Annotated in this window: 53 protein-coding genes and 4 tRNA genes (1 of these 57 only partly in view); 25 read left to right on the forward strand and 32 right to left on the reverse strand. The window is 62.1% G+C overall.

Annotated features, from left to right (window positions below):
- From lspA to ACLBXN_RS02050, 3 genes are all read right to left on the reverse strand, one after another.
- The coding region (gene lspA, locus ACLBXN_RS02040; RefSeq protein WP_447610967.1) for a signal peptidase II at nucleotides 1–457 on the reverse strand (457 nt) is incomplete at its 3' end.
- Between the two features lie 117 nt (nucleotides 458–574).
- Nucleotides 575–3,430: an isoleucine--tRNA ligase gene (gene ileS / locus ACLBXN_RS02045; RefSeq protein ID WP_447610968.1), complete on the reverse strand. Its 2,856-nt coding sequence runs from the start codon at nucleotides 3,428–3,430 to the stop codon at nucleotides 575–577.
- Between the two features lie 105 nt (nucleotides 3,431–3,535).
- Nucleotides 3,536–4,597: a bifunctional riboflavin kinase/FAD synthetase gene (locus ACLBXN_RS02050; RefSeq protein ID WP_343676120.1), complete on the reverse strand. Its 1,062-nt coding sequence runs from the start codon at nucleotides 4,595–4,597 to the stop codon at nucleotides 3,536–3,538.
- Between the two features lie 182 nt (nucleotides 4,598–4,779).
- On the opposite strand from ACLBXN_RS02050, the gene ACLBXN_RS02055 reads away from it, so the two are divergent.
- Nucleotides 4,780–5,337: an HNH endonuclease gene (locus tag ACLBXN_RS02055; protein ID WP_167006034.1), complete on the forward strand. Its 558-nt coding sequence runs from the start codon at nucleotides 4,780–4,782 to the stop codon at nucleotides 5,335–5,337.
- 65 nt (nucleotides 5,338–5,402) lie between these two features.
- Here the strand turns inward: ACLBXN_RS02055 and ACLBXN_RS02060 are convergent, their stop codons facing one another.
- Genes ACLBXN_RS02060 through ACLBXN_RS02075 form a run of 4 tightly spaced genes read right to left on the reverse strand, consistent with a single transcriptional unit; the run spans nucleotide 5,403 to nucleotide 8,161 of the window.
- Entirely contained in the window at nucleotides 5,403–5,891 is a 489-nt protein-coding gene (locus ACLBXN_RS02060; RefSeq protein ID WP_447610969.1) for a nucleoside deaminase, read from the reverse strand.
- A 23-nt stretch (nucleotides 5,892–5,914) separates the two neighbouring features.
- A complete protein-coding gene (gene uraH, locus ACLBXN_RS02065; RefSeq protein WP_447610970.1) occupies nucleotides 5,915–6,250 on the reverse strand; it encodes a hydroxyisourate hydrolase in 336 nt (111 codons plus the stop codon).
- A gap of 43 nt (nucleotides 6,251–6,293) precedes the next feature.
- A complete protein-coding gene (locus ACLBXN_RS02070) occupies nucleotides 6,294–6,809 on the reverse strand; it encodes a hydroxyisourate hydrolase (protein WP_447610971.1) in 516 nt (171 codons plus the stop codon).
- Nucleotides 6,810–6,823: 14 nt separating this feature from the next.
- Nucleotides 6,824–8,161: an MFS transporter gene (locus ACLBXN_RS02075; RefSeq protein ID WP_447610972.1), complete on the reverse strand. Its 1,338-nt coding sequence runs from the start codon at nucleotides 8,159–8,161 to the stop codon at nucleotides 6,824–6,826.
- Nucleotides 8,162–8,291: 130 nt separating this feature from the next.
- On the opposite strand from ACLBXN_RS02075, the gene ACLBXN_RS02080 reads away from it, so the two are divergent.
- The 3 genes from ACLBXN_RS02080 to ACLBXN_RS02090 all read left to right on the forward strand — a co-directional run bounded on the left by ACLBXN_RS02080 (nucleotide 8,292) and on the right by ACLBXN_RS02090 (nucleotide 11,024).
- Complete coding sequence (locus ACLBXN_RS02080; RefSeq protein ID WP_447610973.1) at nucleotides 8,292–9,224, forward strand: LysR family transcriptional regulator; 933 nt, start codon at nucleotides 8,292–8,294, stop codon at nucleotides 9,222–9,224.
- A 68-nt stretch (nucleotides 9,225–9,292) separates the two neighbouring features.
- The gene (uraD, locus tag ACLBXN_RS02085; protein ID WP_447610974.1) at nucleotides 9,293–9,844 is read left to right on the forward strand and encodes a 2-oxo-4-hydroxy-4-carboxy-5-ureidoimidazoline decarboxylase; all 552 of its coding nucleotides are present in this window, start codon (nucleotides 9,293–9,295) and stop codon (nucleotides 9,842–9,844) included.
- A gap of 232 nt (nucleotides 9,845–10,076) precedes the next feature.
- Nucleotides 10,077–11,024 (forward strand): bestrophin family protein, encoded by a 948-nt coding sequence (locus ACLBXN_RS02090; protein WP_211457644.1) that lies wholly within the window; start codon nucleotides 10,077–10,079, stop codon nucleotides 11,022–11,024.
- A 74-nt stretch (nucleotides 11,025–11,098) separates the two neighbouring features.
- Here the strand turns inward: ACLBXN_RS02090 and ACLBXN_RS02095 are convergent, their stop codons facing one another.
- From ACLBXN_RS02095 to ACLBXN_RS02110, 4 genes are all read right to left on the reverse strand, one after another.
- On the reverse strand, nucleotides 11,099–11,593 hold the full coding sequence (locus ACLBXN_RS02095; RefSeq protein WP_447610976.1) for a nucleoside deaminase: 495 nt from the start codon (nucleotides 11,591–11,593) through the stop codon (nucleotides 11,099–11,101).
- A 163-nt stretch (nucleotides 11,594–11,756) separates the two neighbouring features.
- Nucleotides 11,757–12,872: an acyl-CoA dehydrogenase family protein gene (locus tag ACLBXN_RS02100; RefSeq protein WP_211457642.1), complete on the reverse strand. Its 1,116-nt coding sequence runs from the start codon at nucleotides 12,870–12,872 to the stop codon at nucleotides 11,757–11,759.
- Between the two features lie 144 nt (nucleotides 12,873–13,016).
- Nucleotides 13,017–14,198 (reverse strand): acyl-CoA dehydrogenase family protein, encoded by a 1,182-nt coding sequence (locus tag ACLBXN_RS02105; protein ID WP_211457641.1) that lies wholly within the window; start codon nucleotides 14,196–14,198, stop codon nucleotides 13,017–13,019.
- Between the two features lie 234 nt (nucleotides 14,199–14,432).
- Nucleotides 14,433–15,119 carry a YceH family protein gene (locus ACLBXN_RS02110; RefSeq protein ID WP_043003407.1) on the reverse strand — a complete coding sequence of 229 codons (687 nt, stop codon included), beginning with the start codon at nucleotides 15,117–15,119 and terminating at the stop codon, nucleotides 14,433–14,435.
- A gap of 86 nt (nucleotides 15,120–15,205) precedes the next feature.
- Between ACLBXN_RS02110 and purN the strand changes: the two genes are divergently transcribed.
- Nucleotides 15,206–15,784: a phosphoribosylglycinamide formyltransferase gene (purN, locus tag ACLBXN_RS02115; protein ID WP_447610977.1), complete on the forward strand. Its 579-nt coding sequence runs from the start codon at nucleotides 15,206–15,208 to the stop codon at nucleotides 15,782–15,784.
- A gap of 51 nt (nucleotides 15,785–15,835) precedes the next feature.
- Here the strand turns inward: purN and ACLBXN_RS02120 are convergent, their stop codons facing one another.
- A complete protein-coding gene (locus ACLBXN_RS02120; protein WP_447610978.1) occupies nucleotides 15,836–16,093 on the reverse strand; it encodes a DUF1653 domain-containing protein in 258 nt (85 codons plus the stop codon).
- Between the two features lie 140 nt (nucleotides 16,094–16,233).
- Between ACLBXN_RS02120 and ACLBXN_RS02125 the strand changes: the two genes are divergently transcribed.
- A complete protein-coding gene (locus tag ACLBXN_RS02125; protein WP_447610979.1) occupies nucleotides 16,234–17,565 on the forward strand; it encodes an RsmB/NOP family class I SAM-dependent RNA methyltransferase in 1,332 nt (443 codons plus the stop codon).
- Nucleotides 17,566–17,688: 123 nt separating this feature from the next.
- A complete protein-coding gene (locus ACLBXN_RS02130) occupies nucleotides 17,689–18,909 on the forward strand; it encodes a DesA family fatty acid desaturase (protein WP_407715203.1) in 1,221 nt (406 codons plus the stop codon).
- Here ACLBXN_RS02130 and ACLBXN_RS02135 read toward each other — a convergent pair.
- Complete coding sequence (locus tag ACLBXN_RS02135; protein WP_447610980.1) at nucleotides 18,884–19,279, reverse strand: hypothetical protein; 396 nt, start codon at nucleotides 19,277–19,279, stop codon at nucleotides 18,884–18,886. The two genes, ACLBXN_RS02130 and ACLBXN_RS02135, sit on opposite strands and share 26 nt — an antisense overlap.
- Before the next feature lie 197 nt (nucleotides 19,280–19,476).
- On the opposite strand from ACLBXN_RS02135, the gene ACLBXN_RS02140 reads away from it, so the two are divergent.
- Complete coding sequence (locus tag ACLBXN_RS02140; RefSeq protein ID WP_447610982.1) at nucleotides 19,477–21,003, forward strand: aminotransferase-like domain-containing protein; 1,527 nt, start codon at nucleotides 19,477–19,479, stop codon at nucleotides 21,001–21,003.
- A gap of 16 nt (nucleotides 21,004–21,019) precedes the next feature.
- Here ACLBXN_RS02140 and ACLBXN_RS02145 read toward each other — a convergent pair whose 3' ends face one another.
- From ACLBXN_RS02145 to trxB, 4 genes are all read right to left on the reverse strand, one after another.
- The gene (locus tag ACLBXN_RS02145) at nucleotides 21,020–21,781 is read right to left on the reverse strand and encodes a hypothetical protein (RefSeq protein ID WP_343676146.1); all 762 of its coding nucleotides are present in this window, start codon (nucleotides 21,779–21,781) and stop codon (nucleotides 21,020–21,022) included.
- Nucleotides 21,782–21,920: 139 nt separating this feature from the next.
- Nucleotides 21,921–22,091: a 50S ribosomal protein L33 gene (gene rpmG / locus ACLBXN_RS02150; protein WP_003058233.1), complete on the reverse strand. Its 171-nt coding sequence runs from the start codon at nucleotides 22,089–22,091 to the stop codon at nucleotides 21,921–21,923.
- Between the two features lie 20 nt (nucleotides 22,092–22,111).
- Entirely contained in the window at nucleotides 22,112–22,345 is a 234-nt protein-coding gene (gene rpmB, locus ACLBXN_RS02155) for a 50S ribosomal protein L28 (RefSeq protein ID WP_003058229.1), read from the reverse strand.
- A 277-nt stretch (nucleotides 22,346–22,622) separates the two neighbouring features.
- Complete coding sequence (gene trxB / locus ACLBXN_RS02160) at nucleotides 22,623–23,576, reverse strand: thioredoxin-disulfide reductase (RefSeq protein ID WP_003058226.1); 954 nt, start codon at nucleotides 23,574–23,576, stop codon at nucleotides 22,623–22,625.
- A 258-nt stretch (nucleotides 23,577–23,834) separates the two neighbouring features.
- Here trxB and ACLBXN_RS02165 point away from each other — a divergent pair, with 258 nt between their 5' ends.
- Both ACLBXN_RS02165 and lolA read left to right on the forward strand, forming a co-directional pair.
- Nucleotides 23,835–26,195 carry a DNA translocase FtsK gene (locus ACLBXN_RS02165; protein WP_211457635.1) on the forward strand — a complete coding sequence of 787 codons (2,361 nt, stop codon included), beginning with the start codon at nucleotides 23,835–23,837 and terminating at the stop codon, nucleotides 26,193–26,195.
- A 22-nt stretch (nucleotides 26,196–26,217) separates the two neighbouring features.
- Entirely contained in the window at nucleotides 26,218–26,853 is a 636-nt protein-coding gene (gene lolA / locus ACLBXN_RS02170) for an outer membrane lipoprotein chaperone LolA (RefSeq protein ID WP_012837199.1), read from the forward strand.
- Nucleotides 26,854–26,984: 131 nt separating this feature from the next.
- On the opposite strand, the gene brnQ is transcribed toward lolA, so the two are convergent.
- Nucleotides 26,985–28,313, reverse strand: coding sequence for a branched-chain amino acid transport system II carrier protein (brnQ, locus tag ACLBXN_RS02175; RefSeq protein ID WP_447610984.1), 1,329 nt, complete (start codon nucleotides 28,311–28,313; stop codon nucleotides 26,985–26,987).
- A gap of 402 nt (nucleotides 28,314–28,715) precedes the next feature.
- On the opposite strand from brnQ, the gene ACLBXN_RS02180 reads away from it, so the two are divergent.
- The 7 genes from ACLBXN_RS02180 to ACLBXN_RS02210 all read left to right on the forward strand — a co-directional run bounded on the left by ACLBXN_RS02180 (nucleotide 28,716) and on the right by ACLBXN_RS02210 (nucleotide 36,176).
- Complete coding sequence (locus ACLBXN_RS02180; RefSeq protein ID WP_003058221.1) at nucleotides 28,716–30,056, forward strand: replication-associated recombination protein A; 1,341 nt, start codon at nucleotides 28,716–28,718, stop codon at nucleotides 30,054–30,056.
- A gap of 350 nt (nucleotides 30,057–30,406) precedes the next feature.
- Nucleotides 30,407–31,336: a branched-chain amino acid ABC transporter permease gene (locus tag ACLBXN_RS02185; protein WP_043003398.1), complete on the forward strand. Its 930-nt coding sequence runs from the start codon at nucleotides 30,407–30,409 to the stop codon at nucleotides 31,334–31,336.
- A 10-nt stretch (nucleotides 31,337–31,346) separates the two neighbouring features.
- Complete coding sequence (locus ACLBXN_RS02190) at nucleotides 31,347–32,426, forward strand: ABC transporter permease subunit (RefSeq protein ID WP_211457633.1); 1,080 nt, start codon at nucleotides 31,347–31,349, stop codon at nucleotides 32,424–32,426.
- Nucleotides 32,427–32,456: 30 nt separating this feature from the next.
- A complete protein-coding gene (locus tag ACLBXN_RS02195) occupies nucleotides 32,457–33,239 on the forward strand; it encodes an ABC transporter ATP-binding protein (protein WP_447610985.1) in 783 nt (260 codons plus the stop codon).
- Nucleotides 33,240–33,241: 2 nt separating this feature from the next.
- A complete protein-coding gene (locus ACLBXN_RS02200) occupies nucleotides 33,242–34,000 on the forward strand; it encodes an ABC transporter ATP-binding protein (protein ID WP_034362735.1) in 759 nt (252 codons plus the stop codon).
- 498 nt (nucleotides 34,001–34,498) lie between these two features.
- Nucleotides 34,499–35,146, forward strand: coding sequence for a DUF47 domain-containing protein (locus ACLBXN_RS02205; protein WP_211457632.1), 648 nt, complete (start codon nucleotides 34,499–34,501; stop codon nucleotides 35,144–35,146).
- Between the two features lie 19 nt (nucleotides 35,147–35,165).
- Nucleotides 35,166–36,176, forward strand: a complete 1,011-nt coding sequence (locus ACLBXN_RS02210; protein ID WP_034364723.1) for an inorganic phosphate transporter — start codon at nucleotides 35,166–35,168, stop codon at nucleotides 36,174–36,176.
- Between the two features lie 104 nt (nucleotides 36,177–36,280).
- Here the strand turns inward: ACLBXN_RS02210 and ACLBXN_RS02215 are convergent, their stop codons facing one another.
- Together ACLBXN_RS02215 and ACLBXN_RS02220 are read right to left on the reverse strand one after the other, a co-directional pair.
- On the reverse strand, nucleotides 36,281–38,050 hold the full coding sequence (locus ACLBXN_RS02215) for a putative bifunctional diguanylate cyclase/phosphodiesterase (protein ID WP_447610986.1): 1,770 nt from the start codon (nucleotides 38,048–38,050) through the stop codon (nucleotides 36,281–36,283).
- Nucleotides 38,051–38,253: 203 nt separating this feature from the next.
- Nucleotides 38,254–38,739 (reverse strand): NINE protein, encoded by a 486-nt coding sequence (locus ACLBXN_RS02220; RefSeq protein ID WP_052223802.1) that lies wholly within the window; start codon nucleotides 38,737–38,739, stop codon nucleotides 38,254–38,256.
- A 281-nt stretch (nucleotides 38,740–39,020) separates the two neighbouring features.
- Between ACLBXN_RS02220 and rpsP the strand changes: the two genes are divergently transcribed.
- From rpsP to ACLBXN_RS02250, 6 genes are all read left to right on the forward strand, one after another.
- A complete protein-coding gene (rpsP, locus tag ACLBXN_RS02225; RefSeq protein ID WP_003058210.1) occupies nucleotides 39,021–39,275 on the forward strand; it encodes a 30S ribosomal protein S16 in 255 nt (84 codons plus the stop codon).
- 103 nt (nucleotides 39,276–39,378) lie between these two features.
- Nucleotides 39,379–39,948 (forward strand): ribosome maturation factor RimM, encoded by a 570-nt coding sequence (gene rimM / locus ACLBXN_RS02230; protein ID WP_043003395.1) that lies wholly within the window; start codon nucleotides 39,379–39,381, stop codon nucleotides 39,946–39,948.
- Between the two features lie 51 nt (nucleotides 39,949–39,999).
- Entirely contained in the window at nucleotides 40,000–40,779 is a 780-nt protein-coding gene (trmD, locus tag ACLBXN_RS02235; protein ID WP_447610987.1) for a tRNA (guanosine(37)-N1)-methyltransferase TrmD, read from the forward strand.
- Between the two features lie 137 nt (nucleotides 40,780–40,916).
- Nucleotides 40,917–41,303: a 50S ribosomal protein L19 gene (rplS, locus tag ACLBXN_RS02240; RefSeq protein ID WP_003058206.1), complete on the forward strand. Its 387-nt coding sequence runs from the start codon at nucleotides 40,917–40,919 to the stop codon at nucleotides 41,301–41,303.
- Between the two features lie 111 nt (nucleotides 41,304–41,414).
- A complete protein-coding gene (locus ACLBXN_RS02245; protein ID WP_447610988.1) occupies nucleotides 41,415–42,113 on the forward strand; it encodes a CoA pyrophosphatase in 699 nt (232 codons plus the stop codon).
- A gap of 47 nt (nucleotides 42,114–42,160) precedes the next feature.
- Complete coding sequence (locus ACLBXN_RS02250; protein WP_167005944.1) at nucleotides 42,161–43,147, forward strand: CobD/CbiB family protein; 987 nt, start codon at nucleotides 42,161–42,163, stop codon at nucleotides 43,145–43,147.
- A 67-nt stretch (nucleotides 43,148–43,214) separates the two neighbouring features.
- Here the strand turns inward: ACLBXN_RS02250 and ACLBXN_RS02255 are convergent, their stop codons facing one another.
- From ACLBXN_RS02255 to ACLBXN_RS02270, 4 genes are all read right to left on the reverse strand, one after another.
- The gene (locus ACLBXN_RS02255; RefSeq protein ID WP_447610989.1) at nucleotides 43,215–44,105 is read right to left on the reverse strand and encodes a lytic transglycosylase domain-containing protein; all 891 of its coding nucleotides are present in this window, start codon (nucleotides 44,103–44,105) and stop codon (nucleotides 43,215–43,217) included.
- A gap of 112 nt (nucleotides 44,106–44,217) precedes the next feature.
- Nucleotides 44,218–45,204 carry a ribosome small subunit-dependent GTPase A gene (gene rsgA / locus ACLBXN_RS02260; RefSeq protein WP_211457627.1) on the reverse strand — a complete coding sequence of 329 codons (987 nt, stop codon included), beginning with the start codon at nucleotides 45,202–45,204 and terminating at the stop codon, nucleotides 44,218–44,220.
- A gap of 5 nt (nucleotides 45,205–45,209) precedes the next feature.
- A complete protein-coding gene (locus ACLBXN_RS02265) occupies nucleotides 45,210–45,548 on the reverse strand; it encodes a 4a-hydroxytetrahydrobiopterin dehydratase (protein WP_167005935.1) in 339 nt (112 codons plus the stop codon).
- Between the two features lie 19 nt (nucleotides 45,549–45,567).
- A complete protein-coding gene (locus ACLBXN_RS02270; protein ID WP_447610990.1) occupies nucleotides 45,568–46,869 on the reverse strand; it encodes a M48 family metallopeptidase in 1,302 nt (433 codons plus the stop codon).
- 30 nt (nucleotides 46,870–46,899) lie between these two features.
- Between ACLBXN_RS02270 and orn the strand changes: the two genes are divergently transcribed.
- Nucleotides 46,900–47,508, forward strand: a complete 609-nt coding sequence (gene orn, locus ACLBXN_RS02275; protein WP_003067823.1) for an oligoribonuclease — start codon at nucleotides 46,900–46,902, stop codon at nucleotides 47,506–47,508.
- Nucleotides 47,509–47,790: 282 nt separating this feature from the next.
- Entirely contained in the window at nucleotides 47,791–49,920 is a 2,130-nt protein-coding gene (locus tag ACLBXN_RS02280; RefSeq protein ID WP_447610991.1) for a DEAD/DEAH box helicase, read from the forward strand.
- Nucleotides 49,921–50,100: 180 nt separating this feature from the next.
- Here the strand turns inward: ACLBXN_RS02280 and ACLBXN_RS02285 are convergent, their stop codons facing one another.
- From ACLBXN_RS02285 to ACLBXN_RS02320, 8 genes are all read right to left on the reverse strand, one after another.
- Nucleotides 50,101–51,333, reverse strand: a complete 1,233-nt coding sequence (locus ACLBXN_RS02285) for a multidrug effflux MFS transporter (protein WP_003076772.1) — start codon at nucleotides 51,331–51,333, stop codon at nucleotides 50,101–50,103.
- Between the two features lie 158 nt (nucleotides 51,334–51,491).
- Nucleotides 51,492–51,567 (reverse strand) — tRNA-Lys (locus ACLBXN_RS02290).
- A gap of 49 nt (nucleotides 51,568–51,616) precedes the next feature.
- A tRNA-Lys gene (locus ACLBXN_RS02295) sits at nucleotides 51,617–51,692 on the reverse strand.
- A 49-nt stretch (nucleotides 51,693–51,741) separates the two neighbouring features.
- A tRNA-Lys gene (locus ACLBXN_RS02300) sits at nucleotides 51,742–51,817 on the reverse strand.
- A gap of 49 nt (nucleotides 51,818–51,866) precedes the next feature.
- Nucleotides 51,867–51,942 (reverse strand) — tRNA-Lys (locus tag ACLBXN_RS02305).
- A 79-nt stretch (nucleotides 51,943–52,021) separates the two neighbouring features.
- Entirely contained in the window at nucleotides 52,022–52,900 is an 879-nt protein-coding gene (locus ACLBXN_RS02310; RefSeq protein WP_407715214.1) for an NAD(P)-dependent oxidoreductase, read from the reverse strand.
- A 216-nt stretch (nucleotides 52,901–53,116) separates the two neighbouring features.
- The gene (locus ACLBXN_RS02315) at nucleotides 53,117–54,094 is read right to left on the reverse strand and encodes a GMP reductase (RefSeq protein WP_043006439.1); all 978 of its coding nucleotides are present in this window, start codon (nucleotides 54,092–54,094) and stop codon (nucleotides 53,117–53,119) included.
- Between the two features lie 213 nt (nucleotides 54,095–54,307).
- Nucleotides 54,308–54,664, reverse strand: partial view of a TetR/AcrR family transcriptional regulator gene (locus ACLBXN_RS02320; RefSeq protein ID WP_447610992.1) — the 3' portion only. Its footprint extends 276 nt past the window's final position; 357 of the gene's 633 nt are visible here — the last part of the coding sequence; its start codon lies beyond the right edge, outside the window; it ends in the stop codon at nucleotides 54,308–54,310.

Here is a 54,664-nt window from a genome sequence, read left to right on the forward strand (position 1 = left end):
TGGCCCCCAGGGTGATGCCCATGTCGGCCACGTTGAAGGCCGGGAAATGGCTGCTGCCCCAGTAGAAGTCCAGAAAGTCCACCACATAGCCGTGCTGCAGGCGGTCCACCACATTGCCGATGGCCCCGCCCAGGATGCTGGACAGCGACAGGCAGAACATCTTCTCGCCGGGGTGCTTGCGCAGCTGCCAGACGATGAGCACGGTGGCAATCACGCCTATGGCCACGAACAACCAGCGCTGCCAGCCGCTGCCGCCCGCAAGAAAGGAGAAGGCAGCGCCCGTGTTGTGCGCGCGCACGATGTTGAAGAAGCCGGTGATGGGAGTCCAGTCCCCATACTGGTAGTGGCTCAAAATCATCTGCTTGGTGATCTGATCCACGCCGATGATGACAAGCGCCCACAGCAGCCAGGGCCAGATACGGCCAAGGCCTGCGGAGGAGGTCTGGGTGTTGCTCATGGCAGCTCTTTGCTAAGGTTTTTTGATAGCGGTTAGCGCTTGATTCAAAAGGATTTCAGCATAAATCAATGCTGAAAATGGCTGCCAGCAGGCGCTGGCAGCTCACTTTTTGATGGATCAAGCCTTGGTGCGGACTTCACCCGAGCCGTGCAGATTGCTGTCGCAGCGGCCGCAGATCGAGGGATGCTCGGGGTTCACGCCCACGTCTTCGCGGTAATGCCAGCAGCGCTCGCACTTGGCGTGTTCGCTGGCCTTCACGGTGGTGGTCAGGGCATCGCCGGCCACGGCAGTCGCTGCCGAGGTGATGAAGACGAACTTCAGATCGTCCTTGAGGCTTTGCAGCAGGGCCAGGTCTTCGGGCTCTGCCGTGAGCGTGACTTCGGCCTGCAGGGACGAGCCCACGGCGCCGGTGGTACGCACCACTTCGATGTCCTTGTTGACCTGGTTGCGGATCTCGCACAGGCGCGTCCACTTGGCCAGCAGGCCTTCGTCGCCGGCGGGCAGCTCGGTGAACTTCTCCAGGAAGATGGATTCGCTGTGGCCCACGATCTTCCAGGCTTCCTCGGCCGTGAAGGACAGGAAGGGCGACATCCAGCGCAGCAGCGCCTGGGTGATCTGGTAGAGCGCGGTCTGGGCCGAGCGGCGTGCCAGGCTCTTGGGGGCGCTGGTGTAGAGGCGGTCCTTGAGCACGTCCAGGTAGAAACCGCCCAGGTCTTCGGAGCAGAACAGCTGGATCTTGGCGACCACGGGGTGGAACTCGTAGACCTTGTAGTGGGCCAGGATTTCCTGCTGCAGCTGGGCCGAGCGGGCCAGCGCGAACTGGTCGATCTCCAGCATCTCGCCGTAGGCCACGGCATCCTTGCTCGCGTCGAAGTCGCTGGTGTTGGCCAGCAGGAAGCGCAGCGTGTTGCGGATGCGGCGATAGGCGTCCACCACGCGGGCCAGGATCTTGTCGTCGATGCCCAGGTCGCCCGAGTAGTCGGTCGAGGCCACCCACAGGCGGATGATTTCCGCGCCCATCTTGCTGGACACGTCCTGCGGGGCCACGGTGTTGCCCAGCGACTTGGACATCTTCTTGCCCTGGCCGTCCACGGTGAAGCCATGGGTCAGCAGGCCGCGGTAGGGCGCGCGGCCGAAGATGGCCGACGCCAGCAGCAGCGAGCTGTGGAACCAGCCGCGGTGCTGGTCGTGGCCTTCGAGGTAGAGGTCGGCCTCGGGGCCCTTGTCGTGGTGGTGCTCGGGGTGGGTGCCGCGCAGCACATGCCAGAAGGTGGAGCCGGAGTCGAACCAGACTTCCAGAATGTCGGTGCTCTTGGTGTAGCTCTTGGCTTCTTCGGTGCCCAGGATCTCTTCGGTGCTGACGCGGCTCCAGGCCTCGATGCCGCCCTGCTCGATCATGGCGGCCGCGTGGTCGATGATCTCCATGGTGCGCGGGTGCAGGGCGCCAGTGTCCACATGCAGGAAGAAGGGGATGGGCACGCCCCAGCTGCGCTGGCGCGAGATGCACCAGTCGGGACGGCCGGCGATCATGGCGCGCAGGCGGTCCTGACCGTTTTGCGGGTAGAAGTTGGTCTGCTCGATGGCATCCAGCGCGATCTGGCGCAGGGTCTTCTCGGGCTTTTGCGCGGGATCGGTGAACACGCCTTCGCCTTCGTCCATGCGGATGAACCACTGGGCGGCGGCGCGGTAGATGACGGGCGTCTTGTGGCGCCAGCAGTGCGGATAGCTGTGGCTGATGGTGGTGGTGTCCATCAGGCGGCCCGCGACCTTCAGGGCGTCGAGGATGACGGGCACGGCCTTCCAGATATGCTGGCCGCCGAACATGGGCAGATCGGCCGCGTACACGCCGTTGCCCTGCACGGGGTTCAGGATCTGCTTGTAGTCCATGCCGTTGGACATGCAGCTGTTGAAGTCGTCCACGCCATAGGCAGGGGCCGAGTGCACGATACCGGTACCGTCGTCGGCGGTGGCGTATTCGGCCAGGTACACGGGCGAGATGCGGTCAAAGCCCTTGTCCACATGGGCCAGCGGGTGCTTGAAGGGCATGTGGTCGAGCTTTTCGCCCTTGGCAGTGGCGAGCACGTGGCCTTCCAGCTTCCAGCGGGCCAGGCATTTCTCGACCAGGGCGGAGGCCACGATCAGCAGGCCGCGCTCGGTCTCCACCAGGCTGTATTCCAGGTCGGGGTTGACGTTCAGCGCCTGGTTGGCAGGGATGGTCCAGGCTGTCGTCGTCCAGATGACGATGAAGGCTTCCTTGTCGAGCTTGTCCAGGCCGAATGCTGCGGCCAGTTTGGCCGGCTCGGCAGAGGGGAACATCACGTCCAGGGTCTGGCTTTGCTTGTCGGCGTATTCGATTTCGAACTCGGCCAGCGAGGAGGCGCAGTCAAAGCACCAGTACACGGGCTTGAGGCCGCGGTAGACAAAGCCACGCTCCATCACCTTCTTCAAGGCGCGCAGCTCGGCGGCCTCGTTGGCGTAGTTCATGGTCTTGTAGGGGTGGTCCCAGTCGCCGAGCACGCCCAGGCGCTTGAAGTCCACCATCTGCTGCTCGATCTGTTCGGCGGCAAAGGCGCGGCTCTTGGCCTGCATCTCGTCGCGCGGCAGATTGCGGCCATGCAGCTTTTCGATGGCGTTCTCGATGGGCAGACCATGGCAGTCCCAGCCTGGTGCATAGAGCGCGTCGAAGCCTTCGAGCTGGCGGCTCTTGACGATCATGTCCTTGAGGATCTTGTTCACCGCATGGCCGATGTGCAGCTTGCCGTTGGCGTAAGGAGGGCCGTCGTGCAGGATGAACTTGGGCGCGCCGCTGCGGGCGTCGCGCAGCTTCTTGTAGATGCCGTTGTCGTCCCATTCCTTGGCCCAGGCGGGCTCGCGCTTGGGCAGGTCGCCGCGCATGGGGAAGGGAGTGTCGGGCATGTTCAGCGTGGCGCGGTAGGCGGACGCTTCGGGCTTGTTGGACTTCGAATCAGACATGGGAAACCTTGAAAGCAATGCAATGCCCGGGCAGTTCTGCCTGGGCGTGAATGGTGAGGTGAGCGCCAGTGCGCTGCTGCGCCTGGGACGTGCGAGCAGCGAGCGTCAAATTCGGTCGCGCGTGGTCTGGCGACGAGTCTCTGTGTGCGACGAGGTATGGGACGGTATGTGGGCCGAGGCGAAAAACGCGCGCGCGTCATCGCAGTCCTTGGCGATGCCGACCGTCAGGGCATCGAGACTGTCATACTTCAGCTCGTCGTGCAGTTTGTGCAGAAGTTCCACGCGGATGATTTTACCGTAGGCACCTTCTCCACCCAGTTGGGCGGGCCAATCGAAACAGTGGGTCTCCAGCAGCACCCGCCCGCCGTTGATGTCGTTGGGGTCCAGCGAGGGGCGCACGCCCAGGTTGGCCACGCCCTGCAGCGGCTTGTCCGTCAGCCCATGCACCAGCACGGCAAAAATGCCGCTGGCGGCAGGCTTCCAGTGGTCGAAGCGCAGATTCAGCGTGCGAAAGCCGTCCTCGGCTCCGCTTTGGGATTCGGCCAGCTTGCGGCCCAGCTTGCGACCGTGCACCACATGGCCAGAGATGCGATAGGGGTGGCCCAGCAGCTTGGCGGCCTGCAGCATGTCGCCGGCGGCCAGCGCCTCGCGCACGGCCGTGCTGGAGACGCGCAGGCCATGGACTTCATAGCTGTTCATGCGGGCCACATCAAAGCCCAGGGCCTGGCCGGCGTTGTCCAGCATGGCGTAATCACCGGCGCGCCTGGCGCCAAAGCGGAAGTCGTCGCCCACCAGCACGTATTTGGCGCCCAGGCCCGAGATCAGCACATCCTGAATGAAGTCTTCAGGGCTCTGGCTGGCCAGAGCCTGATTGAAGGGCAGGATCACGACCTGATCGACACCGCAGACCTCGAGCTGGCTGAGCTTGTCGCGCAGCGTGCCCACGCGGGCCGGGGCCATCTCAGGCTTGCCCAGCTTCTTGGCAAAGTAGTCGCGCGGGTGCGGCTCGAAGGTCATGGCGCAGCTGGGGATGCCGCGCTGGGCTGCCTCGGCCTTGAGCAGGCCCAGCATGGCTTGATGTCCCCGGTGTACACCATCAAAATTGCCAATGGTCACAGCGCAGGCCGGGGCCAGGCCGGGATGATTGATACCGCGGAAAATCTTCATGGACTGCTTCGTTCTTTATAGCAACTGGCGCCGATGCATGCGACACAAGCCGTCAATTTGACATAGTTTCAGAGTATATTGCTTCAAATCAGGCAGCCGTGCAGGCTGCATGAGTGTGCCCAAAAGCGCCAAGACGCTTGTCCGTTTTCCGTGGTCGATGTTTGACTGTATGGAGGCTGGTTGTGAAAGTCTTGAAGCTGACAGCCCAGGGGCTGCCGCAGTCCTGGGTAACGCTGGAGCAGGCGGCGCTGCATTACGCAGCAGAAGAGGTGCGCTGGGAAGCCGGTGTCGAAATCGCCTGCTTTCGTGGTGGCCACAATGCGGTGACCGGCAAGCAGTCAGTCATTCACATCAACTCCATCATCGGCACCAAGGGCATGCCGAACATCAACCCGCACGAGTTGCTGCCGGGGCTGACGAACGGCAAGCTTTTTGCACGCGACCGCTGTGTCTGCGCCTATTGCGGGCGGCAATTCCACGAGGGCGATCTCACTCGCGAGCACATTGTCCCCGTGAGCACCGGCGGACAGCACAGCTGGATGAATCTGGTCACGGCCTGCCGCGCCTGCAACCACCGCAAGGGGGCCAGAACGCCGGAGCAGGCCCGCATGCCGCTGCTCTACACGCCCTACACGCCCACGCTGTGGGAGGATTTCATCCTGAGAAACCGCCGCATTCTGGCCGACCAGATGGAGTTTCTCGTGGCCCATGTGCCGCGTGGATCGCGCTGGCGCAGCTGAAAAGGCATGAAAAAAGCCCCGGGCTGGAACGCGCGGGGCTGTGAAGAGAGGACGCGGGCAGGAGATCAGGCGGTGGTGGCGACGGCTTTTTGCCAGGCTTCGTAAAGATCTTCGCCCGTATCGCGCACGCGCTGGCCGATCAGTGCCATCTCGCGCTGGTCTTCAGGCTTGGCCAGTTCCGCATAGCCGCGCGCGGCCGACAGGTCGTATGGCTCGCCGTCTTCGTTGGAGTAGGCGAAGTACACCTGCTTCACGCCGGCCAGCAGCATGGCCGTGTAGCACATGGAGCAGGGGTAGCCGCTGGCATACATGACGGCTCCCGACAGATCGGTGCTGCCCTGGGCCTTGGCCCCTATGCGCAGGGCCTGCATCTCGGCGTGGGCCGAAGGGTCGCAAAGCTCGTCGACCTGGTTGACGGCGCGCGCCAGCACCTGGCCGTCCCTGACCAGCACGGCGCCGAAGGGCCAGGTCGCGGATTCGCGGCCCTTGACATTACCCATGGCCAGGCGGATGGATTCAAGCAGGTATTTGCCGCTGTCGTTTTCATTGTTCATTGAGTCGTTCTCCTTGGTAAAAATCAGCTGCCGCGGTAGGTGTTGAAGAACCACGGCGAGCACAGCATGGGCACGTGGTAGTGCTGGGCCGCGTCGAAGATGGAAAAGCGCACCAGCACTTCTTCCGACAGCGCCGTGGGCTCCTTGAAATGCTCGCCCGTGTAAAAGCGCAGCTCGAAGTCCCCGGTGCGGGCCGCGGCGGCGGGCAGCATGGGGGTGTCGGTGCGGCCGTCGGCATTGGTGCGGGTGCTGCTCAGGCGCTGCGCCGGGGTCTGCGCCACATCGTAGAGTTCCACCCGCATGCCGGCGATGGGACGTCCGTTGGTGAGGTTGAGTACATGGGTGCTGATGCCTGCCATGGTGGTCTTTCGGTGGGTTGCGATAGAGCGCGGGTATGGCGGCTCAGCTGCCGCGCGAGTAGGTGTAGCTCCAGGGGCCGAACTGAATGGGCAGGTGGATGCGCTCTGCCGTGTTCACGATCTGGAAGCGCACCGGCACCTTGGACAGAAAGGCCGGGCGCGGCAGCCTGGCGCCCTTGGCCGCAAAGTACTCGTCCACGTGCAGCAGCATTTCGTAGCGGCCGCTGCGGTAGCTGTCGTCGATCAACAGCGGTTCGTCGGCGCGGCCGTTGGCATTCACGACAAAGCTGCGTATCGGCACATAGGTCTCGCCGTCGAAGCGCGAGAAGTCGATGCGCAAGCCCGTGGCCGCAGAACCATGGAAGGTGTCCACGGCATGCATGGTCAGGCGCGGGCTGACGCCATGCAGCACGATGGGGCCGGTGGCCTGGGCGGGCGCTACCGGGGCCTTATCGGCGGCCAGTGCGCCGTGTGTGCCCGTCAGGGCCGAGGCGCCGAGCGCCAGGCCCGAGAGTGCGAACTGCCGGCGCGACGGGGTTGATGTGGGTGTGGAATGCATGCGGGATGACTCCTTCAGGCGTTCTTGCGGCGCTGGATGCGGGCGACGAAGGCGATAGCGAGAACCGCTGCCAGCGCTTCCACGATGGCCACCAGGTACAGGCCCGGAGCGACCTTGCCGGTAGAGGCCTTGATCACGCCCATCAGATAAGGGGCGCCAAAGCCGGCCAGATTGGCCACCGAGTTGATCAGCGCGACGCCCACGGCAGCTGCGCCGCCGCTGAGCAGCATATTGGGCATCTGCCAGAAGACGGGAATCGCACTCATGGTGCCCACCAGTGCCAGGACCATGGCCGTCAGCGCCACGATCACGGGGATGCTGTCCATGCCCATGGTGACGGCCAGGGCCAGCATGCCTGCGGCGCCCAGCAGGACAGAGCCCGCAAAGTGCCAGCGCACCTCGCCACGGTGGTCGGAGTGGCGACCGTTGATGATCATGCCGGCCGCGCCGAGCAGATAGGCGGCACCGGCGATCCAGCCCACTTGCATGGGCGAGGTGAAGCCCGCTTCGCGAATCACGGTGGGAATCCAGAAGGTCAACGTGGAGTTGGCGCACAGCAGGCAGAAGAACACCGCGATCAGCAGCCACACCATGGGGTTGCCGAACAGGGTGCGCCAGTCGCTGTGGCGTTCGCCCTGGGCCTTCTGGTCGATCTCGAGCTGCTGGCGCACGACGGCGCGGTCCGTATCGGTGAGCCATTTGGCTTCCTCGGGACGGTCGGTCATGTAGAAGTAGGCAAAGATGCCGGCCAGCACCGAGGGGATGCCTTCGATGATGAACAGCCATTGCCAGCCGTGCATGCCGTGTGCGCCCGCCGCCCAGGTCATGATGCCGCCGGCCAGCGGGCCGCCGATGACGCCGGCGATGGCCGAGGCCGACATGAAGGTGCCAAAGGCCTTGGCGCGGCGCTTGGACGGATACCAGTAGGTCAGGTAGAGGATGATGCCAGGGTAGAAGCCGGCCTCGAACACGCCCATCAGAAAGCGCAGGATGTAGAACTGGGTCGGTGTCGTCACCCAGGCCTGGAGGATGCAGATCAGACCCCAGCCTATGGTGATGCGCATCACCGTCTTCTTGGCGCCTATCTTCTGCAGCAACATGTTGGACGGCACTTCGAACAGGAAGTAGCCGATGAAGAAGATGCCGGCGCCCAGGCCGTAGACGGCTTCGCTGAACTTCAGGTCGTCGAGCATCTGCAGCTTGGCGAAGCCGATGTTGACGCGGTCCAGCCAGGCCAGCACCCACAGCACGCCCAGAAAGGGCAGCAGGCGCCAGGAAATCTTGGAATAGGTGACGTCGACCTGATCGACGGAAGCAGCGGTGCCGCTGATCGGCACATGATGAGCACTCATGGCAAGTCCTTGTCTCGGAAATTTGTTGTTGGGTTTGCGGACACTTGCATGGTCGCGACTTGTGGCGATATGCGAAACTAAGCGCCTGCTATGAGCCGCATAGCAAAATGCATATCTCTAGGGAAAACACGTGTCTCGCAGCGAAGAACCGTTCGATACCTATTTGCTGCGCGTGCTGTGCACCCTGATCAGCGAGAAAAGCGTGTCGCGCGCGGCAATACGCCTCAATCAGTCACAGCCGGCCATCAGCGCGGCGCTGCGGCGCTTGCGGGCCATCTTCAACGACCCGCTGCTGGTGCGGGACAAGAACCGCATGGTGCCGACGGCACGCGCGCTTCAGGCGGTGGAGCAGGCACGTGCGGCGCTGGGGCTGATCGACGGTCTGCTGAGCGTCGGCAAGGAATTTGTGGCCGAGACCACCCAGCTGCGCTTCACCATCGCCATGCCCGACTATCTGGCGCCGCCCTTCATGGCGCGCGTGGTCCAGCTCATGCGCGCGCAGGCGCCGGGCGCGAGACTGGTCCTGCTGCCGCTTGGCCAGAACTTCGACTACGAGCAGGCCCTGCAAAGCGGCGAGGTGGATATCGTCATCGGCAACTGGCCGAGTCCGCCCGAGCATTTGCATATGTCCACGCTGCTGGAGGACGAGGTGGTCTGCTTGCTCGATGAAAAGCATCCTCTGGCGCAGCCGGGCCGGCTCACGGCCGAGCACTATCTGCAGGCCGCGCATGTGGTGTTCACGCCTTACTCGCCCGATCAGCGCGGCGTGGTGGAGAGCAGTCTTGGCACCATGCGCGTGAGCCGTGACGGCCGCGTGCAATGCTCGCATTTCTCGATGGCGCCGGACCTGCTGGTGGGCACCGACCTGCTGCTGACCACCAGCCGCCATTTCGCGGCCTACCACGCAAGGCGGTTGCCGCTGGCCATGGTGCCTCTGCCCATGGGCAACCGCGTCATGCGCTTCTACCAGCTCTGGCATTCGTCCCGGCACCGGGATGCCTCCCACATCTGGCTGCGCGCTCTGCTCAATCAGGCCTCGCAGGTGTTGACGACATCGACGTAGCCGGCTGCTATACGGGCTATAACAAGCCAGCACTGTGAGGCGGGAAACGCGCTTCCTACACTGGCCTCATGACCAGCACCACTACCTCCTCCATCCCCTCGCTCGACGAGCTCAACACCATGACGCAGGCGGCCTTTGCGGCCGCGCTCGGCGAGGTTTTCGAATACGCCCCCTGGGTGGCCGAGGCGGCCGCGCAGCAGCGCCCCTTCGCCAGCCTGGACGCACTGCACCAGGCCATGCTGGCCGCCGTGCATGGCAGCCCGCGCGAGCAGACCCTGCGCTTTCTCTGTGGCCACCCCGAGCTGTCGGTCAGTGCCGTGCGCTCCGGCACGCTGACCGTTGACTCGCAGCAGGAGCAGCAAAGCGCGGGGCTGGGAGATCTGGCGCAGGAGCAGGGAGAGCGCCTGGCCGAGCTGAACCAGGCCTATCGCACGCGCCATGGCTTTCCCTTCATCGCCTGCGTGCGCCACTACACGCGCGCCGGCCTGTTTGCCGAGCTAGCCTCGCGTGCCGAGCGCGGCACCGAGCAGGAGTTCGCCGAAGCCCTGCGCCAGATCGGCTTCATCAGCCGTCTGCGCCTGTCGCAACGCGTGAGTGCTGGCAGCCTGCAGACTGCCTAAGCGCCCCGCATCACCGTCCAAGCCCCGCGATGCGGGGCTTTTCTTATGCCTCTTATGTTTTCTGGCTGGTTGGCACCGTATATCGGGGGAGGGGCCCATGTACTGCGGATGTCGCATGGCGTGCGCTGGCGCGGCCCAGGCTGCCTACTGCCGCAGTGGGAGTTCTCTGCGCTGGCTGAAATCCCCGCATGCTTGTGATTGAATTCGGGTTTAGACCTCATTTCTCGTTTTCATGATCGTCAGAGATCGCCCGTCGGGCTTCAAGCTGCTGTGGATTGTCCGGGGCTCGGTGCTGCAACGCATCAAAGGCGTGCTCGCCGTCAATATCGTGCTGGCCATCATCGTCACCGTTGCGCATGGCACGCTGTTTCACACCAAGATTCCCATCACGCCGATTCCGTTCACCCTGATCGGTCTGCCGCTGGCGATTTTTCTGGGCTTTCGCAACAACACCGCGTATGCGCGCTACTGGGAGGGCCGTAAGCTCTGGGGCGAGATCGTGATCTATGCACGCACGCTGGCGCGCCAGTGCCTGAGCCTGATCGAACTCGATCACCCCGTGGACCCGCGCCAGCGGGCCAACGATGTACGGGTGCGCATGGTGCACCGGGCCGTGGCTTTTTCTCATGTACTGCGGGCCCAGCTGCGCGGCCTCAAGGACGATGTGGCAGCCCAGCAGTGGCTGACCCATGCCGAGTGGCAGCGCCTGCAACTGCTGCCGCTGAATCAGCGCACCGATGCGCTGATGCTGGCCATGGGCCAGGATCTGGGGCAGTGCGTGCGCGACAGACGCATAGACCCCTGCCTGGCCGTGGAGCTGGACCGCACGCTTAACGGCTTCACGACGGCCGCAGCCTCTTGCGAGCGCATCCGCAACACGCCGATTCCGTTTTCCTACACCTTGCTGCTGCACCGTACGGCCCATCTGTACTGCTTTTTGCTGCCGTTCGGTCTGGTGGACATCACGGGCTTCATGACGCCGTTTGTCGTGGCCATCGTGGCCTATACCTTCTACGGCCTCGATGTGCTGGGGGATGAGCTGGAGGAGCCGTTCGGCATGGAAAGCAACGATCTGGCGCTGGACAGCATCTGCCGCAGCATCGAGATCAGCCTCAGTCAGTCGCTGGGCGACCCCCAGGTGCCGGCGCCGCTCAAGCCGGTGGACTATCTGCTGACCTGAGACTCTCCGCAATGCAAAGCCCTGAACTCATCATTCAGGGCTTTGTTTTTGATAGCGCCTGGCTCCAATGTCGCCTAGACCGTGGCGCGATCCTCGTCCACGGCCTTTTGCCAGGCCTGGTACAGGTCCTCGCCGGCATCGCGCACGCGGTGGCCGATGACGGGCAGCTCGCGCCGGCCTTCGGGGCGGGCCAGTTCCTCATAGCCGCGCGCAGCCGACAGGTCGTAGGGCTCGCCGTCTTCGTTGGAGTAGGCGAAATACACCTGCTTCACGCCGGCCAGCAGCATGGCTGTGTGGCACATGGAGCAGGGATAGCCGTTGGCATACATGACAGCGCCAGACAGATCCGTGCTGCCCAGGGCCTTGGCGGCAATGCGCAGTGCCTGCATCTCGGCGTGGGCCGTGGGATCGCACAGATCATCGACCTGGTTGACGGCGCGCGCCAGGATCTTGCCGTCACGCACCAGCACGGCGCCGAAGGGCCAGGTCGCGGATTCGCGGCCCTTGACATTGCCCATGGCCAGGCGGATGGACTCCAGCAGATACTTTTCGCTGTCTTGCTTGCTCATGCATGTCTCCTTTGATTCTTGTGAGTGGCGCAAGAATCATAGGAAGAGCGATAGGGCCCATAGTGCATGCAGGAAGCAAAACAGCACGCCGAAGCGTGCTGTTGACTTTTAGTTTTGGGTTGAATGCAGTTGCCGTGATTTTGATGAATGTTGATGCAGGCTTTCAGGCAAAGACGCCGGCGCTGTCCTGCATATGGGCCGATACAGTGCCCAGGTGGTGCAAGGTGTCGCCGCCCGTCATCTCCATCTGTGTCAGGCGCTTGAAATAGTGGCTGCCCACATATTCGTCCGTCACACCGATGCCGCCATGCAGCTGCACGGCCTGCTGGCCCACATAGCGCATGGACTGACCCAGCTGCACCTTGGCGCGGGCGATGGCGACATGGCGCTCCTCGGCGGGCGCCACCAGCTTGAGCGTGCCGTAGTAGCTCATGGAGCGTGCCAGCTCCAGTTGCATCTTCATGTCGGCCACGCGGTGGCGCAGGGCCTGGAAGCTGGAGATCACCACGCCGAACTGCTTGCGCTGGTTCATGTACTCGGTGGTGAGCTTGAGCGTCTGTTCCATCACGCCCACACCTTCGGCGCACAGCGCGGCATTGGCCACATCCTGTGCCAGGGTGAGGGCTGCCACGCCGTTGGTGGTGATCAGGGTGGCCGATGCCCCATGGCAGACCAGATCGGCCGCGCGCCCTTCGTCCTGGGTGGCATAGGGTTTGCTGCTCACGCCCTCGCGGCCGTTCTCGACGAGGAAGAGCGCAATCTTGCCGTCAAGCTGTGCCGGCACGATGAAGGCGTCGGCCTGGTCGCCTGCAGGAACAATGTTTTTCCTAGCATCTACCGTATAGCCATCGCCGGATTTGGAGGCTTTTGCCGCGCAAACATCAATCTGGTAGCGCGCCTTGCGCTCCTGCGATGCGAGCACCACCAGCTTTTCACCGCTGGCGATACGGGGCAGCCAGGCTTGCTTGACGGCTTCGTCACCAAACTGGCCGAGCAGGGCGGAGGCCACGAAAGCCTGGGTCAGCGGCTCCATCACCAGACCGCGGCCCAGCTCCTCCATGACCACCATCACATCGACCGCGCTCTGACCCAGGCCGCCATATTGCTCGGGCACCGTGAGGGCTGTCAGGCCCAGTTCGGCCAGCTCGTTCCAGACCTCGCGCGAGAAGCCGCCCTGCTTGGCAATGCTCTGGCGGCGCTCGAAGGTATAGCCCTTGTCCACCCAGCGGGCCACGGCATCGCGCAGTTGCTGCTGGTCGTCGGAAAAATCGAAATCCATATTTGTCTCCTGCTGCTGAAGCGAGTGCGCTTTGCGCACCATCACATTCAGCGAAGCTCTAGCAAGAACCCCCTCCCGGAGGGGGCACGGGGTAGCAGTGCGTGTTCGCGCAAGCGAAATATCCGCGCTGCCGCCAGTTCCGAATCAGCCCAGCACCGTCTGCGCGACGATGTTTCGCTGCACCTCGTTGGAGCCGCCATAGATGGTGGTCTTGCGCATATTGAAGTAGGTCGCGGCCAGCGGCGCATTGCCCAGCACGTCGCCAGGAAACTCGCCCTGGTAGCCGGCTTCCATGGCTTCCTGGATATAGGGCAGGGCATAAGGGCCGGCGGCCAGCATCATCAGCTCGGAGTAGCGCTGCTGGATCTCGCTGCCCTTGATCTTGAGCAGGCCGGCGATGTCCAGCGGGTTCTTGCCCGATTTCATGGCCGACAGCACGCGCAGCACCAGCATTTCCAGCGCGATCACATCGATCTCCAGCAAGGCGATCTGATCACGGAAGCGCTGGTCTTCCCAGACGCCTTCGGTCTTGGCGATGCGCTTGAGGCGTTCCAGCTCGCGCTTGGCACGGTTCACATCGGCGATGTTCGTGCGCTCGTGGCTTAGCAGGTGCTTGGCATAGGTCCAGCCCTTGTTTTCCTCACCGATCAGCTGGTCGGCAGGCACTTCCACATTGTCGAAAAAGACCTCGTTGACCTCGTGCGAGCCGTCCAGCAGCTTGATGGGGCGCACGGTCACGCCGGGCGACTTCATGTCAACCAGCAGGAAGCTGATGCCGGTCTGGGGCTTGCCCTCGTTGCTGGTGCGCACCAGGCAGAAGATCCACTCGCCGTACTGGCCCAGCGTGGTCCAGGTCTTCTGGCCGTTGACGATGTATTTGTCACCCACGCGTTCGGCGCGGGTCTTGACGCTGGCGAGGTCCGAACCCGAGCCGGGCTCCGAATAGCCCTGGCTCCACCAGACTTCGCCGCTGGCGATGCCGGGCAGAAAGCGCCGATGCTGCTCCGGCGTGCCATAGGCCATGATCACCGGAGCCACCATCACGGGGCCGAAGGGCACGATGCGCGGCGTGCCGGCGAGTGCGCATTCTTCCTCGAACAGATGCTTTTGTACGGCGCTCCAGCCGGGGCCGCCGAATTCCTTGGGCCAGCCGTAGCCGAGCCAGCCTTTTTTGCCCAGAATCTTGGCCCAGCGCTGCATGTCGTCGCGAGTCAGGTGCAGATCGTTGCGCACCTTGTGCGCAATATCCTCGGGCAGATTTGCCCGCACCCAGCTGCGGATCTCTTCGCGAAAAGCCTGTTCTTCAGGGGTGAATGCCAAGTCCATGCGTTGTCTCCTGCAAATGCTGGAGATTTGTAGCACGCACGTTCTTTTTCTGGCTGTCCGGGTTGCGACAAATGGTGGGAAACCCCAGGGATGAGCACCTTCTGAGCGGCTGCACCTGCCAGCCTTCCTTTGCTTGGCGCGCGCCAGTTTTTGGCATTGGAGGGTGGTTTGCAATGAAGCAGGCCGCCAGCGCTTTCTGGATAAACGCTGGCAGCTATCAATTTCTGTCTGGGTTTATTCAGCCGGGGCAGCAGGCGGCTCCACGCCCAGCGATTCGCACAGCATCTGCACGGTGGCGCGCAGCTGGGCGACTTCGGCTTCGAGTGCATCCACTCGCTGCTGCAGGGCCGATGCATTGCCGCCTGTGCTGGCGCTGCTGGTGCTTGCCAGGGCGTTGACATCCACCGGGCCGCAAAGCAGGTGGGCCCAGCGCTGTTCACGGGCACCGGGCGCGCGCGGCAGCTGCACGACCAGCGGACCGCCTTTTTCTTCACTGCGCTCGCGCAGTTCGTCGAGGAAAGCTTCGACCGAGGAGATGTCGGCAAAGCGGTGCCAGCGCTCGGAGTTGATGCGCAGCTCGCCAGCGGTCTGGGGGCCACGCAGCATCAGCAGGGACAGCAGTACGGCGGACTGGTCGGGTACGCCAATGCCGCGCGGGAAGTTGTGCTCCCAGCGCGTGGAGCGCACGCTGCTGATCTGCACCGACAGGGTCTTGAGGCGCAGGCTGTCCAGTGCCTCCTGGGCTTCGCCCTCGCTGACCTCCATCACCGGGTCGCGGCTGGACTTCTGGTTGCAGCCTGTGACCAGGCTGTTGAGCGTGAGCGGATAGCTGTCGGGCACGGTGCGGGCCTTTTCCATCAGCGTGGCCAGAACGCGGGCTTCGATGGCGCTCAAAGGGGTGTTGCGTGGGTCAAACGGCATGGGATCTCCTCGAAAGTCTTAGGGCTGCGCACAGGAACTGGTGCAAACCCGATAGGGTTTGTCCGTCAATGCGACAATCGCCGCCCATGAAAAACATCGTGATCCTCATCTCGGGCGGCGGCTCGAACATGGCTGCCATTGTGCGTGCATCCCAGCAGCAGAACTGGGCAAAGCAGTACAACGCCCGCGTGAGCGCCGTGGTGAGCAACAAGGCCGATGCCCAAGGCCTGGTGTTCGCGCGGGACAACGGCATCGCCACCGAGGTGCTGGATCACAAGCGGTTCGACAGCCGCGAGGCCTTTGATGCCGAGCTGGCGCAGGTCATCGATCGTCATGCGCCCGCTCTGGTGGTGCTGGCCGGTTTCATGCGCATTCTGACGCCAGGCTTTGTTGCGCACTATGAGGGCCGGCTGATCAACATCCATCCCTCGCTGCTGCCAGCGTTCACCGGTCTGCACACCCATCAGCGTGCGATCGATGCGGGCTGCAAGTTTGCGGGTTGCACCGTGCATCGCGTGACGGCCGAGCTCGACGTGGGCCCCATCCTGGAGCAGGCCGTGGTGCCCGTGCTGCAAGGAGACACCGCCGAGCTGCTGGCCGCGCGCGTGCTGGAGCAGGAGCACATCATCTATCCGCAGGCCGTGCTCAATCTGATCAAGGGTTGATTCAGATTTGATAGCTGCAATCGCTTGTCGGGTAGGCGATTGAGCTTGATTTCAGCTTGATTCTTTCGGATCAACAGGCAGGCGACGAAAGCGCGGCTGCTCCACGCCGTCGATCACCACCGTCTCGTTGAACATGGCCGCGGGGCGCACCCACAGGCCATGCTCGCCATAGAGCGCGCGGTAAAGCGTCATGGGCTCCAGCGTCTCGCTGTGGCGCACGGTGGCTATGACTTCATAGCGCATGCCTTTGCAGTGTTCGTAGAGACCGGGCTCGGTGGTGATGAGTGCAGGCAGATCGTGATCGGACATGATGCTTTAAAAATATGAGCTGTCAGCGCTTGAAGGAAAAGGGCTGGAGCCTGTTTTTACTATGAATCGCTTGGAGCAGGCCGGCGTCATAGATTTCTGGTGCCAGCCAGGGCCAGGGCGAGAGTGGGACAATTGCGCCCATGCATCCCAAAGCCCTTCTCGACGCTTGCTCTGAACTCGTCAAGCGCGCCCTGACATTTGAACACCCGGCCGATGCCGTGGTGTCCCGCTTTTTCCGCGAAAACCGCTATCTGGGCCCGCGCGAGCGTGCCACCCTGGCTGAAACCGTCTACACCGTGCTTCGCAAGAAGCTGCTGTTCGAAGCGCTCGCGCATTCGGGCAGCGGCGCACGCGAGCGCCGGCTGGCCATTCTGGGCTTTGCCGCCGTGCTGCGCGAGCAGGCCAAGAAGGAAGGCAAGGTCAAGAACAAGGACGGCCAGGACAGCGAGACCTTTATCAAGGCCGCGCTGACGCCCCAGGAACTCAAGTGGCTGGCCGCCTGCGACGGCGTCAAGCCCGAAGAGCTGATGGAGGCGCACCGCCACAATCTGCCCGAATGGCTGGTCGAGCCGCTCAAGGCCCAGCTGGGCGATGAGTTCTGGACACTGGCTGCCAGCATGGAGCATGCCGCTCCGCTGGATCTGCGCGTCAACACGCTCAACGACAAGCGCTCCGATCTGCGCAAGGAACTGGAAAAGGCCGGCATCAAGGCCGAGCCCACACCGTTCTCGCCCATCGGTCTGCGTGTGGACGGCAAGCCTGCGCTGGCCAAGGTCGATGCCTTCAACCGCGGCGCCATCGAGGTGCAGGACGAAGGCTCGCAGCTGCTGGCCCTGATGCTGGACGCCAAGCGCGGCGAAATGGTGGTGGACTTTTGCGCCGGTGCCGGCGGCAAGACCCTGGCCATTGGCGCGGCCATGCGCAATACCGGTCGTCTGTATGCCTTCGATGTCTCGGGCCACCGCCTCGATGCGCTCAAGCCGCGTCTGGCGCGCTCGGGTCTGTCCAATGTGCACCCTGCCGCGATTGCCCACGAGCGCGACGAGCGCGTCAAGCGCCTGGCCGGCAAGATCGATCGCGTGCTGGTCGATGCTCCCTGCTCGGGCCTGGGTACGTTGCGCCGCAACCCCGACCTCAAGTGGCGCCAGAGCGTCAAGGCCGTGCAGGAGCTGACGCAGAAACAGGCGGCCATCCTGGAAAGCAGCGCCCGTCTGGTCAAGGCCGGCGGTCGTCTGATCTATGCCACCTGCTCCATCCTGCCGCAGGAAAACGAAGCCATTGCCGAAGCCTTCAGCGCCGCTCACCCTGAGTTCGTTCCGCTGGACGCAGGCGAGGTGCTGGAGCAGCTCAAGATTGCCGACGGCGACAAGCTCTGCAGCGGCGGTGACGAAGGCAGGCGCTATCTGCGCCTGTGGCCGCACCAGCACGAGACTGACGGATTTTTCGCCGCTGTTTGGGTGAAAAAGGCGTAACTTCGGTGCAAATCCGGTATCTGCTGCCGGGAAATCGGCAGCAGATCGGTCGGCGTCTCGCCTAAAATGGCACGACCGTGCTTATCGGGTGAGTACGGTTTTTTGCCAAAGGCTTTGTTATTTATGTCGCTGGATATAGCCTCGATCTGGAATGCCGTCGTGGATTGGATGGCCAATGGCCTGTGGGATCTGTCGTGGTGGCAACTGCTGCTCTACACCCTGATCACCACCCATTTCACGATTGCGGGCGTCACGATCTTTCTGCACCGCAGCCAGGCGCACCGGGCGCTGGATCTGGGACCTGTTCCCTCGCATTTCTTCCGGTTCTGGCTCTGGCTGGGCACGGGGATGGTGACCAAGGAGTGGGTGGCCATCCACCGCAAGCACCACGCCAAGTGCGAGACCGTGGATGACCCGCACAGCCCGCAGACGCGCGGTCTGGCCAAGGTGATGCGCGAAGGTGCCGAACTCTACCGCGCCGAGGCCAAGAACGAGGAAACGCTCAAGAAATACGGTCACGGCACGCCCGACGACTGGATGGAGCGCAATATCTATCGCCATTCGGTGATGGGCCCTTCGCTGATGCTCATCCTCAATGTGGCGCTGTTCGGCGCGATCGGCCTGTCGATCTGGGCCGTGCAGATGGTCTGGATTCCATTCTGGGCTGCGGGCGTGGTCAACGGCGTGGGGCATTTCTGGGGCTATCGCAACTATGAGGCGACGGATGCCTCCACCAATCTGGTGCCCTGGGGCCTCATCATCGGCGGCGAAGAGCTGCACAACAACCACCATACCTTTCCCACTTCGGCCAAGTTCTCCGTCAAGCCCTACGAGTTCGATATCGGCTGGGTCTATATCAGCCTCATGCAGAAGCTGGGCTGGGCCAAGGTCAAGAAGACCCCGCCGCGCCTGCGCATGGGCGCCGTCAAGCCCGTGGCTGACGAGCTGACGCTGGAAGCCATCATTGCCAATCGCTACGAGGTCATGGCCCGTTATGCGCGCGGCGTGCGCACGGCGGTTCAGCACGAGCTGGATCTGCTCAAGCAGAAGCAGGCGCAGAAGTCGGATGTTTCCCTGCTCAAGGGCGTGCAACGCTGGCTGCACCGCGATGCCGACAAGGTGCCCGAGCGTGCCCAGGGCCAGCTGGCGCAGGCGCGCGCTGCGCACCCGGTGATTGACCAGATGCTGGTCATGCGCGAAGAGCTGCGTCAGCTGTGGCTCAACACCAGCCTGAGCCGCGAGCAACTGACCAGCCAGCTGCAGGCCTGGTGTCAGCGGGCCGAGGCCAGCGGCATTGCGGCACTCAAGGATTTCTCCGTCAAGCTGCGCGCTGCCCACGTCTGAGGGCGAGCTTGCCTAGCTGCTGCCAGATTCTGGCAAGCGCGAAGCTCAGGCCTTTTCCCTCTTCAAGCCGCTTCGCTGCCCTGCTCGGGCGGGGGCGGCTTTGCTGTATCCGTGCCGCCGGATATTGAATCCAGGCCGCGCCCGCCGGCGTGCTCAGCTGCACCCAGGTGCGGCTGGGGCAACGCCAGCTTTGCCCGGTTTGCAGCACCATGAGCTGGCCGAAGTGATTGTCGGTAAAGCTCAGCGGCCCTATGGCCAGACGCAGCGGCCCTTGCTGGCAGAACAGTTCGCTGCCTGGTTCAAACAGCAGCGACGCGGCTTGGCCGCTGTTGAGACTATGTGTTTTCGGGGTGAGGTCCGGCTGTGACATGGTGGCTGGGGGTCTGTGATTCAGGCCCTCAAGCGTAGGGAAGAGCGGCTTGGCAGAACAGGCACAGCAAGCGTTCTGTGCAGGCGTAGCAGCTCAGATTCCGGTATATCTGTTCTGCCGTATTTGCTGACAATCTGTATCTGTTGCAGAACAGAGCTTGCTGGCATGATGCCTGTCCGGCCCTGCGTTTTTTCATCATGCTGACTTCCACCATCTCCGAATCACAGCCTGTCGATGATGCGGCAAGCGATGTGCTGCTGCCGCTGTATCAACGGCTGGCCGCGCACTACAGCACAGCCATAGAGCTGGGGAGCCTGAAACCCGGGGAGCGCATGCCGTCGGTGCGCGAGCTGATGGCGCGGCATGACATCAGCCTCTCGACTGCCTTGCAGGTGCTGCGTTTTCTGGAGGCGCAGGGCTGTCTGGAGGCCAGGCCCCGTGTGGGCTACTTCGTGTGCGCGACGAGAGCGGCTGATATCCCTCTGACCAGCGAGCCGGACCTGAGCCAACCGCTGGCTCCCGGCGCACATGCGCATTTCGTGGGCATCAACGAGCATATTTCGCTGTTGCTCGAGCGCGGCCGCCAGGCCGAGGTCTATATGGACATCGGCGGCTGCACGCCGCCTGCTTCCTTGTTCGATCATCACTATCTGAACAAGACTGTCACCAGGCTGCTGCGCGAGCATCCGACCCTGCTCTCGCAGGGGCGCTCACTGCTGGCCAATCAGGGCAATCACCCGCTGTTTCAGCAGACCATGGCCAGACGGGCACTGGCCTCCGGTATCCGTGTGGCGCCTGCCGATGTGCTTGCAACCACCGGCAATTCCGAAGCGGTGAGTCTGGCGCTGGCTGCCGTGGCATCCCCCGGGGATACGGTGGCCGTCGAGTCTCCAACCTATTACGGCCTGCTGCAGGTGGTGGAGTCCCTGCAGCTGAAAACGCTGGAGATTCCCTGCAGCCCACGCACCGGCATGTCCATCGAGGCGCTGGAGCTGGCCTTTCAGACTCAGCCGCGCCTGAAGGCCGTGGTGGTGGTGCCGGATCTGCAAATGCCCCTGGGCGCGCGCATGCCGGATGAAAAAAAGGCCAGACTCGTGGCCCTGTGCGCAGCCCATGGGGCAGCGCTGATCGAGGACGACTCCTATGGCCTGTTTGTCGAAGGGCTGTCGGTGAAGCCGCTCAAGGCCTGGGACAGTGTCTCCGGGCATGTGATCTATTGCCAGGCCTTCAACAAAAGCCTGGCGCCGGGTCTGCGCCAGGGCTGGATGAATGGCGGCCAATGGCATGGGCGTATCCAGATGCTGAAATTTGCACAAAGCCGCAATACCCAGACGCTGGGGCAACTGGTCGTGGCCGAGGTTCTGGGCTCACCCACCCATCAGCGCAGTCTGGAAAAGCTCAGGCAGCAACTCAAGCGCCAGCGCGAGGCCATGGCCAGACTGGTGGCTCGCCATTTCCCGCTGGGCACGCGCATGAGCCTGCCGGGCGGCGGCCTGTGCCTGTGGCTGGAGTTCCCTGCGCAGATGTCCACGTCGGATTTGTTCACGGCCGCATTGGCGCGCGGCATACGTATTGCGCCGGGCAGCATGTTTTCCAATTCCGGTCGGTATGAGCACTGCATGCGGCTGGCCTGCACCCATCCGGTCGACGAACTCATGGAGAGGGCGATGCAGGATCTGGGCGCGATGGCCTGCCGGCAGCTGGGGCAGAATCCGCGCAGCTAGCGTTGGCCGAGGTCCTTTACTTGGTTGGCTGACCGGCCATGCACTGGCGCAGGAAATCACGGGCCTTGCTGCCCTCCTTGTAGAAGGTGCTGATCACTTCCTTGCCTTCCACGGAGACCTTGAAGCGGGATTCCTCCTCTTCCCCCAGTTCCTTGACCAGCGCCTCGGGTCCGCCCAGTGCGTAGACGATGGCTCCCCATTTGCCACCGGACATGGTGTAGTTGATGGCGCCGACCTCCTGGGGGCGATCCTGGTTCTGGGTCAGCGTGGTTCTGATCTTGCGCGGGCTGGCGGGCTGGGGAATGTCCATGCCCAGAAAGGTCAGCAGGGCACCGTCGTGCTTGGCCGTGGGGCCCGAGAGCTGAACGGCACCGGACATGCTGCCAAAAATCGCCGCACATCCAAGACCCGAGCGCGGGTTTTTCTCGTCATGCGAGAACATCCAGTAGCCCTTGCGCAGCTTCTGGTACTGCGGGTCTTGTGCAATTCTCTGTCCTTCCTTGATCAGCTCCTGGCCTTCGCGCAGCAGCTCCAGCTGGCCGCGTGCCAGGCTGCCCAGGGCATCGGCAGGGGAGGGTTCGGCGCGCTGGGGGGCGGCAGGCGCGGAGCTGCTGAATTGTTCGCAGACGGGCACGGAGGCCAGACCCGGTGAGCCGCCTGTCATGCCGACCTGGCGCTGGCCGGGACCGGGGCCCGTGGGGCAGATGAATGTCTGGCCGAAGACGGCTGGCGACACGGCAAGCGAAAAAAGCAATGTGCTCAGCGTCTTGTGATTCATGTGATCCATCCCTGTTCGTTGCAAAGTGTCCAGTATAGGGATGCTCGCGGCGCCAGTTCTTGCACCGTGACAGGCATGGCGAAGGCATAAAAAAACCGCCTGCACTTGCGTGAGGCGGTTTTTCAAGAAACAGGCCGAATTACTTCAGCTTGGTTTCCTTGTACTCGACGTGCTTGCGAGCCTTGGGGTCGAACTTGATGATCGACATCTTTTCAGGCATCGTCTTCTTGTTCTTGGTCGTTGTGTAGAAGTGACCGGTACCAGCAGTGGAAGCCAGCTTGATCTTTTCGCGTCCGCCTTTAGCAGCCATGGTGTTTCTCCTTCAGGAAATTAAGCTTGGCCACGAGCGCGCATGTCTGCGAGCACGGAGTCGATACCGTTCTTGTCGATCAGGCGCAGAGCAGCGCTGGAAACGCGCAGGCGCACCCAACGGTTTTCGCTCTCCACCCAGAAGCGGCGGTATTGCAGGTTGGGGAGGAAACGACGCTTGGTCTTGTTGTTGGCGTGGGAAACATTGTTGCCCACCATGGGCTTCTTGCCCGTAACTTCACATACGCGTGCCATTGGGACACTCCGATAGTTGAATCGGCCGCCGGCTCTGGAATCCTGCAGGAGCAGGAGGTGCCGACAACCTCACCTCGCCAGTTTGTAATGGGTGGCGGTAGCCCGATTGCGGAAGTCCCGAAGCACGGTAAAGCGCGAACCTGGAATTCAGCAAAGTCTGCGATTATAGCGTTCTCGCAAAAAAGCCCCTGGTGCTGGCCAAAACTGGCCAAACCCAAGGGCTTTTGCGCCGAACATGCGCTAACAGTCGCTCAGACGCCGAAGCGGCCTGGCGTCATCAGGATTCCTGCTCCAGGAAGCGCTGGGCGTCTAGGGCCGCCATGCAGCCAGTGCCGGCGCTGGTGATGGCCTGGCGGTAGACATGATCCTGGCAGTCGCCGGCGGCGAACACGCCGGGCACGCTGGTCTGTGTGGCAAAGCCCTTGAGGCCGCCTTGAGTGACGATGTAGCCGTTTTCCAGCTCCAGCTGACCCTGGAAGATGTCGGTGTTGGGGTGGTGGCCGATGGCGATGAAGGCACCTTGCAGCTTGACCTCTTCCGTGTGGCCGTCCTGCGTGCTCTTGATGCGGATGCCGGTCACGCCGCTCTGGTCGCCCAGCACTTCATCCAGGGTGAAGTGGGTCTTGAGCTCGATCTTGCCTTCCTTGACCTTGTCCATCAGCTTGTCCACGAGGATGGGCTCTGCCTTGAACTTGTCGCGGCGGTGCACCAGGGTGACCTTGCTGGCGATATTGGACAGATACAGGGCCTCTTCCACGGCCGTGTTGCCGCCGCCGATCACGCAGACGGGCTGCTCGCGATAGAAGAAGCCGTCGCAGGTGGCGCAGGCGGAGACACCGCGGCCCATGAAGGCTTCCTCGGAAGGCAGGCCCAGGTACTTGGCCGATGCGCCGGTGGCGATGATCAGCGAGTCGCAGGTGTAGACGCCGCTGTCGCCGGTCAGGGTGAAGGGACGCTTGGAGAAGTCGACCTGGTTGATGTGGTCGAAAACGATTTCGGTCTTGAAGCGCTCGGCATGTTCCTGAAACCGCTGCATCAGCTCGGGGCCCTGCACCCCCATGACGTCGGCAGGCCAGTTGTCCACTTCAGTGGTGGTCATCAGCTGGCCGCCCTGGGCCATGCCGGTGATCAGCAGAGGCTTGAGATTGGCACGGGCGGCGTAGACGGCGGCGGTGTAGCCGGCAGGGCCGGAGCCCAGGATGAGAACTTGTGCGTGTTTGGTAGAGGACATGGAGCGGAACTCTGGAAAAAGCAGGCCGACAACCGGCGCGCGGTCATGAAAACATTGGAAAGATGTGGGAGTATCGCTCCGGATCAAGGTCTGCGCGTGCAGCGGTTTTTAATCACCGGAATTGTTAAAAATGATAGTGATGAAGCGAATCGGGCTGCCGTATGGCTGTTTTGTTGCATGTGCTTGCATTACGCTGAGCGATCGTCTTGGCCGAATGTACCGCTTGGATAAGGGCCTAAGGTAAGCTTGCGCCTGCGTATGACATATACATTGAACGCTTCGAACGCGTCTTCTTCCAGCAAATCAAAATCCCGCGCTGCCGCTCCGCGCTATGGAGTGATTCGCTTCAGCCAGGAGGTTTTGCTGTTGATCGGCCTGCTGGCACTGGTGTTCTGGCTCATGGCCATGTTCACCTACTCGCCGCAAGACGCAGCCTGGTCCACCTCGGGCGCCGGACAGAGGCCGTTTGTGCACAACTGGATGGGCCGTGTGGGCGCCTGGCTGGCCGATGCCTGCTACTTCGGCTTCGGCATGTCCATCTGGTGGCTGGTGCTGGCCGCCGTGCAGACCTGGGTGACATCGCTAGTGCGCTGGATGCGTGGCGGGGTGAACAAGGATGGCAGTCCTCTGGCGCTGATGCCGCTGTGGCGTCGTCGCTTTCTGTTCTGGGGCGGTCTGGCCATTTTGATGATTGCCAGCTGCGCGCTGGAATGGACGCGGCTGTACCGTTTCGAGAATCTGCTGCCTGGCCCCGCTGGCGGCGTGTTTGGTTACATGATGGGCTTCAACGCCCTCAAGTGGCTGGGTTTTGCCGGCTCGGGCCTGATCGGCATCTGCCTGTTCGTGCTGGGCGCCGCCATGGTGTTCGGCTTTTCCTGGGGCAAGCTGGCCGAGGGCCTGGGCGCGCGCCTGGACGGCATGGTGCAGTTCGGGCGTGAGCGCCGCGAAATTGCCAAGGATGTCTCGGCGGGCAAGAAAGCCGCCCGTGAACGCGAGGAAGTGGTGTTTGACCGAACCGAGGGCGCGATCACGGCACCGGTGCACCAGCCGGTGCAGATCATCGAGCCCGTGCTGCAGGAGGCCAGCCAGCCCAGCGCCCGGGTGGTCAAGGAGCGACAGAAGCCGCTGTTCACCGATCATCTCGACAGCAAGCTGCCTCAGGTGGATCTGCTGGACCAGGCCCAGCAGCGCCAGGAGCTGGTGTCTGCCGAGACGCTGGAGATGACCAGCCGGCTGATTGAGAAGCGCCTCAAGGACTTTGGCGTGGAAGTGCGTGTGGTTGCGGCCATGCCCGGCCCTGTGATCACGCGCTACGAGATCGAACCCGCCACGGGCGTCAAGGGCTCGCAGATCGTCAATCTGGCCAAGGATCTGGCGCGTTCGCTGTCCCTGGTGTCGATCCGCGTGATCGAGACCATTCCCGGCAAGAACTACATGGCGCTGGAGCTGCCCAATGCCAAGCGCCAGTCGATCCGTTTGTCCGAGGTGCTGGGCTCGCAGGTCTATCACGATGCCAAGAGCCTGCTGACCATGGGACTGGGCAAGGACATCGTGGGCAATCCCGTGGTCGCCGATCTGGCCAAGATGCCTCACGTGCTGGTTGCCGGCACGACCGGCTCGGGCAAGTCCGTGGGTATCAACGCCATGATTCTGTCTCTGCTCTACAAGGCAGAGGCGCGCGATGTGCGTCTGCTCATGATCGACCCCAAGATGCTGGAAATGTCGGTTTATGAAGGCATTCCCCATCTGCTGTGCCCTGTGGTTACCGACATGAAGCAGGCGGCCAACGGCCTGAACTGGTGCGTGGCCGAGATGGAGCGCCGCTACAAGCTCATGAGCAAGCTCGGTGTGCGCAATCTGGCCGGCTACAACAGCAAGATCGACGAGGCCAAGGCGCGCGAGGAGTCGATTCCCAACCCCTTCAGCCTGACGCCCGAGGAGCCCGAGCCGCTGCAGCGCCTGCCGCACATCGTCATCGTGATCGACGAGCTGGCCGATCTGATGATGGTGGTGGGCAAGAAGATCGAAGAACTCATCGCCCGCCTTGCGCAAAAGGCGCGGGCGGCCGGCATTCATCTGATTCTTGCGACCCAGCGCCCCAGCGTTGACGTGATCACGGGCCTGATCAAGGCCAATATTCCAACGCGTATTGCCTTCCAGGTCTCCAGCAAGATCGACAGCCGCACCGTGCTGGACCAGATGGGAGCCGAAACCCTGCTGGGCATGGGTGACATGCTGTACATGGCCAGCGGCACCGGTCTGCCGATTCGCGTGCATGGCGCTTTTGTCTCCGACGACGAGGTGCACCGTGTGGTCAGCTATCTCAAGGAACAGGGCGATCCTGACTACATCGAAGGCATCCTGGAAGGCGGTTCTGTCGACGGCGAGGGTGGCGATGACGATGGCGAGGGCGGCGGCGAAAAGGACGAGCTGTACGATCAGGCCGTCGAAATCGTGCTGAAGGACCGCAAGGCCAGCATTTCCTATGTTCAGCGCAAACTGCGCATCGGCTACAACCGCTCGGCCAATCTGCTCGAGCAGATGGAAAAGGCCGGCCTGGTCAGCTCGCTCACATCCAGTGGGCAGCGCGATGTTCTAGTTCCGGCTCGCAGCGAGTGAGCCGCGCACAAGAAGGAGAGTCATGAAACGTCTTTTGACTGCAATTTTGATAGCAGGCAGCGCAAGTGCTGCAATGGCTGATGGTCTGAAAAGCCTTGAGTCCTTCATGAAGAACGCCCAGGCGGGCAAGGCCGACTTCACCCAGTCCGTGACTTCGCCCCCCAAGTCCGGGCAGGAAGCGCGTACCAAGGTGTCCAGCGGCAGCTTCGAATTCCAGCGGCCCGGCAAGTTCCGCTTCAACTACACCAAGCCTTTCGAGCAGCTCATCGTGGCCGACGGCAAGACGCTGTGGCTGTACGACGCCGACCTGAACCAGGTGACGGAGCGCGCCCAGGCCCAGGTGCTGGGCAGCACACCGGCGGCCATCCTGACATCGGCCACCGACCTCAAGGCCTTGAAGGCCGATTTCGAGCTGGGCAACCAGCCTGATGCCGATGGTCTGGAATGGGTGCTGGCCAGTCCCAGGCAGAAAGGCGGTCAGCTCAAGAGCGTGCGCATAGGCTTCACACCCGAAGGCAAGCTGGCAGCGCTGGATATCGAGGACAGCTTTGGCCAGCGTTCGCTGATGCAGTTCAAGGGCCTGCAAACCCAGGCTTCGCTGCCGGCATCGACCTTTCACTTCACGGTGCCCAAGGGGGCCGATGTGCTCAAGCAGTAAAAGCGCGGCACGCATCAGCAAAAAGGCCTGCGGATGGTGTCCGCAGGCCTTTTTTATGTAAAACAAGGGTCAATCCCTTGTGGGTAAAGCGCCGATAGCTATGCTTTTGGAATCAATGCACCAGCTTGAAATCAGGCGCGCGTGGCGTTTGCGGCAGCCCGCTTGTTGCTGAGGGCGAAATCCAGCAGGCCTGCCAGCACCAGCACGCAGACCACCGGGGTGACCCAGCCCATGCCCAGGGCGGCACCGGGCAGCATGTCCAGCCAGGCGGGCACCAGGAAGTCGAGCTTGGCCGCCTTGGCGGCATCAAACAGGCCCAAGACCAGGGAAGTGCTCATCACGGGGATGTAGACGCGCGCCGGCTGGTTCCAGCGATGCAGCAGGCTCAGGGCGATCAGGGCGATGGCTACGGGATACAGGCCCACGAGCACTGGCACGGCCACGGCAATCAGCTGGGCCAGGCCCTGGTTGGCCACGGCAGTGCTGAAGATCGACAGGCCGATGACCATGGTGCGATAGGAGATGCCGGTCAGTTCGCTGAAGAAGCTGCTGCAGGCCGTGATCAGGCCCACGCCGGTGGTTAGGCAGGCCAGCATGATGACGGTGGCCAGCAGCCACAGACCTGCGGGGCCAAAGGTCTGCTGCACAAAGGCCGTGAGAATCTGCACGCCGGTGGAGGCGTTGGCGGCCAGTTGGCTGTTGGTGGCGCCCAGATACATCAGCGATACATAGACCAGACCCAGGCAGGTCGCGGCAATGATGCCGGCATAGATGCAGTAGCGCGTATGAAGCCTGCTGTCGCTCACGCCGGCGGCCTTGATCGCGTTGACGATGACGATGCCGAAGATCAGCGAGGCCAGCGCGTCCATGGTCTGATAGCCCTGCAGAAAGCCTTCGGAGAAGGCGGTTGCCTGAGTGGCATAGGCCTCGGTGCTGACGCTGTAGCCATCCACGGGGGCCAGCACGGCAGAGCCGCCGAGCACGGCCAGTGCCAGGATCAGCACGGGCGTGATGATCTTGCCCACGTTGTCCATGAGCTTGCCGGGGAACAGCGACAGCAGCGCCACGGCCACGAAATAGGCGATGGTGAAGGCCAGCAGCATGGCGGGCGTGTTTCCGACGAAGGGGGCCAGGCCCATCTCGAAGGACACGGTGGCCGTGCGTGGCGTCGCAAACAGAGGGCCTATGGTCAGATAGATGGCCACGGCCAGCACCAGGCCGGCAATGCGGCCTATGGGGCTGGTCAGGGTGTCCAGACCGCCACCCACACGGGCCAGGGCGATCACCCCGAGCAGGGGCAGACCGACGCCGGTCAGCAAAAAGCCGGTCGAGGCGCCGAGCAGGTTTTCACCGGCGGCCAGGCCGACCATCGGAGGAAAGATGATGTTACCTGCCCCGAGGAACAGGGCAAAGGTCATGAAACCGAGGGCAAAAATGTCCCAGGTCTTGAGTTTTTTCATACGCGTAGGCTCAGGCGTGCAGCGCTGGCACGCCCTGGAGCAATGTGGAACCAAGGAAAGTTTGCGGATGCTTTCGATTGATTTCTGGCTGATGGCGGTAGCCCTATCAGGCACAGGCATTGCGCGGCGCAGATGAGGCGGCCCGCAATGAATCTAAACGCGCTGCCAGGCCTGGCTGGCCTGGTTTTTGGCAGGCCGGATGGGGGCAGTACCTCCATGGGGCGAGGGGTGGCCTCGTTAATGGAGAGATTTAATCCGTTAAAACGCTATTTTCTCTTATGAAAAAATCTGATAAGAGTGCTGGGGTTAAGCGTGATCGACGGTGGCTGCAATCCAGTGCGTAAAACAGTCCCGACCCATTTGGCTGCACAGGCGGCCGTAGCGTTGGATACTTGAGGGGCCATGGTTACGCACAACAACTCCTCCTCTTCTGCCATTCCCCATCAGCCCCTGGCTGAGCGCCTGCGGCCGCGCACGCTGGCCGAAGTCATTGGCCAGCAGCATGTGCTGGGAGAGGGCATGCCGCTGCGGCTGGCTTTCGAGTCGGGCCGCCCGCACAGTTGCATACTCTGGGGGCCGCCCGGCGTGGGCAAGACCACGATTGCCCGGCTCATGGCCGATGCCTTTGATGCGCAGTTCATTTCCATCAGCGCCGTACTGGGTGGCGTCAAGGACATCCGCGAGGCCGTGGAGCAGGCGCAGGCCGCGCGAAGCGGCTTGCTGCAGCAGCGCACCATCGTGTTCGTGGACGAGGTGCACCGCTTCAACAAAAGCCAGCAGGACGCTTTTCTGCCCCATGTGGAAAGCGGATTGTTCACCTTCATCGGTGCGACCACGGAGAACCCGTCGTTCGAGGTCAACTCGGCCCTGCTGTCGCGGGCGGCTGTCTATGTGCTGCAAAGTCTGACGACCGACGATCTGAAGCAGATTGTGGCCAAAGCCCAGGTCATCAAGGCGGTTCCCACTATTGAAGATGAAGCGCTGGATCGCTTGATTGCCTACGCTGACGGCGATGCACGCCGCTTGCTGAACACGCTGGAGACCCTGTCCATCACGGCCGAGCAGGCCGGAGTGGAAAGCATTACCGATGGCTGGCTGCTCAAGGTGCTGGGCGAGCGCATGCGCCGCTATGACAAGGGTGGCGAGCAGTTCTACGACACCATCAGCGCGTTGCACAAATCCGTGCGCGGCTCGGACCCCGATGCGGCGCTGTACTGGTTTTGCCGAATGCTGGATGGCGGGGCCGATCCGCGCTATCTGGCGCGCCGCATCGTGCGCATGGCCTGGGAGGACATAGGGCTTGCCGACCCGCGCGCCATGCAGATGTGCAACGATGCCGCTGCGACTTATGAGCGCCTGGGCAGTCCCGAGGGCGAACTGGCCCTGGCCCAGGCCGTGATCTACCTGGCCGTGGCGCCCAAGAGCAATGCCGGCTATATGGCCTACAACAAGGCCAAGGCCTTTGTGAAGGGCGACACAACAAGGCCTGTGCCGCTGCATCTGCGCAATGCTCCCACCAAGCTGATGAAGCAGCTAGACTACGGCCGGGATTACCGCTATGCCCACAGCGAGGAGGGCGGCTTTGCGGCCGGAGAGCGCTATCTGCCTGAAGGCATGGAAGACCCCGGCTTCTACCAACCCGTGGCGCGGGGGCTGGAAATCAAGATCGGCCAGAAGCTGGCAGAGCTCAAGGCGCTCAACGACGCCGCTCGCGCGGCAGATGATGAGCAGGCGGGCTTGTAAAGCGCGAGTTGCCCAGGTGTTGCACCACTGACACTAGTTGAATGCTGCATTTTTTGCGGCGTTTCTAGGGTTTTTAGCTAGTTCGGGTGGCAAGCCGTGACTAAGTGCCTGTATTTATTGGGCTTGCGCTATCGATGAAATTATTGCGTTGCAGCATTTTGGGCTTGCGCACGGGAAACCCCGGTTCTGAGTCCTGAAAACAGCTCCCTAGAATCTATTCACTCTTTTGCGGCAAGCAGCTCACAAAGCGGCGGACTGCAGAAGAGGAACCTTGGCATCGCTGGCTCCGTCGTTCGGGATGAGAGGCTCGCAGTGTCTCCGTCTTGGATCGAGGGAAGGGGAGCGCGCTTATGGATATCTTGCTGCAGCAGATCATCAATGGTCTGGTGTTAGGCAGCATGTACGCCTTGATAGCCTTGGGCTACACCATGGTGTACGGCATCATTCAGCTGATCAACTTCGCGCATGGCGAGGTGCTGATGGTGGGGGCTTTGACCAGCTGGAGCTGCATCGGCCTGATGCAGGAGGCCATGCCTTATCTGCCGGGCTGGCTCATGCTTTTGATCGCCGCCATCATCGCCTGCGTGGTGGCCGCATCGCTGAACTTCGTGATCGAGAAGGTAGCCTACCGGCCGCTGCGCAACAGCCCGCGCCTTGCGCCGCTGATCACGGCCATCGGTGTCTCCATCCTGCTGCAGACCCTGGCCATGATCATCTGGAAGCCCAATTACAAGGCTTATCCCACGCTGCTGTCGTCCACGCCCTATGAGATCGGCACGGCGGTGATCACGCCCACGCAGATTCTGGTGCTGGCGGTCACGGCGATTGCACTGGCAACGCTGATGTACCTGGTCAACTACACCAAGCTGGGACGCGCCATGCGGGCCACGGCCGAGAACCCGCGGGTGGCAGCGCTGATGGGCGTCAAGCCCGATATGGTGATTTCCGCCACCTTCATCATCGGTGCCGTGCTGGCCGCGATTGCCGGCATCATGTATGCCTCCAACTACGGCACGGCTCATCACACCATGGGTTTCCTGCCGGGTCTCAAGGCCTTCACGGCCGCCGTGTTCGGCGGCATCGGCAATCTGGCCGGAGCCGTGGTGGGTGGCCTGCTGCTGGGGCTGATCGAGTCCATCGGGTCCGGCTATATCGGCGATCTGACGGGCGGCGTGCTGGGCAGCCAGTACACCGACATCTTTGCCTTCATCGTGCTCATCATCATCCTGACGCTGCGTCCTTCGGGCCTGCTGGGTGAGCGTGTAGCGGACCGTGCCTGAGGGAGTGCCCATGAAGAACAACAAGACACTCCACTGGATCCTGGGCGGCATAGGCCTGCTGGTGTTGCCGCTGATCCTGCAGTATTTCGGCAATGCCTGGGTGCGCATTGCCGATCTGGCGCTGCTTTACGTGATGCTGGCGCTGGGCCTGAACATCGTGGTCGGTTACGCCGGCCTGCTGGATCTGGGCTATGTGGCTTTCTATGCCGTGGGCGCCTATATGTTTGCGCTCATGGCATCGCCGCATCTGGCCGAGACCTTCGAAGGTTTTGTGGCCATGTTTCCCAACGGGCTGCACACCTCGATCTGGCTGGTGATTCCGCTGGGCATGCTGCTGGCCGCCTGTACGGGGGTGTTGCTGGGGCTGCCGGTGCTGCGGCTGCGCGGCGACTATCTGGCCATCGTGACACTGGGCTTCGGCGAGATCATCCGCATCTTCCTGAACAACCTGGATCAGCCCGTCAACATCACCAACGGTCCCAAGGGCATTGGCCAGATCGACTCGGTCAAGATCTTCGGCTTCGACCTGGCCAAGCGGCATGAGATCTTCGGCTACGACATCTCCTCCGTCACGCTGTACTACTACCTGTTTCTGGTGCTGGTGCTGGCCACCATCGTGATCTGCTACCGCTTGCAGGATTCGCGCATAGGTCGCGCCTGGATGGCGATCCGTGAGGATGAAATCGCCGCCAAGGCCATGGGCATCAATGTGCGCAATATGAAGCTGCTGGCCTTCGGCATGGGGGCTTCGTTTGGTGGCGTGGCCGGCGCCATGTTCGCTGCCTTCCAGGGCTTTGTCTCGCCCGAGTCCTTCAGCCTCATGGAGTCCGTGATGATCGTGGCCATGGTCGTGCTCGGCGGTCTGGGCCATATTCCCGGCGTGATTCTGGGGGCGGTGCTGCTCTCGGCCCTGCCCGAGGTGCTGCGCTATGTGGCCGGGCCGCTGCAGCAGATGACCGATGGTCGCCTCGATGCTTCCATCCTGCGCCAGTTGCTGATTGCCCTGGCAATGATCGTGATCATGCTGATGCGTCCGCGCGGCCTCTGGCCCACGCCCGAGCATGCCAAAAGCCTGGATCGCCAGTCCTGATGACTGCACAGACAAGGAATGTGAACTGATATGGCAGAGAGCACGACTTCCGCAGTCCTTCATGTCTCGGACATCTCCAAGCGCTTTGGTGGGTTGCAGGCGCTGTCCGGTGTGAGCATGAAGATTGAGAGGGGCCAGGTCTATGGCCTGATCGGCCCCAATGGCGCGGGCAAGACCACGTTTTTCAATGTGATCACCGGCCTCTATACGCCCGACACCGGCAAGTTCGAGCTGGCCGGAAAGCTCTATGAGCCGACAGCGGTGCACAAGGTGGCCAGGGCCGGCATTGCCCGGACCTTCCAGAACATCCGCCTGTTTGCCGAGATGACGGCACTGGAAAACGTCATGGTTGGGCGCCATGTGCGCACGCATTCCGGTCTGCTGGGGGCGGTGTTTCGCACCAAGGGCTTCAAGGCCGAGGAGGCCGCGATTCGCGCCCGCTCCCGTGAGCTGCTCGACTATGTCGGTATCGGCAAATATGCTGACTTCAAGGCGCGCACTTTGTCCTATGGCGACCAGCGTCGCCTGGAGATTGCCCGTGCACTGGCGACGGACCCGCAGCTGATTGCGCTGGATGAGCCGGCCGCCGGCATGAACGCGACCGAGAAGCTGCAGTTGCGTGAGTTGATCGACCGCATTCGCAACGACCACCGCACCATCCTGCTCATCGAGCATGATGTGAAGCTGGTCATGGGCCTGTGCGACCGCGTGACGGTGCTGGACTATGGCAAGCCGATTGCCGAAGGCACGCCTGCCGAAGTGCAGAAGAATGAAAAAGTGATTGAAGCCTATCTGGGCACGGGAGGCCATTGAAGATGCAGGATCAAGTGCTGGAACAGGCGCAGGCCTCCAAATCCACGGCCCCGGTATTGCTGCAGGTGAAGGGCCTGAAGGTGGGCTATGGCGGCATTCAGGCTGTCAAGGGCGTGGACTTTCAGGTGCATCAGGGTGAGCTGGTGTCGTTGATCGGCTCCAACGGCGCGGGCAAAACCACGACCATGAAGGCCGTCACGCGAGGGTTGCCGATTGCCGATGGCGAAATTCTCTATCTGGGCCAAAGTATCAAGGGCAAGGGTGCCTGGGATCTGGTGGCTGAAGGACTGGTCATGGTGCCCGAGGGGCGCGGCGTGTTTGCCCGCATGACGATTACCGAAAATCTGCTCATGGGGGCCTACACGCGCAAGGACAAGGCCGGCATACAGGCGGATATCGAGCGCATGTTCGGCATCTTTCCGCGGCTGAAGGAGCGCAAGGATCAACTGGCGGGCACCATGTCCGGGGGCGAGCAGCAGATGCTGGCCATGGCGCGCGCGCTCATGAGCCAGCCCAAGGTGTTGCTGCTGGACGAGCCGTCCATGGGCTTGTCACCCATCATGGTGGACAAGATCTTCGAGGTGGTTAGCGATGTCTATGCGCTGGGTGTGACCATGGTGCTGGTGGAGCAGAACGCCAGTCGCGCGCTGGCGCTGGCCGATCGGGGCTATGTCATGGAGTCCGGCATCATCACCATGACGGGGCCGGGCCAGACCTTGCTGAGCGATCCGCGTGTGCGAGCGGCCTACCTGGGCGAGTAAGTCTCGACAAGGAAGCTGGTGCCTTCGATCGCTGTGCGCTGGGCAGTCGTGATGCTCTGCTGCAGGCAAGGGTGAACCCTAATTCCCCTGAAATTCAAGAAAATGACAAAAAAATGACGATTTTCATGGTTCGTTGATTGTTTTGTTTATTTCTTTTTGATTCCTTTTAATTCTTTTTTGTCGTTGGATAGAATTTGCATATTACAAAAAGAAGTATTTGGAACGTTTTCGCGTGGCAAGTTGACATCCTCCGTCAGTCGACGCATGGGCTGATGGATTTCTGCTCATCGCTGCTGTCTGGAGGAATCACAGGCTTTGTGACAGTTCCTAGCATGGCGCGGAGCTTGTATTTTATTTTTCGTGGTGCCTGAAGGGGTGTCTTGAAGACGCGCTGAAACGCACAATGACTCAAGAGTAAACTGCGCCCCGTTTAAGCCGGGAACCATGCACTTTTTTGCAGTGAGTCGCCTGGTTTCTTTTCCCCGGTAAGGAGCATTCATGCTGTTTGGCAAGCTATTGCCGCGCGAAGGCAATTTTTTCGAGATGTTCAATCAACATGCGGACCGCATCGTTGAAGCAGCTCATGCTTTCTCGCAACTCGTTGCAAATTACAACGATCCCCATCTGCGCGAAAAATACAACGCCGATGTGGACAACGCCGAGCGTGCAGCCGACCGTGTGACCCATGATGTCACCAAGCTGCTGCACAAGACCTTCATCACGCCTCTGGATCGCGAACATATCCACTCGCTGATCAACACCATGGACGACGTGGCCGACCTGATTCAGGACTCGGCCGAGACCATGGCACTGTATGACGTGCGTCACATGACAGACGAAATCACACGTCTGACCGATCTGTGCGTGCGCTGCTGCGAGCGTGTGCGTGATGCCGTCAAGCTGCTGGACCGCCTCTCGGACCCCACGATCGTGGATGCCGCCAGCAAGACCTGCGACGAGATCGACCGCCTGGAAAGCGATGCCGACCGCGTGATGCGCGCGGCCATGAGCAAGCTGTTCCGTGAGGAGCCCGATGTGCGTGAGGTGATCAAGCTCAAGGCAATCTATGAGCTGCTGGAAACCATCACGGACCGCTGCGAAGACGTGGCGAACCTGATCGAGGGCATCGTCCTCGAGAATTCCTGATTCTCGCTGGAGCCCGATCATGGAGCCGGTACAGGCAGCCCTCTGGGTTGTGATTTTGCTGGTGGTGCTCGCCTTGCTGTTCGATTTCATGAACGGCTTTCACGACGCTGCCAATTCGATTGCCACCGTGGTTTCCACGGGGGTTCTCAAGCCTACTCAGGCCGTGGCATTTGCCGCGTTCTTCAACGTTGTGGCGGTTTTCGTCTTCCACCTCAGTGTGGCGGCAACCGTGGGCAAGGGTATTGTTCAGCCGGGCATTGTTGACACGCATGTCGTGTTCGGTGCTCTGGTTGGTGCCATCACCTGGAACGTCATCACCTGGATCTACGGCATCCCCAGCAGCTCCTCGCATGCCCTGATTGGCGGTATCGTGGGTGCGGTGATTGCCAAGGCCGGTGCGGGCGCGCTGATTGCCAGCGGCATCTGGAAGACCGTGGCCTTCATCTTCGTCTCTCCCGTGCTGGGCTTTCTGCTGGGTTCGCTGATGATGGTGCTGGTGGCCTGGATTTTCCGCCGGGCCAGCCCGAATCGCGTGGACAAGTGGTTCCGCCGTCTGCAACTGGTGTCTGCCGGTGCCTACAGCCTGGGTCACGGTGGTAACGATGCGCAAAAGACCATCGGCATCATCTGGCTGCTGCTGATCGCCACGGGTTATGCCAATGCGGGTGATGCCGAGCCTCCCTTGTGGACCATCGTGAGCTGCTATCTGGCCATCGGTCTGGGCACCATGTTTGGCGGCTGGCGTATCGTCAAGACCATGGGTCAGAAGATCACCAAGCTCAAGCCCGTCGGTGGCTTCTGCGCCGAATCCGGTGGCGCATTGACACTGTTCTTCGCCACCTTCCTGGGGGTTCCTGTCTCGACCACGCACACCATTACCGGTGCCATCGTGGGCGTGGGTTCCACGCAGCGCGCTAGTGCCGTGCGCTGGGGTGTGGCAGGCAATATCGTCTGGGCATGGATTCTGACGATCCCTGCCAGCGCTTTTGTGGCATCCATTGCCTACTGGATCAGCCTGCAGCTGTATTGAGCTTGTGTACTCCTTGATTGATAGCTGTTGACGCTTTTCAATCAAGGGATTGACACCCAAAAGGCTTCGCATTGCGAAGCCTTTTTTCATGGCTGAGCATGTGCTCAGGCAACGGTTTCCAGGACCTGCCGCTGCAGCAGCGACCTGAGCTGGCCGACCGGTGCCGGAGGGCTGAGCAGATAGCCCATGAAATGCTTGCAGCCATATTGCGCCAGCAGGGCACGCTGCTCCAGGGTCTCCACTCCTGCACCGACAATCGTCATCTGATGGCGTGCGGCCAGCGCAATGGCCGCCTGCACGGCAGCTTCGGCGGCATTGTTGGGACCCAGGCGCTGGACCAGGGAGTGCGAGAGCTTGAGCTGGTTCAGGGGAAGCTGCTGCAGCACTTGCTGCATATGGGAACTGTCGCCAAAGTCATCAAGTGACAGCCGCAGCCCCATGGCGCGAAGCCGGGTGAGTGTCGGAACGATATCCGCGTGCGAGGGGCTCAGCGCTTGGGTGGAAAGCTCCAGCAGCAGCAAGGCCGGGTCGGCCCCTGTCCGGCTGATGATGTCCTGCACCTGCTCGGCCAGATCGGCTTGCCTGAGCTGCTTGGCGCTGATGTTGACGCAGATGGGCAGCTTGCCCAGCTGTGGATCGGCTTTCCATCTGGCCAATTGCTCGCAGGCGGCTTGAATGCTCCAGCGGCCCAGAGGAACGATGATGTCGGTTTCCTCGGCCACGGACAGGAAGATGCTCGGTGGTACCAGTCCTCGCCTGGGGTGGCGCCAGCGCATCAGGGCTTCCAGGCCGTTGACGTCGCCGTCGGCGGAGTATTGGGCCTGGTAATGCAGCTCGAACTGGCCCAGGCGTAGGGCTTCGCGCAGCTCCTGCTCAAGGCGCTGGCGATCATTGGCCAGGATGCGCTGCTCGGGGCTGAAGAAGTGCAGGCCCCGGGCTTCCTCGTCGCGCAGGCGGTACATGGCGATCTCTGCCTGCTGCAGCAACTCGGTGGCGGAGCGAGAGTGCGGGCCGAACAAAGTGGCGCCGATATTGGCCTCCAGCATCGCGCTTTTGTTGCCGAGCGGGTAGTTGCCGTTCAGGCTTTCCTGCAGACGCTCTCCCAGACGTTCCACCAATACCGTGCTCATCTCGATATCCGGAGAGAGATCCGAGACCATGATGACGAAGTGCGCGGCGTCCAGTCTGGCCACGGTATCGCAGGAGCGCACGCAGCCGAGCAGGCGCTGTGCGATGTTCTGCGCCAGGCCGGCCTGACTGTCTCCCGTGCTGGCGGTCGAGCCTGCCACCGGCTCCATGTCTATGGTCAGCAAGGCCCCGCGCCAGCCCGTGCGCTCGGACTGGATCATGGCCTGGGACAGCCGGTCCAGCAGCAGGCGCCGGTTGGGCAGGTTGGTCAGCACGTCGAAGAAGGAAAGGCTTTCAGCCTCGCTGGCATGAGGCAGCAGCTCCTTGCATGCCAGCACGGTGTAATTGGCCGACAGGGCATGGGCCGACAGATTGAGCCTGCGTCCGTTGGGCAGCTGAAACTGGGCATTGGCCTGCTGGCGCGCAATCAGTGCTTGATGGCTTTGGGCGATATGGCTTAGGGCAGGGGCCGAGCTTGCCGGGGCTGCGCCTGCAGCTGTCTGCAGAGCAGTTTGCAGAGATGTGCCTACCTTGAGGGTGGGCCCCAGCCAGGGAAACAGCTGCAGATAACCGTCATTCCAGCGCTGAGCCCGGTTCTGGGCATCCAGCAGCACATAGCCGCTGCTGGTCTGCTCGAGAATGCGGAAAAGCTGCTCTCCGTACACGCCGACCAGGCTGGTGGCGGCGGGAAAGGCGCTTTGCCCGTGCATGTCGGATCTGGCAGACTTTTCGTTAGTTGCAGACATAAGACCTCTTCAGGCTGGCACAGCAAAGCCGTCGCATTGCGAAAACCGCTGGGATGCAGTCGTTGCAAGATGTTCCTCAGATCGGCATTGTGGGTTCTGTGGAATGTGCAGGCGGTGCTTTGGTGCCCGGAGGCGAAAAATTAGACTTTTGCTTACAAAAGCGGCGCGGCTGAAGCAGCTTTCCAGTGCTTGAGACGTTGGGCCTATTGCGAAATCTTGCGTGCCTCTTCGACCTGATATTCGAAGTAGTGCTGGAAGCTGTAGGCAATACTGGCCATCAGCACGGTGGCCCCCAGCATCAGGGACAGGCTGACTGCAAAAATCGTGGCCCATTGTGTGCGTCCCGCAGGCGCGTCGGCCTCTATCGAGGGATTGAAGAGCCGGTTCCAGTTTCCCTGCTCCATCAGGCCGTAGAGAATGGCGCGCAGGGCGCAGCCTGCAATGGTGAAGCCGAGCAGTGGGATCAGCAGCCAGCTCAGCCTGTCGTCCTGCCCCAGCTGCTGCACGCGCTCGATGCCGTAGATGCCGAGCGCCGTGGGAATGGGCAGCAGCCAGCCAAGCCAGTCCCCAAGTCCGTGCAGGTAAAAGCGATGCAGCCCCAGCGGACCGCCGATCAAGGCCAGCCAGGCGGCAACCGTCTTGTTCTTGGGGCGAGCAGGCATGGCGGAGGTGGAGGCAAATGGGTTCATGTCTGGTGGGCAGGCAGAAAACGAAGCAACGCATCCATTATTCCCTGCGCCCGACGTGGGCGGCTCAGGGCAATTGCGCTTCACATGTCGGGAAGCTTCATTGAGGATTACGCCCATTTACCGCAGCTATAGGCAGCTTCGGCAGAACTCGATATAATTTCGGGTTTTACGGCGTGTCGCTGGCCGGGTGGTCATGTCGCGTGTCTCAAACGCTGTAAGAAAACCTGCGCAGCTGGTCAAATTTTTGATGGCACTGGCTGTAACCACCCGAAGGAAACATCATGGTTGTTATTCGTCTCTCCCGCGGCGGCTCTAAGGCTCGTCCTTTCTACAACATCGTTGCAGCTGACAAGCGCGTGCGTCGCGACGGTGCTTTCATCGAACGTCTGGGTTTCTACAACCCTAGCGCTCGTGGCGCCGAAGAAGGCCTGCGTCTGGCTCTGGACCGCGTGAACTACTGGAAGAGCGTTGGTGCTCAAACTTCCGATACGGCTGAACGCCTGATCAAGGAAGCTGCAAAGAAGGTTGCTGCCTAATTTAGGCGGTTGCTCTCTAGGCACCTTTACCAAAGCGGGTTCCGTTGGCTTGCCTGACGGGACCCGTTTTTTATTGAATTTCTGCAATTTTTCTGCTGATCCCATGAGCCACATGCCTGTTCTTCAAGCCACGAGCTTGCCTGCTGATGCCATTGAAGTCGGTCGCATTGCCGATGCCTGGGGCATCAAGGGCTGGTTCAAGGTTCATGCCTTCAGCAGCGCCCCCGAGGCCCTGTTTGCCGCCAAGGACTGGTTTCTGCAGCCGGCGGAAAAAGGAGCCAAGCATTTCGCGGGCACCGTGGTTCTGCCTGTCAAGCAGGCCCGTTTCCATGCCGACACCATCGTGGCCACTTCGCAGGAGGTCGCCGACCGCAATGCCGCCGAGGCCCTGCGCGGTGCCCGCATCTTTGTGGCGCGTGAGCATTTCCCCAAGACCGATGATGGCGAGTTCTACTGGGTGGACCTGATGGGCCTGCAGGTGGTAAACCGCGAAGGCGTGGCGCTGGGCGTGGTCAAGGACTTGATGGCCACCGGCCCGCAGACCGTGCTGGTTCTGGGCTATGAGCAGGATGGCAAGGAGCAGGAGCGCCTGATTCCCTTTGTCGATGCCTATGTGGACTCGGTGGATCTGGCCGGCAAGAAAATCGTGGCCGACTGGCAGCCCGACTATTGAATTGGAATGCGCGACAGCTATTGATTTCGTAGCTGTAAGCGCTTTTAGATCATGCGTTTTGACATCATTACACTGTTCCCTGAACTGTTCGCGCCGTTTCTTGAAAGCGGGGTGACACGCCGTGCCTACAGCTCGGGTCAGGTGGCGGTGCATCTGTGGAATCCGCGTGATTGGGCCGAGGGCAATTACCGCCGCGTGGATGACCGCCCGTTTGGCGGCGGTCCCGGCATGGTGATGATGGCGGAGCCGCTGCAGCATTGCCTGGAGGCGATTCGTGCAGCCCGCGTCGAGGCTGATGCGCAGGAGCAGGCCGAGCCGGCTCCCGTGGTGCTGTTCTCTCCCATAGGCACCACCCTCAGGCATGCGGTGGTGGCCGACTGGGCCGAAAGCCGTGGCGCGGTGCTGCTCTGCGGTCGCTACGAGGGCATAGACCAGCGCTTCATCGATGCCCATGTCAGCCATCAGATCAGCCTGGGCGACTTTGTGCTTTCCGGCGGCGAGCTGGCAGCCATGGTGTTGCTGGACTCTCTGGCGCGTCTGCAGCCTGGTGTGCTCAACGATGAAGGCAGCTTTCAGCAGGACAGCTTCAATCCTGCGCTGGACGGCTTGCTGGACTGCCCTCACTACACGCGTCCCGAAGTCTGGAATGGCCAGGACGTGCCGGCGGAGCTGCTCTCCGGCCATCATGCCAATATCGAGCGCTGGCGCCGCGATCAGCGCCTGCGCATCACTGCCGAACATAGACCCGAGCTGATAGAGAAGGCCCGCCAGCAGGGGTTGCTCAATGCCAAGGATGAAGGGTTTTTGGCAAAAACAGCGTCCAAGCTATAATCTCAGGCTCTTTGATCCTCTATCCGGCCGCTGCAAGGAATGGCGGAGCCGCTTTCGGCGGTTCTCGTAATGCAGCAATAGCACCAATCCCGGTGCTTGCCAATTCTGGCGCGGACAAGATCAAGGTGGACTAAATCATGAATCTGATCCAGACCCTCGAGCAAGAAGAAATCGCTCGCCTGAACAAGACCATCCCCGAATTCGCCCCCGGTGACACCGTCATCGTGAGCGTGAACGTGGTGGAAGGTAGCCGTAAGCGCGTGCAGGCTTACGAAGGCGTGGTGATTGCCAAGCGTAATCGCGGCCTGAACAGCGGCTTCACAGTGCGCAAGATCTCCAGCGGTGAAGGCGTGGAACGTACGTTCCAGACCTACTCTCCCCTGATCGCCAAGATCGAAGTCAAGCGTCGCGGTGATGTGCGTCGTGCCAAGCTGTACTACCTGCGTGAGCGCAGCGGCAAGTCTGCTCGTATCAAGGAAAAGCTGCCCCAACGCGTTAACAAGACTGCTGCTGCAGCCGAGTAATACGCGTATCGGAAGCGATTCCGTAAAAGCCGCTACAGTTCACTGTGGCGGCTTTTTTTATGTCTGCCTTGGCTTCGTGATTCTTGCTTTTGGTTTTGGCTGAACACCTACATGCCTGCATCTGATAATTCTCCGCTCCCCGTGTTGGGCATTGTTGATCCTCGCCAGGCGCGCCTGCTGGGTGTCGATAGCCAGCTGCCGGCCGTCCCGCTGGATGCGCAGACGCCGCAGGCTCTGCGCACGCGCTTTGCCCAGCCGCCACAGTGGCTGCCCGAGGCCATGCAGGAAAAACGCATCACGGCCAGGCAGCCTTCCGATGCGGCCGTGCTTGTGCCCATCGTCATGCGCGAGCAGCCCACGGTATTGCTGACCGTGCGCTCGGCCAGACTCTCCACCCACTCGGGTCAGGTGGCTTTTCCCGGCGGCAAGCGTGATCCTCAGGATGTCTCGGCCGAGGCAACGGCATTGCGCGAGGCGCACGAGGAAATCGGACTGGCTCCCAGGAATGTGGAGGTGCTCGGGCGCCTGCCCCTTTATGTGACGGGCACGGCGTTTCACATCACCCCTGTGGTGGCCCTGGTCCACCCTCAGGCCAGCTACTTTCCCAATCCCGGAGAGGTGGCGGATCTGTTCGAGGTTCCGCTGTCCTACCTGCTCAATCCCGCGCATCACGAGCGGCACGCCATGCAGTGGCAGGGCGTGGATCGCGAATGGTTTGCCATGCCTTACCAGGATGGTGAGCAGCAACGCTACATCTGGGGAGCGACCGCGGGCATGTTGCGCAATCTTTACCGTTTTTTGGCCGCTTGAAAGGGCAGTTGTAACAAGCTGACAAACAGCGCCGCTATGATGAAGCAATGAGCTTTTTTGCCATCCTGATCGCGCTGCTGCTGGAGCAGGCGCGCCCGCTGGCCCGGTCCAACCTGGTGCAGGCCGGTTACCGCGCCTGGACCGTGACCGTGCGCAGCAACTTCGATGCCGGCAGACCCCATCACGGCTGGCTGGCCTGGGCCATGGCCGTGCTGCTGCCCAGCCTTATCGTGCTGGGCATATTCTGGGCGCTGATGGAGTTCATAGGCTGGCCTGCCGCGATGCTGTGGAACGTCGCCGTGCTCTATGTCACGCTGGGTTTCCGCCAGTTCAGCCACCATTTCACGCGGATTCGGGATGCGCTCGATGCGGGCGATGAATTCGCTGCCCGCCAGGCCCTGGCCGACTGGCAGCAGGTCGATGCCAGCGAGGTACCGCGCAGCGAAGTGGTGCGTCATGTCATCGAGTATTCGGTGCTGGCCGCGCACCGCCATGTGTTTGGCGTGCTGTTCTGGTTTTCGATTCTCTCGGCCCTGGGGCTGGGGCCGCTGGGGGCCATCCTTTATCGCATGGCCGAGTATTTGTCCCGGGCCTGGTCACGCAAGGGGGCAGAGGGGTTGCGGGCGCCGACCAGCGAGCGCTTGCACTGGGCTGCCGCCAAAGCCTGGTATGTGATCGACTGGCTGCCGGCACGGCTGACGGCGCTTTCCTTTGCCATGGTGGGCAGCTTCGAGGAAGCCATAGACAACTGGCGTGTCTATGCCCAGCGCTTTCCCAATGACAACGACGGCGTGATTCTGGCGGCGACCGCAGGTGCCATCAATGTACGCCTGGGGGGCGAGGCCTTGCGCCGCCGCGATTCGGCCTATGGCGAAGAGGGCGATGATGCGCAGTGGCCGGAGGGCAGCGATGTCACGCCGGGACGGGAGCCGGAAATGGCTCACCTGCGCAGCGTGGTGGGGCTGGTCTGGCGCTCGGTGGTGGTCTGGCTGCTGCTGCTGGCCTTGCTGACCTTTGCTCGCCTGCTCGGCTGAGTCTTGGTGCCTGACCTTCGGCGGTGAAAAGCCTGCCGTCGGGAGGCCGACTATCTCCTAGACCTGATCAGTGGGCAGGGCGCTCGTGGCGCCGGGCGCGATAAAAGCTCAATATGCGCCGCACATATTCACGCGTCTCCGCATAAGGAGGCACTCCGCCATATTGCTGCACGGTTTTCTCGCCCGCGTTGTAGGCGGCCGATACCAGTGCCACATCGCCCTCGAAGCGCTCCAGCAGCCAGCGCAGATAGGCGAGGCCCCCACGCACGTTCTGCTCTGGATTCCAGGCATCGCGCACGCCAAAGCGCTCGGCCGTCTCGGGAATGAGCTGCATCAGGCCCTGGGCGTTGCGCGGCGATAGCGCCTGCGCCTCGAAATTCGACTCCGAGCGCACGATGGCCAGTGCCAGCCGCGGATCGATCGAGAAGCGGGGCGCGAGGCGCTGCACGAGTTCGGCCATGCGCCGCTTCTCCCTGGGCAGACTGCTCACATAGCTGGCCACCACCTCGTGGGGGACGGCCTCCTGGCTGGCCTCCAGAAACTCCTGTGCGGGTGCATCGCCCTGGGTCAGGCAGTCAGGCAGTCGGTCGCCGGGCAGCTTGTCGGCCAGCAGCAAGCGGGCTTTCTCATGGCCGCGCTGTGCGGCCAGAGCCAGCAGCGTCGTGCCCGTGGCAGGGTCGGGAGTCAAGCCTCGCCCCAGCAACAGCAGCCGGCCCAGCCGGTATTGGGCCTCGAGGCTGCCATAGCGTGCTGCCGCGCAATAGCGCTGCGCCGCGCGCCATGGCTGCCGGCTCAGCTCGGCCTTGTAGCCTTCTTCGATCCAGCGAGACAGTGTGGGCGGCTCGTCCTCCCAACTGGGGGCAGAGTCCGTGCCCTGGGCCCAGGTCAGGCCTATGCCCGCAGACAGCACCACGGCGAGGGCGGCTTGCAGGCAGGGCTGAAAAATTCTGGGCTTCATGACGTGAACACCGGGTTGTGGCCGGCAGCCAAGCCAGACGGCGGGCGCTCATCGGGCTTGGGATGGCGGCGTGGCAAACACTGAATAGCTCTCAAAGAGCGCGGCATTGCGCTCAGTAGCGTGGTTCCTGACTCAGTTCATCGAACAGCTCGCCATAGATCCGGTAGCGGTTGGCGTGGATGGCGTGGGGGCTGTCCTGTGCTTCTACCTGGGCCATGACGGCGCAGCCCGGCTCATGCAGATGGGTGCAGTTGTAGAACTTGCACTGGTCCGCCAGCGCACCGATGTCGGGCATGCAGGCGGCCAGCTGCGTGGGGGCGATGTGGTACAGGCCAAATTCCTGAAATCCCGGCGAGTCAATGATGGCGGTGGTGCGTGCCTCGTCCACCCAGTACAGGGTGGTGCTGGTCGTGGTGTGCTTGCCAGTGTTCAGCGCCTGCGAAATTTCGTTGGTCGCCACCTTGGCATCGGGCAGCAGCAAGTTGATCAAGGTGCTTTTGCCTACGCCCGAAGGACCGAGAACCAGGGTTGTCTTGCCTTGCAGCAGACCGATGATGGCGTCGCGATCCTCGTCATCCGCATCTTCCAGCGAAAGTGGCAGCACCATGTAGTGCGGCGCTGCGTCCGCTGCATCGCGCATGGTCCGGTAGGGCTCCAGCCGCTGCCAGGCGCGCAGGAACGGCTCTTCCAGGTCCATCTTGTTGAGCGCAATGATGGGCTTGATGTGCGCGGCCTCGGCGGCGATCAGCGCACGGGCGAGCTGCACTTCGCTGAATACCGGTTCGGCGGCTATCAGAATCAGGAGCTGGTCCAGGTTGGCTGCAAAAGTCTTGGTGCGAATGTCATCCTGGCGGTAGAAGACGTTGCGGCGCTCCACGATTTTCTCGATCGTGCCTTCATCGCCCTGGCCGGGTGGGGGGGCCAGCCATTGCACATGGTCGCCCACCACGGCCTGGCTTTTCTTGCCGCGCGGATGGCAGATGCGGCGCTCGCCGTCCGGGGTTTCGACCACGCAGTGGCGACCATAACTTGCGACCACCAGACCTGTCTGGGTGCTGCCTGCTGCTTGGGCGCCTGGGCGCCGTCCTTGTTTTGCCATAGAGATCAGGCCGGCTTCAGCAGGGCTTCGATGCGGCGCGCGCAATCGATGTCGGTCTCGGAGATGCCGCCCACATCATGGGTGTTGAGGCTGACTTTGCAGCGGTTGTAGCCGACTTCCAGATCGGGGTGGTGGTCCTGCTGATGGGCAATCAGGGCCAGTGCGTTCACAAAGGCCATGGTTTCGTAGAAGTTCACGAAACGGAAGGTCTTGCCGATGGCCGCAGGGCCGGCCGACAGCTCCCAGCCCTCGAGGGCTGCCAGCTGCTCTTGCACTTGCTCTGTGCTCAAGGCGCTGCGCTTGAGCTGGGACCAGTCTTTCTGTTGCAGTGTGGGTGTGCTCATGTCTGAAACCGTTGTGGTGTTACAAGCTGCCTGCGGGAGCCGGCATGCGCGCCAGACGATCCACGGCAGGAGGATGTGAATAGTAAAAGCTCACATACCAGGGGTCTGGCGTGAGTGTGGACGCATTGTCCTCGTAAAGCTTGAGCAGTGCCGAAGCCAGCTGTGCACCATCGGCCTGCTGCATGGCATAGGCATCGGCCTCGAACTCGTCGCGGCGCGACATGGCGGACATCAGCGGTGTGACGAAGAAGCTGAACACCGGCACGGCCAGCATGAACAGCAGCAGGGCCAGGGCATTGTTGTCGGCTGCGATGCCCATCTCCGGCCCCAGCAGCACCGAGACTCCGAGTCCGGTGTAGAACCACATTTGCTGGCTGAGCCAGCCCAGCAGCGCAAAGCCCAGCAGCGAGACGCCAAACATCAGGACCATGCGCTTGCTGATGTGCTTGTGCTTGAAGTGACCCAGCTCGTGCGCCAGCACGGCTTCGACTTCACCGGGGCTGAGCTGCCTGAGCAGGGTGTCAAAAAAGACCACGCGCTTGGAATTGCCGAAGCCCGTGAAATAGGCGTTGGCATGCGCCGAGCGGCGGCTTCCGTCCATCACGAACAGTCCTTTGGCCGCAAAGCCGCAGCGCTCCATCAGCCGGGTCACGCGGCTCTTGAGGCTTTCATCGGCCAGTGGCTCGAACTTGTTGAACAGCGGTGCGATAAAGCTGGGGAAGATCCACATCAGCAGCAGATTGAAGGCCGTCCAGGCGCCCCAGGCCCAGAGCCACCACAGCGGCCCGGTCGATCCCATGAGCCAGAGAATCAGGGCCGCCAGCGGCAGGCCGATGATGGCAGCCACCAGCGTCGACTTGAGCAGATCGCCCAGCCACAGAGCTGGTGTCATCTGGTTGAAGCCGAAGCGCTGCTCCAGCCTGAAGGTCTGATAGAGCGACAAAGGCAGCTCGATCAGCGCCGAGATCACGGCAAAGCTGGTCAGCAGCGCCAGTTGCTGCCACAGGCTGGGGCCCATGGACGCAAGCAGCCAGCGGTTGAGCCAGTCCAGTCCGCCCAGCAGCGTCCAGCACAGCAGCACGGCGGCCGACAGCGTGATGTCGATCAGCGATACCTTGGCCTTGGCCAGCGTGTAGTCGGCTGCCTTCTGGTGGGCGGGCAGGCTGATGCGATGGGCGAATGCCGGCGGCACAGCGCCGCGATGGGCGGCCACATGGCGCACCTGGCGCGAAACAAGCCACACGCGCAGCAGCCATTGCAAGGCCACGGCCGTCGCAAACAGCAGCGAAAGTGCCAATGTGAAATCTAGTCTGGAAGCCATGTATTGGCAGTGTAGGCGACAATTTGCGCCATGTCTGAAGCTTCCTGTACGAATTCCGTCAGCGCCGCACCCGTGGCTGCTACCCCACCGGTTCTGCCCAAATCCGACCTCAATATGGTGTGGCTGGACTGCGAAATGACGGGGCTGAACCCCGACCGCGACCGCATCATCGAGATTGCCGTGGTGGTCAGCAGCTCCGATCTGCAGATTCGCGTCGAAGGCCCGGTATTCGCCATTCATCAGTCCGACGAGCTGCTGGGCGGCATGGATGCCTGGAACAAGGGCACGCATGGCAAAAGCGGTCTGATCGACAAGGTCAAGGCTTCGACCATCAGCGAAGCCGAGGCGGAGGCCGCGCTGATTGCCTTTCTGGGCAAATACGTGCCCAAGGGCAAGACGCCGCTGTGTGGCAACAGCATTGGTCAGGACCGGCGCTTCATGGAGCGCTACATGCCCAAGCTCAACAATTTCTTTCACTATCGCAATATCGACGTGAGCACGCTCAAGGAGCTGGCCAAGCGCTGGAAGCCCGAGGCCTATACCTCCTTCAAGAAGGCGCAGCGGCACACGGCCCTGGCCGATGTACACGAGTCGATCGACGAGCTGCAGCATTACCGTCAGCAGTTGCTCAGCGTCTGATGGTGCGGTGGCGGGTCGTATAGCCCTGCCACTTGCGGGAAAACCCGGTACATGCGACAATTCACTGCTTACCCGATCAATGGGTAATTTTTGCGCATCTCCATCACACACCGGGTTCTTTCTTGCGTGCAACGGCCTGCATACAGCCGACACGACAAGCCATAACGCCCATCTGCCCCGTTTTGCGAACGGGCCAGTCAAAGTCTGACGGTGGATGTTGATAACCAACCGTCAAAGAAGCGAGCAGCACGCTGACTGCGTCGCTTTTTGCGTGAGCTATTCATGACAGAAAACTCCCTGGAGCAGGGCCAAGTGGCCGCTGCTGATATTGCTTTGTCTTCGCCTGAAATCGATTCTCGTCTGGACGCCATGCTGGCTGATATGGACGCAGAAGACGCTGCTGCTGAAGAAAACACTGCAGAAGAAATTGCTGCTGAAGAAGTCCCTAACGGCTTCGTTGAACTGGGCCTGGCCCCAGAGCTGGTTCAGGCTGTGGCCGATCTGGGCTACACCCAGCCCACACAAGTGCAGCAAAAGGCCATTCCTCTGGCCATGGGCGAAGCCGCCGATGCCAGCGGTTTCATCGACCTGATGGTGTCCAGCCAGACCGGCTCCGGCAAGACCGCCGCTTTCCTGCTGCCAGTGCTGCACACCCTGATTCAGCAACGTGCTCAAGCCGATGCCGAAGCCAAGGCCGAGTTCGAGCGCCTGTGCGCCGAAGCTGCAGCCAAGGGCGAGCCCGCTCCCAAGCGCAACAAGCGCAAGGACCCCACCAACTCCCGCAATTTCAAGGCTGCCGTACCCGGCGCCCTGGTTCTGTGCCCCACGCGTGAGCTGGCCCAGCAGGTGGCGCATGACGCCATCGAACTGGTCAAGCACTGCCGCGGCATCCGCATCGCCAACGTGGTGGGTGGCATTCCCTACCAGCTGCAAATCGCCAAGCTGCAGAACGCCGATCTGGTGGTGGCCACTCCCGGCCGTCTGCTGGATCTGCAGCGTTCCATGCAGATCAAGCTGGACAAGGTGCAGTTCCTGGTGGTCGACGAAGCCGACCGCATGCTGGACCTGGGCTTCTCCGACGACCTGGCTGAAGTCAATCAAATGACTGCCCAGCGCAAGCAGACCATGATGTTCAGCGCCACGTTTGCTCCACGCGTGCAGCAGCTGGCCATGCGTGTGATGCACGACAACGGCTCCGGCGTGAAGAAGGTGACTGTTGATACGCCTCAGGAAAAGCATGCCAACATCAAGCAGGCGCTGTTCTGGGCTGACAACATGCAGCACAAGCGCAAGCTGCTCGATCACTGGCTGCGTGACAGCAGCATCAACCAGGCCATCGTGTTTGCGTCCACCCAGGTGGAATGCGACGGTCTGGCCAATGACCTGCAGCAGGACGGCTTCTCTGCCGTGGCCCTGCACGGTGCTCTGAGCCAGGGCCTGCGCAATCGCCGCCTGATGGCGCTGCGCAACGGTCAGGTGCAGATCCTGGTGGCCACCGATGTGGCAGCTCGCGGTATCGACGTGCCCACCATCACCCACGTCTTCAACTACGGCCTGCCCATGAAGGCCGAGGACTACACCCACCGTATCGGCCGTACCGGTCGTGCCGGCCGCGAAGGCGTGGCCGTGACGTTCGCGGAATTCCGCGACCGTCGCCGTGTGTTCGACATCGAAGGCTATACCCGTCAGCAGTTCAAGGCCGAGACCATTCCCGGCATGGAGCCCCAGCAGCGCTTCCCCGCCTCCGGCGAGCGTGACGGTCGCCGTGGCGGCGGCGGTGCCGGTGGTCGTGGTGGCTTCGGTGGTCGTCGCGATGGCGAAGGCTACGGCCGCAAGTCCGGCTTCGGCGGCTTCGGCGGCGGCCGCGGCAATGATCGCGGTGGTTTCGGTGGCGACCGTGGCGGTGACCGCTTCGGTGGCGATCGCGCCGGTTTTGGTGCACCTCGCGGTGATCGCTTTGCCGATCGTGGTGGTGACCGTGGTGGTGATCGCGGCTTCGGAGGCGGTCGTCCCGGCTTCGGCGGCGAACAACGCCAGGAGCGCAGCTTCGAGCGTCGTGATGACCGCGGCAGCTTCGGCGGCGGTGATCGTGGCGAGCAGCGCGGCGGCTTCCGCGGCGGTGAATCGCGCGGCTTCGGCGGCGGCGAATCGCGTGGCGGCTTCGGTGGCGGCCAGCGCCGTGAAGGCGGCGATTTCGGCCGCAAGAGCTTTGGTGGTGGCCGTGAAGGCGGTCATGCCGGCGCTCCCCGCGAAGGCGGCTTCCGTGGTGGCGAATCGCGCGGCTTCGGCGGCGGCGATCGTCGTCCTGCCTTTGGTCAGGGTGCCGGCAAGCCTTACCAGCCTCATGGCGAACGTGGCGGCGAGCGCAGCTTCGAGCGCAAGCCCCGCGCACCACGTCGCGACGAGCGTTGATCGCTGATTCGGGCTGCGGCCCGAAGCATGAAAAAAGCCGGCTCTTGAAGCCGGCTTTTTGTTGCCCGTACAGGACTGGGATTGTTCTTGAAAAGTGAGCTGCTAGCGCATGTCATTCAAGGATTTCAGATACTTTTCAATCTGAAGTCTATGAATGACGTGCGGTAGCAGCTCCTCTATTTAATGTTCGGAGGCATGGCGGCCGATGTCCGGCCAGTGGTGGTGCAGATAGATCCAGGCAACCAGGCCGATCAGCATCATCAGAATCGAGCCCGTGGCCAGCAGTGCGGCCGAGTGCATGACCAGCGGCGCAATCACGCCGGCCACAAAGCCGTTGGCCACCGAGCCCACCACGGCCTGCAGCGAGGAGGCCAGACCGCGTCGTGCAGGGTGGATGTCCAGCACCAGCAGCGTCACCACGGGCACCATCAGCGCCCAGCCGTAGGCGAACAGGCTGATGGGAATCAAGGCCCAGCTCACATGGGCAGGCCAGATCAGATTGGCCACCAGATTGATGATGGAGGTCACGCACATCACCAGAAAGCCGTGGCGGATCTGGCGCTTGGGCGGAATGCGTCCGGCCAGACGGCCGCTGGTCCAGCTGCCGGCCATGATGCCGCCGATGGTGGCGATGAAGAACCAGAAGAACTGCGTGGGCTCGAGCTGCAGGATATCGCCCAGAAAAGCCGGGGCCGACAGCAGATAAAGAAACATGCCGTTGAACGGAATGCCGCTGGCCAGGGCCAGAAGCAGAAAGCGCGGATCGGTGAGCAAGATGCCATAGCCCTGCATCAGCGGTCTGAACTGGAAGGGCTGGCGTTTTTGCGGCGGCAGCGATTCGGGCAGAAACTTGACGTTGATGAGCCAGAGCAGCACGCCCACGATGGTCAGGAACCAGAACACGGCCTGCCAGCTCAGGTGCACGAACAGCCAGCCGCCGATCACCGGAGCCAGTGCCGGCGCCACGCCGAAGAAGATGGTGATCTGCGCCATCACGCCCTGGGCCTGGGTCGGCGGAAAGATGTCGCGCACGATGGCGCGCGAGACCACGATGCCGGCACCGGTGGACAGGCCTTGCAGTGTGCGGAAGATCACCAGTTGGGTGATGTTCTGCGACAGCGCGCAGCCGGCCGAGGCGATGGTGAACATCACCAGTCCCCAGAGGATGACGGGGCGGCGTCCGAAGCTGTCGGCCAGGGCGCCATGAAACAGGTTCATGAAGGCAAAGCCCAGCAGGTAGGCAGACAGGGTCTGCTGCATTTCTACGGGGGTTGCGCCCAATGCCTTGGCAATGCCCGAGAAGGCGGGAATATAGGTGTCAACCGAGAACGGGCCCAGCATGCCGAGGATGGCAAGCAGCATGGCCAGAGTCCAACGCGGTCCGCGCCAGAACGTGGAGAGGTCGTTTTGCATAGTGAGTCTTGGGTGGGCAAATACTGCCCGGGGATGTCTGCATGATGCCTGATATGGCGCGGCTCTGATGTCGGCGCCCATGCTTTTGCAGATTCGGCGGCGCTCGGGCGCGGCCAAGAAAAAAGCCAAAGTTCCTGAGAACTTTGGCTTTTGAATTTTGGTGGGCCCTGAGTGATTCGAACACTCGACCAACGGATTAAGAGTCCGCTGCTCTACCAACTGAGCTAAGAGCCCGCCGGATAAACCGGAGGATCAATCTGAAGAATCAGACCGAATAAATTTTTGGTGGGCCCTGAGTGATTCGAACACTCGACCAACGGATTAAGAGTCCGCTGCTCTACCAACTGAGCTAAGAGCCCGCCGGATAAACCGGAGGATCAACCTGAAGAATCAGACTGAAGAAATTTTTGGTGGGCCCTGAGTGATTCGAACACTCGACCAACGGATTAAGAGTCCGCTGCTCTACCAACTGAGCTAAGAGCCCGCCGGAGTAAATCCGGAGGATCAATCTGAAGAATCAGACTGAAGAAATTTGGTGGGCCCTGAGTGATTCGAACACTCGACCAACGGATTAAGAGTCCGCTGCTCTACCAGCTGAGCTAAGAGCCCCACACAACGCCTGCGCTGCAAGCGAGACCGCAATTATGCGCTAATTCTGGAGGGCTTGCAGGAAAACCCGCGGGTTTTTTTAATCCAGTGCGTTGCGGCGTTGCAATTCCACGAACAGGCCCGCCTGGTCCAGGTCGCCCAGGCCGTTTTTCACGCCCTCGGCATAGAGCTGCTCCAGCAGGCCGGTGATGGGTGCGTCAAAGCCGATTTCCTCGGCCGTGGCAGTGGCGTTGCGCATGTCCTTGAGCTGTACCGTCATGCGCCCGCGCGGCGCAAAGTCGTGCTTGACCATGCGTTCGCCATGCACTTGCAGGATGCGGCTGTCGGCAAAGCCGCCGGAGATGGCTTCACGCACCTTGGCAGGATCTGCGCCGCCGCGTTCGGCCAGCAGCAGGGCTTCGGCCACGGCACCGATGGTGATGCCCACGATCATCTGGTTGGCCAGTTTCGCCAGCTGGCCTGCGCCATGCGGGCCCACATGGGTGGCGCGGCCCAGCGCCGCAAAGACGGGCAGGGCTTGTTCGAAATCCGCAGCATCGCCGCCGGCCATGATGGCCAGGGTGCCTGCTTCTGCGCCCAGCGTGCCGCCCGAGACGGGAGCATCCAGATGGCGCAGGCCCAGCGCGGCAAGCTTGCCGGCATGTTCACGCGCCTCGCGTGGCTGGATGGAGGCCATGTCGATGAACAGCGAGCCCTTGGGCATGGCTTCGGCCACGCCCAGGTCGAACAGCACTTCGCCCACGATGGCGCCGCTCTCCAGCAGGCTCACGGCAAAGTCCACGCCGCGCACGGCATCTGCCGCGCTGTCGTGGATGCTCACGCCATCGGCGGCCAGCGGCTCGGCCTTGGCGCGGGTGCGGTTCCAGGCGTGGACCTCATGGCCGGCCTGGGCCAGGCGGCGGGCCATGGGCAGGCCCATCATGCCCGTGCCCAGAACGGCGATCTTCAGTGTGTTCATGGCGTTGTTTCCCTGGAGTTATGGAACGTCAGCACGTTCTTGTGAATGACGACATGCTAAGCCCTTACACAGCCCGCAATCGCGGTCATGACCACAGATCAGTTGTGCGTGGGGGATGCGGAAAATGCAAGGCCACCAACAACAAGGGCAGCCTGAGCTGCCCTTGATGCTTTTTTTGGAGGTTCACCTTCGCGCTGGTGAGTCGCGCCTGACGGCCTACATCAGCAGATGCTCGCCGGCGTTGTCGCCGCCGAGGATGACGTAGTTGACCTTGCGGATGTCCATGAGCTTGGTGCCGCCTGCGTAGCTGATGGAGGACTGCACGTCCTGCTGCATCTCGACCAGCGTGTTCATCAGCGGGCCCTTGACGGGCTCCAGAATGCGCTTGCCTTCCACATGCTTGTACTCGCCCTTGTTGAAGTCGGAGGCCGAGCCGTAGTATTCCTTGAACAGCTGGCCGTCCACTTCCACGGTCTTGCCGGGCGACTCTTCGTGGCCTGCGAACAGGGAGCCGATCATCACCATGGTGGCACCGAAACGGATGCTCTTGGCAATGTCGCCGTGGCTGCGGATGCCGCCGTCGGCAATGATGGGCTTGGTCGCCACGCGGGCGCACCACTTGAGCGCCGACAGCTGCCAGCCGCCCGTGCCGAAGCCGGTCTTGAGCTTGGTGATGCAGACCTTGCCGGGGCCCACGCCGACCTTGGTGGCGTCCGCACCCCAGTTTTCGAGGTCGATCACGGCTTCGGGCGTGGCGACGTTGCCGGCAATCACAAAGGCCGCAGGGATCTTGGCCTTGATGTAGGCAATCATGTTCTTCACGCTCTCGGCATGGCCGTGGGCAATGTCGATGGTGATGTATTCGGGGCAGATGCCGTCGGCCACGAAACGGTCCACCGTTTCGTAGTCGGGCTGCTTGACGCCCAGAGAGATCGAGGCAAACAGTCCCTTGGACTGCATGTCCTTGGTGAAGGCCACGTTGTCGATGTCAAAACGGTGCATCACATAGAAGAAACCGTTTTGTGCCAGATAAGTGCAGATCTTCTCGTCCACCACCGTCTTCATGTTGGCGGGCACCACAGGCAGCTTGAAGCTGCGGTTGCCCAGCATGACGCTGGTGTCACATTCCGAACGGCTTTCCACGCGGCACATGCGGGGCAGCAGAAGAATGTTGTCGTAGTCGAAGATTTCCATGGTTCCAAGCTCCGGAAAAGGTCACGGCGGGAATCTCACCCACCTCAATTTTCAAGGATAGGCGCTTGGCTTGGAGCCCGGTTTTCGGCAGTGCCGGCATGCAGCAGGCAAAAAAAACCGGACCTCAAAAAACTTGGGCCCGGTGATTGATTCTATACGGCGTCGGCGCAAATCGTATGTTCCGACATCGTTATGAGGGTTATAAGGATTTTCTTATAGAGGGGCCTTGTCCTGCGTCTTAGCGGGTGTGCCATAGACCCGCATGAAGGCATCCACAGCACGCTCGGTGCACAGGGCAATCTCCTGCGCAGAAGGGGCGGGCAGGTGCTGGAACATGAAGCGCGGCAGCAACTCGGCCTCCAGCAACGCCAGCAGGTGATGGCGCATGGCCTCGGTGTCTGCGTTGCGCAGCAGGCGACGCTCGATGCCCTGCTGCAAGAAGGCATTGATGGCGGCATTGCCGCGCGCCGGTCCCATGTCCCAGCAGCGCTGGCCGATATTGGCGCGCCCGCCTTCGCAGACCAGCAGGCGGCGCACGGCCATCACCTCCGGCGAGTACAGCAGGCCCAG

It is taken from the genome of Comamonas sp. C24C (assembly GCF_053345995.1).

What these genes read in the sequence shown, in the direction of transcription:
- uraH (WP_447610970.1), bottom strand. Translation starts at nt 6,250, where the DNA reads ATGGCAGGCATCAGCACCCATGTACTCAACCTCACCAACGGACGTCCC.
- ACLBXN_RS02190 (WP_211457633.1), top strand. Translation starts at nt 31,347, where the DNA reads ATGAAGAACAACAAGACACTCCACTGGATCCTGGGCGGCATAGGCCTG.
- ACLBXN_RS02165 (WP_211457635.1), top strand. Translation starts at nt 23,835, where the DNA reads ATGACATATACATTGAACGCTTCGAACGCGTCTTCTTCCAGCAAATCA.
- ACLBXN_RS02245 (WP_447610988.1), top strand. Translation starts at nt 41,415, where the DNA reads ATGCCTGCATCTGATAATTCTCCGCTCCCCGTGTTGGGCATTGTTGAT.
- orn (WP_003067823.1), top strand. Translation starts at nt 46,900, where the DNA reads ATGTCTGAAGCTTCCTGTACGAATTCCGTCAGCGCCGCACCCGTGGCT.
- ACLBXN_RS02280 (WP_447610991.1), top strand. Translation starts at nt 47,791, where the DNA reads ATGACAGAAAACTCCCTGGAGCAGGGCCAAGTGGCCGCTGCTGATATT.
- lolA (WP_012837199.1), top strand. Translation starts at nt 26,218, where the DNA reads ATGAAACGTCTTTTGACTGCAATTTTGATAGCAGGCAGCGCAAGTGCT.
- ACLBXN_RS02315 (WP_043006439.1), bottom strand. Translation starts at nt 54,094, where the DNA reads ATGGAAATCTTCGACTACGACAACATTCTTCTGCTGCCCCGCATGTGC.
- ACLBXN_RS02205 (WP_211457632.1), top strand. Translation starts at nt 34,499, where the DNA reads ATGCTGTTTGGCAAGCTATTGCCGCGCGAAGGCAATTTTTTCGAGATG.
- ACLBXN_RS02095 (WP_447610976.1), bottom strand. Translation starts at nt 11,593, where the DNA reads ATGAGCAAGCAAGACAGCGAAAAGTATCTGCTGGAGTCCATCCGCCTG.
- ACLBXN_RS02220 (WP_052223802.1), bottom strand. Translation starts at nt 38,739, where the DNA reads ATGAACCCATTTGCCTCCACCTCCGCCATGCCTGCTCGCCCCAAGAAC.
- rpsP (WP_003058210.1), top strand. Translation starts at nt 39,021, where the DNA reads ATGGTTGTTATTCGTCTCTCCCGCGGCGGCTCTAAGGCTCGTCCTTTC.
- ACLBXN_RS02090 (WP_211457644.1), top strand. Translation starts at nt 10,077, where the DNA reads ATGATCGTCAGAGATCGCCCGTCGGGCTTCAAGCTGCTGTGGATTGTC.
- ACLBXN_RS02180 (WP_003058221.1), top strand. Translation starts at nt 28,716, where the DNA reads ATGGTTACGCACAACAACTCCTCCTCTTCTGCCATTCCCCATCAGCCC.
- ACLBXN_RS02130 (WP_407715203.1), top strand. Translation starts at nt 17,689, where the DNA reads ATGTCGCTGGATATAGCCTCGATCTGGAATGCCGTCGTGGATTGGATG.
- ACLBXN_RS02100 (WP_211457642.1), bottom strand. Translation starts at nt 12,872, where the DNA reads ATGGATTTCGATTTTTCCGACGACCAGCAGCAACTGCGCGATGCCGTG.
- ACLBXN_RS02135 (WP_447610980.1), bottom strand. Translation starts at nt 19,279, where the DNA reads ATGTCACAGCCGGACCTCACCCCGAAAACACATAGTCTCAACAGCGGC.
- purN (WP_447610977.1), top strand. Translation starts at nt 15,206, where the DNA reads ATGAAAAACATCGTGATCCTCATCTCGGGCGGCGGCTCGAACATGGCT.
- uraD (WP_447610974.1), top strand. Translation starts at nt 9,293, where the DNA reads ATGACCAGCACCACTACCTCCTCCATCCCCTCGCTCGACGAGCTCAAC.
- ACLBXN_RS02050 (WP_343676120.1), bottom strand. Translation starts at nt 4,597, where the DNA reads ATGAAGATTTTCCGCGGTATCAATCATCCCGGCCTGGCCCCGGCCTGC.
- ACLBXN_RS02105 (WP_211457641.1), bottom strand. Translation starts at nt 14,198, where the DNA reads ATGGACTTGGCATTCACCCCTGAAGAACAGGCTTTTCGCGAAGAGATC.
- ACLBXN_RS02060 (WP_447610969.1), bottom strand. Translation starts at nt 5,891, where the DNA reads ATGAACAATGAAAACGACAGCGGCAAATACCTGCTTGAATCCATCCGC.
- trxB (WP_003058226.1), bottom strand. Translation starts at nt 23,576, where the DNA reads ATGTCCTCTACCAAACACGCACAAGTTCTCATCCTGGGCTCCGGCCCT.
- rpmB (WP_003058229.1), bottom strand. Translation starts at nt 22,345, where the DNA reads ATGGCACGCGTATGTGAAGTTACGGGCAAGAAGCCCATGGTGGGCAAC.
- ACLBXN_RS02185 (WP_043003398.1), top strand. Translation starts at nt 30,407, where the DNA reads ATGGATATCTTGCTGCAGCAGATCATCAATGGTCTGGTGTTAGGCAGC.
- ACLBXN_RS02120 (WP_447610978.1), bottom strand. Translation starts at nt 16,093, where the DNA reads ATGTCCGATCACGATCTGCCTGCACTCATCACCACCGAGCCCGGTCTC.
- ACLBXN_RS02075 (WP_447610972.1), bottom strand. Translation starts at nt 8,161, where the DNA reads ATGAGTGCTCATCATGTGCCGATCAGCGGCACCGCTGCTTCCGTCGAT.
- ileS (WP_447610968.1), bottom strand. Translation starts at nt 3,430, where the DNA reads ATGTCTGATTCGAAGTCCAACAAGCCCGAAGCGTCCGCCTACCGCGCC.
- rimM (WP_043003395.1), top strand. Translation starts at nt 39,379, where the DNA reads ATGAGCCACATGCCTGTTCTTCAAGCCACGAGCTTGCCTGCTGATGCC.
- ACLBXN_RS02140 (WP_447610982.1), top strand. Translation starts at nt 19,477, where the DNA reads ATGCTGACTTCCACCATCTCCGAATCACAGCCTGTCGATGATGCGGCA.
- trmD (WP_447610987.1), top strand. Translation starts at nt 40,000, where the DNA reads ATGCGTTTTGACATCATTACACTGTTCCCTGAACTGTTCGCGCCGTTT.
- ACLBXN_RS02195 (WP_447610985.1), top strand. Translation starts at nt 32,457, where the DNA reads ATGGCAGAGAGCACGACTTCCGCAGTCCTTCATGTCTCGGACATCTCC.
- ACLBXN_RS02250 (WP_167005944.1), top strand. Translation starts at nt 42,161, where the DNA reads ATGAGCTTTTTTGCCATCCTGATCGCGCTGCTGCTGGAGCAGGCGCGC.
- ACLBXN_RS02210 (WP_034364723.1), top strand. Translation starts at nt 35,166, where the DNA reads ATGGAGCCGGTACAGGCAGCCCTCTGGGTTGTGATTTTGCTGGTGGTG.
- ACLBXN_RS02265 (WP_167005935.1), bottom strand. Translation starts at nt 45,548, where the DNA reads ATGAGCACACCCACACTGCAACAGAAAGACTGGTCCCAGCTCAAGCGC.
- ACLBXN_RS02285 (WP_003076772.1), bottom strand. Translation starts at nt 51,333, where the DNA reads ATGCAAAACGACCTCTCCACGTTCTGGCGCGGACCGCGTTGGACTCTG.
- ACLBXN_RS02200 (WP_034362735.1), top strand. Translation starts at nt 33,242, where the DNA reads ATGCAGGATCAAGTGCTGGAACAGGCGCAGGCCTCCAAATCCACGGCC.
- ACLBXN_RS02255 (WP_447610989.1), bottom strand. Translation starts at nt 44,105, where the DNA reads ATGAAGCCCAGAATTTTTCAGCCCTGCCTGCAAGCCGCCCTCGCCGTG.
- ACLBXN_RS02270 (WP_447610990.1), bottom strand. Translation starts at nt 46,869, where the DNA reads ATGGCTTCCAGACTAGATTTCACATTGGCACTTTCGCTGCTGTTTGCG.
- ACLBXN_RS02215 (WP_447610986.1), bottom strand. Translation starts at nt 38,050, where the DNA reads ATGTCTGCAACTAACGAAAAGTCTGCCAGATCCGACATGCACGGGCAA.
- rplS (WP_003058206.1), top strand. Translation starts at nt 40,917, where the DNA reads ATGAATCTGATCCAGACCCTCGAGCAAGAAGAAATCGCTCGCCTGAAC.
- ACLBXN_RS02110 (WP_043003407.1), bottom strand. Translation starts at nt 15,119, where the DNA reads ATGCCGTTTGACCCACGCAACACCCCTTTGAGCGCCATCGAAGCCCGC.
- ACLBXN_RS02125 (WP_447610979.1), top strand. Translation starts at nt 16,234, where the DNA reads ATGCATCCCAAAGCCCTTCTCGACGCTTGCTCTGAACTCGTCAAGCGC.
- rpmG (WP_003058233.1), bottom strand. Translation starts at nt 22,091, where the DNA reads ATGGCTGCTAAAGGCGGACGCGAAAAGATCAAGCTGGCTTCCACTGCT.
- ACLBXN_RS02070 (WP_447610971.1), bottom strand. Translation starts at nt 6,809, where the DNA reads ATGCATTCCACACCCACATCAACCCCGTCGCGCCGGCAGTTCGCACTC.
- ACLBXN_RS02145 (WP_343676146.1), bottom strand. Translation starts at nt 21,781, where the DNA reads ATGAATCACAAGACGCTGAGCACATTGCTTTTTTCGCTTGCCGTGTCG.
- brnQ (WP_447610984.1), bottom strand. Translation starts at nt 28,313, where the DNA reads ATGAAAAAACTCAAGACCTGGGACATTTTTGCCCTCGGTTTCATGACC.
- ACLBXN_RS02310 (WP_407715214.1), bottom strand. Translation starts at nt 52,900, where the DNA reads ATGAACACACTGAAGATCGCCGTTCTGGGCACGGGCATGATGGGCCTG.
- rsgA (WP_211457627.1), bottom strand. Translation starts at nt 45,204, where the DNA reads ATGGCAAAACAAGGACGGCGCCCAGGCGCCCAAGCAGCAGGCAGCACC.